A 55,256-nucleotide genomic window follows, 5' to 3' on the forward strand; every position below is an offset into this window, starting at 1 on the left:
CCGCCCCACCCCGGCAACCGGCCGCGGTAGCCTCGCGGCGTGGACGAGGAGTGGAAGACCCCGGTTCCCCTGGCGGGCACGATCGCGCGGCTCGAGCCGCTCGGGCGACAGCACGCCGCAGGCCTCGCCGCCGCGGGGGACGACCCGGCGGTGTTCGAGCACCTGCGCGGCTGGGACGTGATGGACGCCGAGGTCGCGGCACAGCGCATCGAGCGCACCCTCGCCGACCCCGCCCTCGTCGCCTGGGCGCAGATCGACCAGCGCACCGGCGAGGTCGCCGGGATGACCTGTTACTACGACGTCGTCCCGGCATCGCGGACCGTCGCGATCGGGCACACGTGGCTGGGCCGGCGGTTCTGGCGATCCGGCCTCAACACCGAAGCCAAGCTGATGTTGCTGACTCGCGCCTTCGACGACCTGGGCTGCGTCCGCGTCGTGTGGCACACCGACATCCGCAACGAACGGTCACAGAACGCCATCGCGCGGCTGGGAGCGCAGCGTGAGGGCGTCCTGCGCAAGCACAAGCGGCGCGACGATGACTCGTGGCGCGACACGGTGACCTTCTCGATGCTCGACGACGAGTGGCCCGCCGCGCGCGAACGGCTGAGCGCCGCCCTGCGCACCTCGACCTGACGGACGCGGCCGGGCGTCAGGAGACGATGCGGGCGTTGCGCAGGATGCGCTGAGTCGAGAGCGAGAGCGCGAACGCCGCGGCCATCGAGGCGATCGTGACGACGAAGGCCGGGGTGTGTCCGGCCGGCCCGAACGCGCCGTCCGCGGCGCGACCGGCGATCGAGGCACCGGCGGCGTAGCCCAGTCCCGTGCATCCGGCCATGAAGGTCATGGCGGTGCCGATGCGCGCCGGTGGCACGATCAGTCCGGCCAGCGCGAAGGCGCTGATCAGGTAGGGCGCGACGGCGAAGCCCATGACCGCGATGACGCCCACGAGCTGCGGGATCGTGTCGACGATCAGCAGCGGGGACGCCAGCACGATCATCGCGCCGGAGGCCCACAGCATGCGGGTCGCGTAGAGGATGCTCGCCGGCACGGCCGCGAGCGACAGGGCGGCGACGACGCTGCCGATGCCCAGCACCGCGTGGATCAGGCCGGCGACGTCGGGATGGCCCTGCTTCGTGGCCAGCACCGTGGTGCCCGTCTGGATGCTGCCGAACAGCACGCCCATGAGGAACACGGCGGTGGCGAGCGCCAGGAAGGCCGACGTCCACAGCTGCACGCCGTGGGTCGGGGCGTGCTCACTGCCACGCGGCACGAGGGCCGCGGTCTCGTGCACCGCGAACCACGACCCGAACACCAGCAGCAGGGCGGCCGCGGCCAGCAGGGCGCCGTCCGCCCCGATCAGGACGCCGAGGACGCCCACCAGGGCGGGACCCAGGACGAAGGACGCCTCGTCGCCGGCGCCCTCGTACGAGAACGCGAGGTCGACGAAGCGGTCGACCTCGTCCTGACGGATGCGTCCCTCGTTCACGCGGCGGCGCAGCACGGGTCGCCAGCGCACGCGCGCCAGCGGACCGACCTGCGGCATCACCAGGCCCGTCAGCGCGGCGACGACGATCAGCACCGCGGAGGACACGCCGGCATCGGCGCACACGACGACGGACACGAGCCCGAGGGATCCCGCGATCGACTGCGCGAGCACCACGGGACGCTGCCCGATGCGGTCGGCGAGCGCCCCGAACAGGGGCGCGCCCACGGCGTTGGCGACGGCGAGCGCTCCGGCGGTGGCACCCGCGATGCCGTATCGGCCCGTGGCCTGGGCGACGAGCAGCAGGACGCCCATCTGGCTCATCGCCAGCGGGATGCGACCCAGGTACGCCACCGCGACGAACGAGAATCCAGCTGCGCCCCAGAGGCGGCGGTAGTCGGCGATGGCGGAAGACACAACCGATCCAGTCTACGGGGTCTGCGCGCGTCGGGACGCCGACGCCTCGGTGGAGCCGTACGGGTCAACGGACCGTGTCGGCCCACGCCGCGCAGCGACGAGCACCCAGCCCAGGCCCACGGCGAGGAGCGCCTGGCCGGCTCCCGACGCCAGGCCCACGAGCACCGACAGCTGGTGGCGATCGTTCGCCCCCACGATGAGGAGCTCCATCGATGTCACATCGCGCAGCACGACGAGGGCCAGCAGCCCTCCCGCGGCCAGCACCAGGCTCGCCACGGCGACGACGGGCACGCGACCCGCGAGCGCCATCACCGCCAGCAGCGCCGCGATCGTCAGCAGCGCTGCGGCGGCGGCCCCGATGACCATCGAGGTCCGGTGCTCGCCGGGCGGCACGTCGTCCAGGTAAAGAGCGGTCTCCACCGCGTCCCCGAGTCGTGCGGCCGCCATGCCCAGGACGGCGCCGAGGGCGACGTCGACGACACGAACGGACCCGCTCGATGCCCGGGACCAGACCCACCCCACGGCGGCGACCAGCATCGCGAGGGCGGCGCCGAACGCGAGCTGACGCAGCGCCCCTCCCCAGAGGCCGAGCTCCACCGTGGGCTTGGCGGCCCACACGGCAGCGCCGGCGATCCCCACGGCCGACAGCAGGGCCACCACCGCCGCGAGCCGGCCGGCACGGACCGACGCCCAGGCGAGCCCGGCGGCGATGCCGAACACGAGCAGGCTGACCGACATCGCCAGCCGCGGCGAGCCCCACGAGGCCTGGTCGAGTGAACGGGAGAGCACGATCAGGACGCTGACGGTGCCGAGCGCCTGGAGCAGTCCGGTGACGGCGGCGCCGAGGGCGAGGCCGATGGCACCGGCCCGGAGTCGGGATCCCGCGATGATGGGCACGGCGCTCATCCTGCCCGAGTCACGACGACTTCCGAGGGATCTCGCGGCCTCGTTCCGCTCCGGGCACGCCGACCACCTAGGCTCGATCCGTGCTGGACACGACGGTGAAGCGGGCCCGCGTCGCGACGTCGACCCTGCTGTTCACCAACGGATTCGTGCTGGGTGGATGGATCGTCCACATCCCCGTCGTCATGGATCGCACCGGAATCGATCCGGCCACGCTCGGCACCCTGTTGCTCTGGATGGGCGCGTGGGCGTGGCTGGGCATGCAGGCCGCCGGATTCTTCGTCGACCGGATCGGCAGCGCCAAGGCGGTCACCATCGCCCTCGTCGCGATGTGCGCGACGGTGCCGTTCCCGGGCCTGGCGACCGACACGGTGACGCTCGCCGCCGCTCTCGCGGTCCTCGGTGCGACCAACGGCGTCGTGGACGTCGCCCAGAACGCGCAGGCGGTGACGGTCGAGCGCTCGTTCGGTCGACCGATCATGTCGTCGGTGCACGCGTGGTTCTCCGCCGGCGGCCTCGCGGCCTCCGCCCTCGGCGGCACGCTGCTGGCGATCTCGTCCCCCATCCCGTTGAACTTCTGCCTCGTCGCGGTGATCGGGCTGGTGCTGGCGCTCGTGGTCCGCCCGCACCTGCTGGGCGACGACATCCAGGAGCCCGAGCTGCGAGGCAGCCGCCCGCCGTGGACCGGACGGATCGTGCTGCTGGGCGCGCTCGCCTTCGCGCTGATGCTGGCCGAGGGCGTCGCCTACGACTGGAGCACCGTGCACCTGCGCGACGAGCTCGGCACGTCCGAGGCGCTCGCGGCCGTGGCGTACGGAGCCTTCAGCCTGGCGATGTTCGGGACGCGCCTGGTCGTCGATCGCGTCGTCGCGGTGACCGGACCGGGCCGGTTCGTGCGCGCCGCCTCGCTCGTGGGTGCCGTCGGCCTGGCCATCGCGGCCCTGGCGCCGACCCCGGCCGTCGCCATCGTCGGCTGGGCGGTCGTCGGGTTCGGCCTGGCCGGCTGCGTCCCGCAGTTCTTCAGCGCCGCCGGCAACGTCGATCCCCGGCACGGAGCCGCGATCATCGCGCGGGTCACCGGGATGGGCTACGTCGCGTTGCTGAGCGGTCCGTCGATCATCGGCCTGCTGACGAACTGGGTTCCCCTCACGACCGCGTTCCTCGTGCCCTTGGCCCTGTGCCTCGTCGCCAGCGCCCTGGCTCCTCGCGCGCTCAGGAGCCCCGCATGAGGCTCGACGAGCTGATGGCGCCCGACTGGGCCGAGGCGATGGAGCCGGTCGCCGACCGCATCCACGCCATGGGCGACTTCCTGCGCGCCGAGCTGGCCGCGGGCCACGCCTACCTGCCCGAGCCGGACGCGATCTTCCGTGCCTTCCGCACACCCCTGGCGGACGTCCGGGTGCTGATCACCGGGCAGGACCCGTACCCCACGCCGGGGCACGCGATGGGCCTGTCCTTCTCGGTCCGTCCCGACGTGCGGCCGCTCCCCCGCAGCCTCGTGAACATCTACACCGAGCTGCAGGCCGACCTCGGCATCGCGCCGGCACCGCACGGCGACCTCTCCGCGTGGGCGGACCAGGGCGTGATGCTGCTCAACCGGTCCTTGACCGTCCGGCCCGGAGAGCCCGCCAGCCACCGCGGCCGGGGCTGGGAGGCCGTCACCGATCGCGCCATCGCCGTCCTGGCGGAGCGAGGAGGTCCCCTGGTCGCGATCCTGTGGGGCCGTGACGCGCAGGGCCTCGCGCCGCGGCTCGGCGCCGTCCCGCGCATCGAGTCCGCGCATCCCAGTCCCCTCTCGGCCTCGCGCGGGTTCTTCGGCTCGCGCCCGTTCAGCCGGGCGAACGACGCGCTGCGCGCAGGAGGCGCTCAGCCCGTGAACTGGGAGCTGCCCAGATAGTCTTGCCAGCGTGAGCGAGACACGTATCCGGGACCGCGCCGTCGTCATCGACCAGGGCTTCGTCGTCGTCCAACGCTGGGGCATCCGGATCATCGTCATCGCCGCCGCCCTGTGGGTCCTGGGCTGGGCCGTCGGGCACACCTGGATGGTCTGGTTCCCCGTCTCTCTCGCGATCCTCTTCTCGACCGTGCTCGGCCCGCCGGCCAAGCGCCTGCGCGACCTCGGCGTTCCCGCCGCGGCGGCCGCGGGACTCGTGATGTTGGCGTTCCTGGCAGCCCTGGGCTTCCTGTTCTCGATCCTCATCCCACAGCTGGTCGACGAGGCACCCGAGATCGCCGACCGTGCCGCCAAGGGCGTCAGCGAGCTGCAGGACTGGCTCGTCAACGGCCCCCTCCCCATCGAGGCGGGCCAGATCTCCAGCGCCCTCGACTCGGTCGAGGACTGGCTGCGCGACAGCGCCGTCGACATCAGCAGCGGCGTGCTCTCGACCGTCGGCATCGCGACCAACGTCGTGGTCAACACGGTGCTCGTGCTGATCCTGACGTTCCTGTTCATCAAGGACGGCCACCGCTTCGTGCCGTTCGTCGAGCGCCTCGGCGGCCGCCGGGTCGGTGGCCACCTGAGCGAGCTGCTGCGCCGCGGTTGGGAGACGCTGGGCGGTTTCATCCGGACCCAGGCGCTCGTCTCGTTCATCGACGCCGTGCTGATCGGCATCGCCCTCGCCCTCGTGGGCCAGCCACTGTGGGTGCCGTTGGCGGTCATCACGTTCATCGGTGGGTTCATCCCGATCGTCGGTGCCTTCGCCAGTGGCGCGATCGCGGTGCTGGTGACCCTCGTGACCAACTCGCCCCAGGACGCGCTGATCATCCTGGTCGTGATCATCCTGGTCCAGCAGCTCGAGGGCAACGTCCTGTCGCCGATGCTGCAGGGCAAGAGCATGAACCTGCACCCCGCGGTCGTCCTCATGGCCGTCACCGCCGGCGGGTCGCTGTTCGGCATCACGGGCGCCTTCCTGGCCGTCCCGGTCACGGCCACGGTGGCCGAGATCCTGCGCTACGCCAACGAGCGGGTCGACAAGGCGCTCATCACGGCCGAGTCCTCGTTCGAGCCCAACCCGACCGACGCCGCGGTCGATGCCCGGACCGCCTCGGTCAAGGACACCGAGCAGGACTCGTGACCGGCGAGGACTCGCTGGGACGCGCCGTCGCCACTGCAGGGAAACTGAAGCCCGGTACGTGGGAGGCGGTCGAGTCGCTGGCGGTCCTGGCGATCGCCAGCGCCGACCGCCCCGAGGCGGCCGAGCTGCTGCAGACGGCCTCGCGAACGGCCGCGAAGCTGAAGCCCGGCACGTGGGAGGCCGTCCGCGCACTCGCGTGGCTCGCCCGCGCCCAGGACGAGCTGGGCGGCTGACCCGTCAGTCGAAGACGACGGTCTTCATGCCGTTGAGCAGCACGCGGTTCTCCGCGTGCGCGCGCACGGCGTGGACCAGGGCCCGGGCCTCGAGGTCCTGACCCATGGCGGCCAGCTCGGACGCCGACGAGCGGTGGTCGACGCGACGGAAGTCCTGCTCGATGATCGGGCCCTCGTCGAGGTCGGCCGTGACGTAGTGCGCCGTGGCGCCGATGACCTTCACCCCGTGGCGGTGGGCCTGCTCGTACGGCCGGGCTCCCTTGAAGCTGGGCAGCAGCGAGTGGTGGATGTTGATGGCGCGGCCGTGGACGTCGCGGCACATCTGGTCGGTCAGGATCTGCATGTAGCGGGCCAGGATGAGCGCCTCGGCGCCCGTCCGCTCCATGAGGTCGAGGACGAACTGCTCGCTCTCGCGCTTGGTGTCCGGGGTCACGGAGACCTGGTGGAACTCGATCCCGTGCCACTCGACCGTGTCGCGCCAGTCCGGGTGGTTGGACACCACCGCGACGATCTCGATCGGCAGCTGGCCCTGCCTGGCGTGGAACAGCAGGCTGTTGAGGACGTGACCCTGCTTGGAGACCATCACGACCACGCGCAACGGGGCGGTGGCGTCGTGCAGGTCCCAGTCCATCTCGAACGGGTCGAGCGCGGGCGCGAGCGTCGCGCGCACGTCGTCCAGGCCGGTGTCACGGTCGGCCGCGAAGCGCACCCGCATGAAGAAGCGGCGGGTGTCCGGATCGGCGTACTGCTGGCTCTCGGTGATGGTCCAGCCGTCCTGCGCCAAGGTCGTCGCGACCGCCGCGACGATGCCGACCCGATCGGGGCAGGCGAAGGTCAAGATGAAGTCGCTGTGCGGCTGGGGGCTCTCCATGGGATGCATGCTCTCAGGTGGGCCGGCGGTCGCCGACCCCCGGTGGGCCTCAGTCGCGCGGCGGCACGAGCGTCGTCAGCATGACGACCGCGTCCTCGAGCGCCAGCAGGTCGTGGCGCTGGTCGGGGATCACCAGCAGCTCACCCGTGGACCCCTCCCACGATTCCTCACCCGCGGTGAGCCGCACGGTCCCGGTGAGCACGAGCAGGGTCGCCTCCGCGGGCGCCTCGTGCTCGTCGAGCCGGTGGTCCGCCGTCAGCGCGATCACGGTCTGGCGCAGCTGGTGATGCCGCCCGCGGTGCAACGCGGTGGCGCTGCGGCCGGAACTGGCTTCAGCGGCCTGCTGCAGAAGCTCGCGGCCAAGGTCATCGAGATGCGTGGACTCCATGGTCCGACCGTAGCCGCTGCGGGGCCGACCGACCGGTCGGCGCGGGCTCAGCCGACGATCCGGCGCGCGATCCGCCGCACCCTGCCGGGGCCGGCCTTGTGCTCCTTCGCAGCCTGGCGGGCGGCCACCTGCTCGGGCGTGAGCTTCGTGTACCTGACCATCTGCTGGTTGGCCGGGTGGCCCCAGTCGCCGATGTACTCGTACGACCAGTCGCCCCACTTGGCGGCCCAGCGCAGGTCCTCGCGGTAGTAGACGTAGTTGTTCTTCTCGGTGAAGAAGCCCTTGTTGCGACGGCGCGCGGGCTTGATCTCGTCGATCGGCACCGTCTTCTTGCGCACGAAGTACGTGGCGTAGAACGAGCCGCCGGGCGCCATGACCCGGTCGAGCCGGTACATGCACAGGCGAATGTGGTTGAGCGAGACGTGCGTGAAGACCGAGTTGGCGATCGCGAAGTCGAACTTCACGCCGAAGTCGGTGTCGAAGCGGTCGTTCGCCCGCAGGTTCTCGATCGGCTGCTTGGCGCGCTGCTCGTCGGTCAGCTCGGTCTCGTAGCCGGCCTGCATCACCGAGTGGTTCGCGTCGACACCGTAGTAGTTGCCGGCGTCGAGGTAGTCGATGAAGTGCTGTCCCGCCCGGAAGGCTCCGCAGCCGATGTCGATGAGCTTGTGGTGGGGCTTGAGGCCCTGCGAGATCAGGTACTCGAGCTGGTGCTTGCCGTGCGTGTCCCAGACCCCTCCGACGTAGGCACGGTGCTCTCCCGCGGCGATCTCCTCGGGCGTCAGGACGCGCCCCGAGAAGTCCGGATTGGTCAGGTCCGCGTCCAACTCGACGCGGTGCTCGATCTGCGGCACGGTGCCCCCTTCGTCGGCAGTGGGCACCACCCTAGCGACGCAGGAGCCTGTCGCCCAGCGTCGCCACGCCGCCGTTTCTCGACTCGTCGACCTCCGTCCCATCGCCGTGAGCCCTAGGGTGAAACACGGTTCCCGTTCCGTCGTCGAGAGGCTCCATCCGTGCGCATGAGACTCGGTCGTCCGGACCTGTCCACGTATGCGCACCTGTGCGACGTCCCCGCCGCCGGGGCCGAGGGGCCGTCGGTGACGTTCGCGGGCGTGTCGACGTTGTGCTTCGAGGACGGTCGGTCGTCGCTGCTGATCGACGGGTTCTTCTCGCGACCGTCGTTGCTGCGGGTCGGCCTGGGCAGGATCGCCCCCGTGCCCGGACGGATCGACGCCGGGCTCGAGCGGCTGGGACTGCTCGGCGCGGACGCGAGGACGCTCGACGCGGTGCTGCCCGTCCACAGTCACTTCGACCACGTGATGGACGCACCCGACGTCGCTCGCCGGACCGGCGCCGTCCTGGCCGGCGGCGCGTCCACCCTCCACGTCGGACGGGGCGCCGGGCTGGCCGGGGAGCAGCTCCACCTCCTGGTCGCGCGGACCCCGACCGCCTTCGGGCCCTGGACCGTCACCGCCGTGCCATCCGAGCACTGCCCGCCCGACCGCTTCCCCGGCGAGATCACCGAGTCGCTGAGCACCCCGGCGAGGGCGAAGGCCTACCGTTGCGGCGAGTCCTGGTCCTTCGTCGTCGGCCATCCAGACAGGGGCAACACCCTCGTCCAGGGCAGTGCCGGCTTCGTCCCCGGAGCGCTCGACGGCCTGACCGCCGAGGTTGCCTACCTCGGAGTCGGGCAGCTCGGCGTGCTGGACGAGGAGTACATCGAGCAGTACTGGCAGCACACCGTCACCGCCGTCGGTGCGCGGCGGGTCGTCCTGACGCACTGGGACGACTTCTTCCGTCCGTTGACCGAGCCCCTGCGGGCCCTGCCGTACGCCGGCGACGACCTGGACGTCACGATCCGCGTGCTGAGCAAGCTGGCCGCCCGTGACGGGGTGCGACTGCACCTGCCGACGCTCTGGCGGCGCGAGGACCCGTGGGTGCCCTGACGGCGGATTTGACGGCGATGGAGCCCCCGACAGGAATCGAACCCGCGACATCTTCTTTACAAGAGAAGCGCTCTACCGTCTGAGCTACAGGGGCGTGGCGGCCGTGCCGCCGGGCTCATCCTAGCGACGAACGCTGGCGCGTGGAGAATCGCGCGGGTTACCGTTCACGCATGCTCGGGGACCTGCGACACCCACTGACCAAGGCGCGTCGTAGCGCCGCCATCGTGCTGACGGCCGGCGCGCTGGCGCTCGGCACGATGACGGCAGCACCGCCGGCACAAGCGGCCTCATCGTGGTCGTGGACCGCGAACCTGGTCTCGGACATCGACCGCAGCGGTGGTGGAGGAGGTTCCTCCACTCCCCGCGAGTTCACCCGCCTCGGCGGAAGCATCTACTTCAGCGCCTCCAGCCCGGGCCTGGGCAACGAGCTCTGGCGCAGCGACGGCACCGCGGCCGGCACGCGACTGGTGAAGGACATCAGGCCGGGCCGCGCCAACTCCTCCCCGTCGCTGCTCGCCGTCGCCGGCAGGAACCTCTACTTCGCGACCGTGAACTCGAACGGGGACCGGAGCCAGCTGTGGAAGTCCGACGGCACGACGAAGGGCACCGTCAAGGTGGCGGACCTGCCGGTCGAGTCGGCGGTCGTGGCCGTGGGCTCGACCGCGTATTTCGTCGCCGATCACGCCGGTGGCAGTGAGCTGTGGAAGACGCGCGGAACGGCCGCCACCACCGTGCGGGTCAAGGACATCGTGCCGGGCGGCCGGGGCAGCCGGCCCGACCATCTCACGGCCGTCGGGAGCCGGCTGTTCTTCACGGCCCAGGACGCGGCCGGTGTCGATCGGCTGTGGCGGTCCGACGGCACCGAGGCCGGCACCGTCATGGTCGACGCCGGCCGGCCCGATGGCGAGTTCGCGAGCCACCCCGACGAGCTGTTCGCCGCCCAGGGACGGCTGTGGTTCCGGGCCTCCGACGACGCCCACGGTTCGGAATTGTGGACGTCCGACGGCACCGAGGCGGGAACGCGCGTTCTCAAGGACCTCGCACCCGGGTCCGACCACCACGGCGAGCCCTCCTGGGGTTGGCCGAAGGACCTCACGCTGTTCCGGGGCCTGGTGTACTTCTCGGCTGTCTCCTCCGACACCGATCGCGGCGCTCTGTGGCGCAGCGACGGCACCGAGGAAGGGACCGTCAGAGTCGCTTCGGCCGGCAGGGCGGAAGGACTCACCGTCGCGGGGAACCGCTTGTACTTCTTCGCCGACGACGGCAAGCACGGCCTCGAGCTGTGGACCTCGGACGGCACTGCGGGCGGGACACGCATGGTCGTGGACGTCGCCTCGCCCAATGCGCCCCCCGCGGACGAGGACGACGACGACAGCCCGTACCACAGCGTCGCGGAGCTGCAGGCGGTCGGCGACCGGGTCGTCTTCACCGCCAGCACCACCCGGCACGGACGAGAGCTGTGGGCCTCCGACGGGACGGCCACCGGCACCCGTCTGGTCCGCGACATCAATCCCGACCAGCGCGACTGGTTCACCATCTACGACGACTACCCCGCCCGCGGATCTCGTGGAGTCCTGGGCAACACCGTCATCTTCAGCGCCCAGGACGGAAAGCACGGCGTCGAACCTTGGAAGGCCTCATGGGCGCCGATCAACACGTTCACCCTTCCGCGCGCGGCCACGGCCTACCCGAAGCGAGGCACGGCGAAGGTGGCGCTGACGCTCCCCAACGCCGGCACGGTCCGGCTCTCCCCGACGAAGTCACGCACGGTCCGCGGGTACGCGAAGAAGGTCGGCAGCAGCGGCCGGGTGAACGTCTACCTCGTCCCGACCAAGGCGCTGCGCAAGGCTCTCGTCAAGAAGGCTCGCGCCCGCAAGAAGAGCCTCGTCGCCACGCGCGTCGGGGTGAAGGTCACCTACACCCCGAGCCAGGGCAGCCCGCGCACCCGGGCGCAGACCTACACGATCAGGCTGCGGGTCAAGCGCTAGTCAGGCGCGGCCGGCCTCACACGCCCGGGCGAAGTCCTCGTCGACGTACTCGTCCTCGGGGAGCGCGGGCGTGATGGCCTGCGACCCCTTGCCGATCTCGGCGAAGGCGGTCAGGTCGGTCTGCTGGTCGTCGGCGTCGCCGCCGGGTGTCAGGAAGCCGTCGACGGCGATCGCGCAATCGGCGGCTCCGAACTCCTGCCAGCCCATGATCGTGCCCCACTGGTCCGAACCGGGGATCGCGACGACGCCCTGCGTCCGCAGCACGCCGATGACCCGGACCCGTCCACCGGGCGCCTTCACCTCGTGAGCGGTGCGCGTCTGCAGCGACAGGTTCACCGCGCCGTCCTCGCGGGAGGCGCGCCATGCGGCCGTCATGCGCGACGAGTTCACGTCGAGCGCGGGATCCAGGACGGTCGCCCGGGCCAGCTCCGGCGCGACCTGCGCCTGTGCTGCGTCGTCGATCGCCGCGACCAGGGAGTCGGGAAGCCCTTCGCCGACAGTGTCGGGATCCGTGGCGGCCTGGATGCCCCACGCCTCGACCGCGCGGACCATCCGGGCGTACTCCTCGGCCGAGACCCCGCGCGGCCGGGCCGGCGCCGGCGGGATGTCGGGGTCGGCGGCGACGGGCCAGCCGGCCAGGCCCAGGTCGGCCAGCGTCATCCGCTCGGTCGGGGTCGGTTGGGCGACGGGCTCGGGCGTGTCCTCGTCGTCGCCCCCGAGCCACGAGCAGGACCCGAGGACGAAGGTCGCCACCACGAGGAGAAGGATCGGACGGCGCACCGGACCAGTATGCATACTGGGGCCCGTGGCCCCTCACATCGCGACTCCTCCGTACCCACGCCTGCTGCGCGCCACGGACCTGCTCGACCCGCCCTTCGCGATGATCGACGAGGAGGCGCTGTGGGCCAACGCCGCCGACCTCGCGCGGCGCGCCGGCGGCGTGCCGATCCGGCTCGCCACCAAGTCCGTGCGCGTGCGCTCGATCATCAAGAACGTCCTGACGCTGCCGGGCTTCAGCGGGGTCATGTCGTACTCGCTGGCCGAGTCGGTGTGGCTGGCCGATCACGGGGTCGACGACGTCCTGCTGGCCTACCCCAGCGTCGACCGGGGCGCCTACGCCGACCTGGTCGAGGACGAGCGCCGGCTGGCGTCGATCACCGTCATGGTCGACTCGCTCGAGGCGCTGGACCTCATCGACGCAGCCGTCGGCGCGGACCACCCGCCGATCCGCGTGTGCCTCGACGTCGACTCCTCGCTGCGGGTGCTGGGAGCGCATCTCGGGGCGCACCGCTCCCCCGTCCACACGACGCGCGAGGCCAAGCGGATCGCCGCGGCGATCGTCGAGCGCAAGGGCTTCGACCTGGTCGGCCTGATGTTCTACGACGCGCAGATCGCGGGGCTGCCCGACAGCAGCGCCGCGGTCAGGCTGGTCAAGCGCCGCTCGGCGGGCGAGCTGCGTCGACGTCGCGGCCGAATCGTCAAGGCAGTGCGGAGCATGACCGACCTGCAGGTCGTCAACGCCGGTGGTACCGGCAGCCTCGACGTCTGGCGCGACGATCCCACGATCACCGAGCTGGCCGCCGGGTCCGGGCTGTTCGTCCCGACCCTGTTCGACGGGTACCGGGACTTCGAGCCGCGGCCGGCCGCGTTCTTCGCCCTGCCGGTCGTGCGCAAGCCCGCCCCGGACGCCGTGACGTGCTTCGGAGGCGGCTACATCGCCTCCGGTCCCGCCGGCGACTCGCGCGTGCCGACGCCCGTGTGGCCCGAGGGCCTCGAGCTCTACCCGAATGAGGGCGCCGGCGAGGTCCAGACGCCCCTGCGCGGCAAGATCGCCCGCACCGTGAAGGTCGGCGACCGGGTCGTCTTCCGGCACGCCAAGGCCGGCGAGATGTGCGAGCGATTCGACCAGGTCGCCCTCGTCGACGCAGGTGGTCAGGCGACACTGGTGCCCACCTACCGCGGCGAGGGGAAGAACTTCGGATGAGCACCTGGACCAACTGGGCCGGCAACGTCACCACGACGCCTGCCCTCATCGCCCACCCTGCGTCGACGGACGAGGTCGTCCGGCTCGTGACGACTCACCCGCGCCTCAAGGCCGTGGGTGCCGGACACTCGTTCACGCCGATCGCCGCCACCGAGGCGACGCTGCTGCGGCTCGACCGGATGAACCGCGTGCTCACGGCGGACACCACGAGCGGCCTCGTCCGCGTGCAGGCCGGCATCTCACTGCACGACCTGAACCGCCGCCTCGACGCGTTGGGCCTGGCCCTGCCGAACCTCGGTGACGTCGACCCCCAGTCCGTCGCGGGTGCCACGTCCACCGGCACGCACGGCACCGGTGCGCGCCTCTTCGGCATCGCGAAGGCCGTCGCGGGGCTGCAGCTCGTGACCGCCGCCGGCGAGGTGCTCGAGATCGGCCCGGACCACGAGCTGTTCGACGCCGCCCGCGTCGGCCTCGGCGCGCTCGGCATCGTCACCGAGGTCACGCTGCAGTGCGTCCCGGCGTTCCTGCTGCACGCCCGCGAGGAGCCGATGGCCCTCTCCGAGGTCCTGACCGGGCTCGACGACCTCGTCGACGGCAACGACCACTTCGAGTTCTACTTCTTCCCGCACACCGACAAGGCGCTGACGAAGCGCAACAACCGGGTGCCCGAGGGGACAGAGCCGTCGCCGCTGCCGCGCTGGCGCCACCTGCTGGACGACGAGCTGCTCTCCAACACCCTGTACGAGCAGGTCCAGCGTGTCGGCACGAAGCGACCGGCCCTCATCCCGCGGATCAACGCGGTCTCGGGCTCGCTGCTGGGAGCTCGGGAGTACACCGACGCGTCGCACGAGGTCTTCATCTCGCCGCGCCGCGTCCGGTTCCGCGAGTCCGAGTTCGCGCTCCCCCGTGCCGCGGCCGCCGACGTGATCCGCGAGATGCAGCGCTGGTACGCCAGCGCCGACGAGCACGTCTCGTTCCCCGTCGAGGTGCGGTTCACCGCGGCCGACGACATCTGGCTGTCCACGGGGCACGAGCGCGACAACGTCTACATCGCCGTGCACCAGTTCCACCGCACCGACCCGGCCCGCTACTTCGCCGCGATGCAGGACATCTTCACGGCGCACGAAGGGCGCCCCCACTGGGGCAAGATGCACACCCTCGGCGCCGACTACTTCCGCACCGTCTACCCGCGGTTCGACGACTTCGTCGCGGTCCGCGACAAGCTCGACCCCGAGCGGAAGCTCACGAACGACTACCTGGACCAGGTCCTCGGTTCCTGAGCGCGCCCGTGGTCGAGCGCCGAGCGGTCAGGCGCGGGCCTGGCTGATCGCGTAGAGCGTGATGCCCGCGGCCACGCCGGCGTTGAGCGACTCGAGCGTCGACGACATCGGGATCGACACCAGCTGGTCGCAGTTCTCACCGACGAGGCGCGACAGTCCCTTGCCCTCGCTGCCGATGACAACGGCCAGCGGCCCGTCGAGCAGGTCGGTGTCGGGCAGTGCGACGTCGCCGTCCGCGGCCAGCCCGATCACCATGAGACCGGCGTCCTGGTACGCCTTGATCTGGCGGGTCAGATTGGTGGCGCGGGCCACCGGCACACGAGCGGCCGCTCCGGCCGAGGTCTTCCACGCCGCGGCCGTCATGTGCGCGGCGCGGCGCTCGGGGATGACGACTCCGTGCGCGCCGAAGCCGGCGGCCGAGCGCACGATCGCGCCCAGGTTCCGCGGGTCGGTGATGCCGTCGAGGATCACGACCAGCGGCGGCTCACCGCGCTCGGCGGCCAGGTCGAGCAGGTCGTCGGGGTCGGCGTAGTCGTAGGCCTCGAGCTTGGCCGCGATGCCCTGGTGGACGGCACCGGACGTGATGCGATCGAGCTCGACCCGGGCGACCTCGAGCAGCGGGACGTGCAGGTCCGCCGCCAGCTGGAAGATCTCGCGGATGCGGTCGTCGCGGTCGATGCCCTCGGCCACCTGCAGCGACACGACCGGCACGTTCGCACGCAGCAGCTCCACGACGGAGTTGCGGCCCACGACCAGCTCGGGACCGTCGTCGTTGCGGCGCTTCGGCCGACCCGACTGACGCCGGTCCGCGGCCTGGGCCATCTTGTACTTCTTGTGGTTGGGGCGATCCTCGGCGCGCGGGGTCGGACCCTTGCCCTCGAGTCCCTGGCGGCGACGGCCGCCGGACCCGGCGGTGGGGTTGCCCTTGCCGGTCTTCTTGATCGCACCCTTGCGCTTGCTGTTGCCGGCCATCAGTGGCCACCCTTCAGATTCCAGCGCGTGCCCGAGGAGGTGTCCTCGAGCTCGATGCCCGCTGCGGTCAGTTGATCGCGCAGCGCATCCGCGCGCGCCCAGTCCTTGTCGGCCTTCGCCTCGGTCCGCTCTGCCACCAGCGCGTCGACCAGCTGGCCCAGCGCGTCGGCGGTGGCCGACGTGTCGACGCCGCGGTCCCACGTGAGTGGGTCGAGGCCGAGCACGTCCAGCATCGCCCGCACGGAGGCCAGCGCCTGCGCCAGCTCCGCGGAAGGGCCGCCGGCGAGCAGCCGGTTGCCCTCGCCGATCACACCCTGCAGCACGGCGAGCGCCGCCGGGACGGAGAGATCGTCGTCCATCGCGTCGACGAAGGCCTCCGGGACGTTGCCCGGCTCGCCCGCCCCCACGAGCTCGGCGGCGCGGGTCACGAAGCCCTCGATCCGCTCGAACGCCGTGGCCGCCTCCGCGAGCGACTGCTCGCTGTACTCGATGATCGAGCGGTAGTGCGCCGCGACGAGGTAGTAGCGGACGGCGATCGCCGGGACGCGCTTGACGACCTCGCTGACCGACAGCGTGTTGCCGACGCTCTTGCTCATCTTGGAGTTGCCCAGGTTGAGCATCGCGTTGTGCATCCACACGCGGGCGAACGCCTGGCCGGCGGCGCGCGACTGCGCCAGCTCGTTCTCGTGGTGCGGGAAGCGCAGGTCGAGACCGCCGCCGTGGATGTCGAACTCGGTGCCGAGGTACTTCGCGGCCATCGCCGAGCACTCGAGGTGCCAGCCGGGCCGCCCGCGACCCCACGGCGTCGGCCACGAGGCGGACTCGGGGTCACCGTCCTTGTGGCCCTTCCACAGCGCGAAGTCACGCGGGTCGCGCTTGCCCTCGGGCGGCGCGTCGGGAGCGTCCTGCATGTCGTCGATGCGCTGGTTCGACAGCTCGCCGTAGGCCGGCCACGAGCGGACGTCGAAGTAGACGTCGCCGGAGCCGTCGGAGGCCGGGTAGGCGTGGCCGCGCTCGATGAGCGTCTGCATCATCTCGATCATCTCGGGGACGTGGCCCGTCGCGCGCGGCTCGTACGTGGGCGGCCGGCAGTTGAGGACCTCGTAGGCGGTGTGCAGCGCACGCTCGTTCTCGTACGCGACCGCGAACCACGGCTGGCCCGTCTCGCGTCCCTTGGCGAGGATCTTGTCTTCGATGTCGGTGACGTTGGCGATGATCGTGACCTGGAGGCCCGATCGCTCCAGCCAGCGACGCAGCACGTCGAACACCAGCTCCTTGCGGATGTGGCCGATGTGCGGAGGGCCCTGCACCGTGAGGCCGCAGTGGTAGATGCCGACCTTCCCGGGCACGACCGGGTCGAGGGGTCGCATCTCACGGGAGGCCGAGTCGAAGAGGTGTAGCGTCACGGGGTCCAGCCTATCGGCCCGGGCCGCCGTGTTTCGCCGCTGCGTGCGCGCAGGCCCCGCTCGCGCGGCGGGGTCGATCCCGTGGAATTCCCGCCACATTGCCCCCATCGGCCCCAGACCTCGCCTACGCTGGCCCGATGCGTCGCTTCTTCCCCATGGCGGCTGCCTTGACGGCTGTCATCGCGTCCCTGCTCGTACCGTCCTTCCTCGCGCCTGCTCAGGCGTCGGCCAGCCACCCCAAGCCGCAGTTGGCGAACTGGACCCCGAACCTCACGATCCCCACCGCGCGCAAGGCCAAGGTGTGGCGTTCGCCGTGGGTGACCACGCGCCCCAGCACCGCGCTGCTGCCGTCCTGGAACGTCACCCGCATGCCCTCCGGCACGTGGCTGCGCGTCCACGTCCGGGTCGCCGACGGCTCGAAGACCTCGAGCTGGAAGGCCGTCGCCGAGTGGCGCTACGCCCTCGCCGGCGGCAAGCGCCAGACCTTCGGCACGCAGGCCGATGCGCTGGCCTACCTCAACACGGACACGATCCGGGCGAAGGGCGGCAAGACGTTCGACCGCTGGCAGATCCAGGTCAAGGTCATGCGCAAGAGCACCGCGAAGAAGGCGCCGATCGTGCGCAACGTCGCCGGCGTCGCGTCGACCTACGTGTCCAAGACGGCACGCACGTCGAAGACGAGCATGACCAGGACCGTCGACCTCCCGGTCCCGGCGTACTCGCAGATGATCCACTCCGGCCACTTCCCGCAGTACGGCGGCGGCGGCGAGGCGTGGTGCTCCCCCACCTCGACCGCGATGGTGCTGCGGTACTGGGGCATGGGCCCGCAGGCCAAGCACTACCCGTGGGCGCCCGGCGCCGACCCGTGGGTCGACCACGCGGCCCGCTTCAGCTACGACTCCTCGTACCGCGGCACCGGCACGTGGCCGTTCAACACGGCCTACGCGTCGCTGTTCGGCGCGGACGCCGTCGTGCACCGGCTCGTCAACCTGCGGGCGATGGAGGAGTACATCAAGAAGGGCGTGCCCGTCGTGGCGTCCGTCGCCTTCGCGCGCGGACAGCTGACCGGCTCGCCGATCAGCTCGACGCCCGGACACCTCATGGTCGTCCGTGGGTTCACGTCCGGTGGCGACGTCATCGTCAACGACCCGGCCGGCCGCTCGAACAGCGCCGTGCGCCGCACGTACAAGCGCGAGCAGTTCGAGCGCGCGTGGCTGGGCGGCAGCGGCGGCGTGGCCTACGTCATCGCGCCGCGGGCCAAGCGCCTGGTCTTCTGAGGATCGCGGCTAGCCTCGTGAGCGTGAACGCTCCCCGGGTCGGCATCGGCACCGACGTCCACCAGCTCGTCGAGGGTCGCACGCTGTGGGTCGCCGGCCTGCACTGGCCCGACGCCCCGCGCGGGCTCGAAGGGCACTCCGACGGCGACTGCGTCGCGCACGCGATGGTCGATGCCGTGCTGTCCGCCGCCGGGCTGGGCGACATCGGCACGCACTTCGGCACCGCCGATCCGCAGTACTCGGGCACCGCCGGCGTGGACTTCCTGCGAGCGACGGCCGCGATGGTGCGCGAGGCCGGACTCACGGTCGGGAACGTCAGCGTGCAGCTGATCGGCAACGAGCCGCGCCTGTCGAAGCGCCGCGACGAGGCCACCGCCGTCCTGGCCGAGGCGATCGGCGCGCCGGTCTCGCTGTCGGGCACCACGACCGACGGCCTGGGCCTCACGGGACGCGGCGAGGGCATTGCCGCGATCGCGGTGGCCCTCGTCCACTGACCGTCTCGCGCCGCTCGGCGGTCAGGCCGGCAGGTCGGCGACCTCGCGGTCGTCCGAGCCGTAGTACTCGGCCAGGATCCTCTGCGCCACGGCGCCCCCGCTGGTGTCGAGACGCTCGCGCCCTCCCGGCAGCCGGCCGAGCACTCGGTGGCGCACGGTGTTGGCGGTCCACAGCATCCCCAGCGCCCACGGCGGTCGCCACGGCAGGCCCAGCTCACGCATGCTCTCGCGGCCCAGGAACACACTGAGCATGCTGAGGTTGCGCTCGGTCTTCCAGCGACCGTGCGGCAGCGTCCCCAGCACCGAGATGATGTCCTGCGCCAGCTTCGGACCCGCCTCCGTGATGTCCGCCTGGGCCAGCACGACGTGATAGTTCAGCCGGTGCCGCTCGCGTTCGGTGTCGACCAGCCAGTGCTCGTCGACGCCCATCAGCCACCCGACGTACTTCCACAGGTGCATCACCGCGAGCGACTCGTCGCGGCTGACGGGGACGCCCAGCGCCTTGACGCCGATGAGCACGGTCCCGTCGAACAGTCCGAGGGTCCCGGCCTGGTCGGCCTGGTTGATCGGCAGGCCCCAGCGCTCGACGTCCCAGCGCGGACTGAAGGCCTGGTTCACGAGGGCGTGCATCGCCCGGACGTGCAGCGTGGTTCGCCAGCCCGGGGCGTACTGCTCCAACCCGCCGGGTGTGGTCACGGCGACGGCCCAGGACTGGGTCTCGGCCAGCCGTCGTCGCGTGCTGTCGCCCGTCAGGCCGCCGGTGGCCACGAGCAGGTCCGGCGGGCCGCCGAACCGGTAGCCGCCGATGAGCGAGAGCTGCAGCAGCACGTCGGCGGCGTTGCGCCCGAACCGGCGGAAGACGCGCGCTCCCTCGTCGACCAGCTCACGGTCGAGCCACGGCGGATCCTGCTCGACGGCCCGCATGAACTCCACGAGGGCGGGCGGGGCGTCCGGCACCGCCTGCAGTCCGCCCTCGAGCGCGGCTCGGTACCGAGTCATGGTGACTCGGTCGGGGTCGTCGGCTCGCAAGCGCATCGCACCGGCCAGCCGCGCGCCCAGCTCGTCCTGCTCGGTGAAGGCGGTACCGAGGCGAGCCAGCAGCTGCTCATCCGGCCGCTTGACGCCCCCCGCGTACTTGAGCACCCGGCCGATGCGGCGGCTGCGCTCCTCGGCGGACCGGTATCGGCTCGGGTACATCGCGACTGAGGTCATGCCGAGAGCGTGACACGAGCATTTGCTCGCATACAATTCGCAACATGCCCCTGCGCAAGGTCCCGCGACAGCAGCGCTCACGCGACATGGTCGACAAGATCGTCGCCGCGGCTCGCGACGTGCTCGTCGCCGACGGGTACGACCGGCTGACGACCAATCGGGTGGCCGACCGTGCCGGCATCAGTCCCGGGTCGCTCTACCAATACTTCCCCGACAAGAGCGCGATCGTCGAGGAGGTCACGACGCGGTACGTGGACCAGTTGGCCGAGGACGTCGTGGCGGCCCTGGTCGACCACGTCCACGACGAACCCGCGGCCATGGCCCGCACTACCGCCGAGGCGCTGCTGACGGCCCTCGAGCGCGACCCGACCCTGTTGCGCGTCGTCTGGGAGGAGCTGCCGGCATCGCGCCACCTCGACGACCGACTGGGCCTGGAGCAGCGCGTGCGCGACGTGCTGCGCGCCTACCTCGGCGGGCGGCTGCCGGCCCAGGGCGGGCGCCGCGACCCCGCGCGCTCATCGTGGCTCGTCGTGCTGGCGGTGGAGACACTCACCGTGCGCTTCGTGCTGGACGACGACCCGCCGCTGACCCGCGATGAGCTGGTCGAGGACCTCGTGGCCCTGGGGCTGGCCTGCCTGTGAGGCCCCGGACATGACGAACGCCCGGCCGGAGCCGGGCGTTCGTCATGCGCAGGTCAGGAGGCCAGGACCTCGTCGAGACGGGTCTCGGCCTTGTCCTCGTTCGTGTTCTCGGCGAGCGCGAGCTCGGAGACGAGGATCTGGCGAGCCTTCGCCAGCATCCGCTTCTCACCGGCCGAGAGGCCACGCTCGTGATCGCGGCGCCACAGGTCGCGGACGACCTCGGCCACCTTCAGGACGTCGCCGGAGTGCAGCTTCTCCAGGTTCGCCTTGTAACGTCGGGACCAGTTGGTGGGTTCCTCGACGTGCTCGGCACGAAGAACGCTGAAGACTCGCTCGAGTCCCGCTTCGTCGACCACATCGCGCACCCCCACCAGGTCGACGTTGTCGCTCGGCACGCGTACGACCAAATCGTTCTGGGCGATGATCCGGAGGACGAGGTACGTGCGGTCCTCACCCTTGATGTTCCGGACCTCGATGTCTTCGATCACCGCAGCACCGTGGTTGGGGTACACAACGGTTTCGCCGACAGAGAAAGCCATGGAGACAGCACCTTTCCTAGGTGACCAGAATAACAGAAGGGAACGAGTACCCTGTCCGCCTTCATCCACCGGGGTTCGTCCACGCATCCGGGCCGGGCTACGATTCGACCGTGAGCACACGTCGCACCCTCGCCGCCATCGTCCTGGCCGCCTCCGCCCCGTTCGCGCTCTCTGCCTGTGGCACGAGCTTCGGCGCACAGACCAACCAGCAGTACCAGGCCGGCGTCGGCTCGAACCTGCGCAGCGGTCCGGTCGGCGTCTACAACGGCCTGTTCGTCGACAACGGCAACGGCACCCTGACGTTCTCGGGCGGCCTGCTGGCCGAGCAGGACCAGACGATCGAGTCGGTCACGGTCGACGGCGCCGCCAAGAAGCTGCCCAGCGCGATCTCGCTGAAGGCCGACGAGCTGCTGACGCTCGGCACCACCGGCGAGATCATCGTCAAGAGCGACGACCTCGAGGCCGGCGACTACGTGACCGTGAGCTTCGCGGCCTCCCCCGCGGGCGACATCAGCCTCGAGGTCCCGATCGTCGAGCGCACCGAGACCTACGCGAGTGTCGCGAAGCGTCCCACCCCGGCCGCCGACGCCGAGACGACGCAGGAAGAGGAGACGGACCCGGGCCAGGGCGACCAGGGCCAGTCGGACCTCGAGCAGTCCGACACCTCGCCGGGCGCCTGACGCCCACCCACGAACACGAAGAACGGCCCGGGCGGATGTCCGGGCCGTTCTCTCGTTCGCGGGGTCAGGCGACCGGAAGCTCGCCCGTCACGAGGTAGACGACGCGTCGCGCCATGTTCACCGCGTGGTCGCCGACCCGCTCGTAGTACCGGCCCAGCAGGGCCAGGTCGATCGCCGAGTCGATGCCGTGGTCCCACTCGCCGTCCAGCAGCAGGCGGAACAGGTCCTTGCGCAGGCGGTCCATCTCGTCGTCCTCGACCTCGAGGTCGGCGGCGGCACCCAGGTCACGCTCGGAGACGATGCGGGCGGCGGAGCCGATCATCGAGTCGGCGACCTTCGCCATCGCGCGGATCAGCGGCTGGGCCGGGAGTGGGACGGCGGGCTCCGGCGCGCGGCGGCGCGCGATCTTCGAGACGTGGATGGCCAACGCGCTCATCCGCTGGAGGTCGGCGGTCATCCGCAGCGTCGAGACGAGCTGGCGCAGATCGGTCGCGACGGGCTGCTGGGTCGCCAGCAGCACGAGGGCACGCTCCTCGACCTCGTCGATCGACTGCTCGATCGTGGTCTCGGCGCCGATGACCCTCTCGGCGGTGGCGATGTCGGTGTCGAGCAGGGCGGTGGTGGCGGCGGCCACGGCGGTCCGGACCCGGTCGGTGATGAGGACGAGCTCGTCGACGATCTGGTCGAGCTGCTCGTAATACTGGTCGCGCATGCTCCGACCCTAGGCGCGCTGGATGAATGACCGGCGACCTGCGGTGAACGGGGGGTGAACGCCCGCCGAAACCGTGGTCGGAGCCCGCCCTGCGGTGCGGTCCGGCCACGGAGGTCGGCCTACGATCGGTCCCGTGGAGGTCTCCCAGATCCTGACCGGCGCTGCCGGCATCGTGCTCGGCGCGATCGTGACGTACGTGTGGCGTTACTCCGAGCGCACGCAGGAGACCGTTCCGGACTCCCCCGCCCCGGCGGTCCCGCCGGACATCCGCACCGTGCTGTCGGTGCTGCGGTCGTCGGGCCTGGTCGTCGACCAGGACGAGCGCGTCCTGAGCGCGTCCGCCGAGGCGATCGCGATGGGCCTGGTCGGCGACGACCAGCTGCGCAGCGACCATTTGCTCGAGCTGGTGCGCCGGGTCCGCCGCGACGGCGAGGTGCGCGAGGACGAGTTCGAGATCCAGCTGCGCCGGCGCCCACCGATCTTCGTCCGAGCCCGGGTCGCTCCGCTGTCCCACGGACTCATCCTCGTGCTCGTCGAGGACCGCACCACCGAGCAGAAGGTCGAGGCGCTGCGCCGGGACTTCGTCGCGAACGTCAGCCACGAGCTCAAGACCCCGATCGGTGCGATCAACCTGCTGGCCGAAGCCGTCGGCGAGGCACGCGACGACCCCGAGGCCGTGACGCGCTTCTCCGCGCGGATGCGGACCGAGAGCGACCGTCTGACGCGCCTCGTGCAGCAGATCATCGACCTGAGCCGACTGCAGGGCGACGTCGCGAGCGAGAATCCCGCCGTCATCAAGGTCGGCGAGCTGGTCGCCGAGGCGATCGAGCACTCGATCACCGATGCCGAGGCGAAGCAGATCACGCTGGCGCAGGACGTCGAGCCCGACCTGTACGTCCAGGGCGACCGCGCCCAGCTGCACGCCGCCGTCAGCAACCTGGTCGAGAACGCCGTGACCTACAGCCCCTCCGGCTCGGCCGTCGCGGTGTCGGCCTCGAGCGCCGACGGCGACGTCCGGATCATGGTCACGGACCACGGGATCGGGATCTCGCCGCAGGAGCAGGAGCGCATCTTCGAGCGGTTCTACCGCGTCGACCCCGCCCGGGCCCGGTCCACGGGCGGCACCGGCCTGGGGCTGTCGATCGTCAAGCATGTCGCCGCCGGACACGGCGGTACCGTCGAGGTCTGGAGTGAACCGGACCTCGGATCGTCCTTCACGCTGGTGCTGCCCGCGTGGGACGTCGATGAAGGAGAGCACGAGTGACCAAGGTCCTGATCGTCGAGGACGAGGCCAGCTACAGCGAGGCCCTGTCGTACGTCCTGCGCAAGGAGGGCTACGACGTCGCTGTCGCCGAGACCGGCCCCGACGCGCTGACCGCGTTCGAGCGCGGCGGTGCCGACATCGTGCTGCTCGACCTCATGCTGCCGGGCCTGCCCGGCACCGAGGTGTGCCGCACCATCCGCCAGACGTCCTCCGTGCCGATCATCATGGTCAGCGCGAAGGACACCGAGGTCGACAAGGTGGTGGGGCTCGAGCTGGGCGCCGACGACTACGTGACCAAGCCCTACTCCCCGCGCGAGCTCGTCGCCCGGATCCGCGCCGTGCTGCGCCGGGGCACGACCGAGGAGGTCGACGACGACGCGGTGATCGAGGTCAACGGCGTGCGCATGGACGTCGACCGCCACCTCGTGACCGTCGACGGCACCGAGGTGCGCCTGCCGCTGAAGGAGTTCGAGCTGCTCGAGTTCTTCATGCGCAACTCCGGCCGGGTCCTCACGCGCGGCCAGCTGATCGACCGCGTGTGGGGCTCGGACTACGTCGGCGACACCAAGACCCTCGACGTCCACGTCAAGCGCCTGCGCGCCAAGATCGAGGACGACCCGGCCCACCCGACGATCCTCACGACCGTCCGGGGGCTGGGCTACAAGTACGCCTGAGTCGTCAGCGGCCCTGGCTGGCCACCGCGGCGATCGCGTCGGCCGCGGCCTCGGGGTCGAGGTAGCGCCCACCGCGCTCGAGCGGCTTGAGGTCGTCGTCCAGCTCGTAGACCAGCGGGATGCCCGTCGGGATGTTGAGTCCCACGACGGCGTCCTCGTCCATGTCGTCGAGGTGCTTGACCAGGGCACGCAGCGAGTTGCCGTGCGCCGTCACGAGCACGGTCTTGCCGGACTGCAGATCGGGCACGATCGAGTCGTACCAGTACGGCAGCATGCGCACGACGACATCGGCGAGGCACTCGGTGCGCGGCATCAGCTCGCTGGGCAGGTGCGCGTAGCGCGCGTCGCCGGCCTGGCTGAACTCCGAGTCGTCGTCCAGCGGCGGCGGCGGGGTCGCGTACGAGCGACGCCACGTCATGAACTGCTCCTCGCCGAACTCCTCGAGGGTGGCCTTCTTGTCCTTGCCCTGCAGGGCGCCGTAGTGGCGCTCGTTGAGGCGCCACGAGCGCTTGACCGGGATCCAGTGGCGGTCGATGCCGTCGAGGGCGATCTGCGCCGTGCGGATCGCGCGGCGCAGCAGCGACGTGTGCGACACGTCCGGGAGCAGGCCGGCCTCCTGCAGCAGCTCGGGGGCGCGTTCCGCCTCGCGGACGCCCTGCTCGTTCAGGTCGACGTCGACCCACCCGGTGAACAGGTTCTTCGCGTTCCAGTCACTGTGGCCGTGGCGCAGCAGGATCAAGGTGCTCATGCCGGCACCGCCGAGGAAAGGGCACGGTACGACGGCACCGGCACTCCAAGATTCATCTTCACTCGCTGACGCTCGCTCATGACATCAACCCTAGTGCTGGGTGGCGATCTGCTGCAGGGCCCTCAGGTAGTCGTCCTGCGAATGAACGCCGGCGAGGGTGTGCTGGGCGTCGACGACCACGAACGGCGCGTCGCTCGCTCCGATCGCCGCGGCGGTCTCGCGCTGCTGCTGGACCTCCGCGAGGTACTCGTCGCTGGCCAGCAGCGCCTCGGCCGTCTCGAGCTCGAGTCCCACCAGGGCCGCGCGGCTGGCCAGCACGAAGCCGTCCGCCACGTCGGCACCCTCGAGCAGGTGCGCGCGCCACAGCTGGTGCAGCAGGTCGCGCTGGACCTCCGGCCCGACGGCCTCGGCCCACGTGAGCAGCCGCCAGGCGTCGGTGGAGTCGGCCGGGACCACGTCGTCGACGTTCAGCTCGATCCCGCCGATGCGCGCGGCGGCGATCACGTCGCGGCTGGCGGGCGAGTCGTCGAAGGTCGCGGCACGGTACGCGATCTCGACCAGCTCACCGGTCAGGATGGAGAACAGGGCGGCCGCGCGCTCGAACCTGACGGCTCCCACGTACGACCACGCGTCGGTGACGTCCGCGAACACGATGGCCTTCACACGACCCACGCTACTGGGGAGGTGCCGTCAGTCGGCAGGGCGCAGGTGGCGGAACGCGTCGAGGTTGCGGGTGGACTCGCCACGCGACTCGCGCCAGCGCCACTCCTTGCGGATGCTCTCGGCGAAGCCCAGCTCGAGGATCGTGTTGAACGACTCGTCGGAGTACGAGAGCACCGAGCCGAACAGCCGGTCGAGCTCCTCGGCGGTGACGGCCGCCAGCGGCAGGCGTCCGTCGAGGTAGATGTCGCCCGCCGCGTCCACCGCGAAGGCGACGCCGAACATCTTGAGGTTCCGCTCGAGCATCCAGCGGTACACGGCCTCGTGGTTCTCGTCGGGGTTGCGCGCCACGAAGGCGTGCACACCGAGCGCATGGCGCCCGACCTCGAGCCGGCACGTGGTCTTGAGCTTGCGCTCGCCGGGCAGCTGCACCTCGAACACGTCGTCGCCATGGCGGACGTACTCGAGCTCGGACTCCGCCAGCGCTGCGGCGATCACGTCACGGGCGTCGGTCATCGGGCCACCTCCAGGGTCGCTTGTCGGTCGCGCACGGCACCTTCGTACACCTCGAGGGTCCGGTCGGCGGTCACGTCCCAGCCGAACGACTCGGCATGGCGGACGGCCTTCGCGGCGGCGTCGGCCCGGAACCCGCGGTCGACCAGGTAGGGGCGCATCGCGGCTGCGTAGTCGGCCGGGTCGTGGCCGTCGACGAGCGTGCCGGTGACGCCGTCCGCGACAGCCGTGGTCAGCCCCCCGACCGAGGCCGCCACGACGGGCGTTCCGCAGGCCTGGGCCTCGATGGCGACGAGGCCGAACGACTCGTTGTGCGACGGGACGCAGACGACGGCAGCACGCGAGTACCACCCCGCCAGCTCGGCCTGCGTGACCGTCGGGACGAAGTCGACCCGGTCCGCGATGCCCAGCTCGTGAGCGAGGTCGGTCAGCTGCGTCGGCCGGTCCAGTCCGCTGCCCGAGGCGCCACCGATGATCGCCACGCGGTGCGGGACGTCGAGCAGGGCCGAGGCCTTCAGCACGACGTCGGGAGCCTTGAGCGGCTGGATGCGTCCCGCGAACACGATCAGAGGAGGCTCCTGGTCGGACCCGGACTCGCTGAAGACCTCCAGGTCGACCCCGGGGTGCACGACCTCGACAGCACGCGGGTCCGCCCCGTAGAGGTCGATCAGCTCGCGCCGCTCCTCGTCCGTGTTGGCGATGAGACGGTCGGACCAGCGGACGATCTCCTCCTCGCCGGCGACCCGGCCGACCGGCTCGGGCCGGTCGCCGACCGCAAGCGCGGCGTTCTTGACCTTCGCCATCGTGTGCATCGAGTGGACCAGCGGGACGCCCCAGCGCTCACGCAGGACCGTGCCGACCTGGCCGGACAGCCAGTAGTGCGAGTGGACGAGGTCGAAGTATCCGGGGTCGTGCGACGCCTCGACCCGCAGCACGTCGCGCACGAACGAGCACATCTGGCTGGGCAGGTCGTCCTTCGTGAGGCCCTCGAACGGCCCGGCGGCGACGTGGTGCACACGGATGCCGTCCTCGGCCTCGACGACCGGCGGCAGGTGGCGCGACGTGGCACGGGTGAAGACCTCGACCTCGATGCCCCGCGCGGCCAGTCGGCGCGACAGCTCGATGACGTACACGTTCATGCCACCGGCATCGCCCGTGCCCGGCTGGTCGAGCGGCGACGTGTGAGCCGACAGCATCGCGACGCGAGTGATCCCCCGAGCAGCCATGTCCTCCATTCTGGCACGCTGTCCCCATGCCCACAGCCGTCGTGACCGGAGCCAGCAGCGGTATCGGAGAGGCCACGGCGCGAGCGCTGGCCGCCGCGGGATTCACCGTCCTGGCGGCCGCCCGGCGCCGTGACCGCATCGAGCGGCTCGCCGAGGAGATCGGCGGCATCGCCCTGGCCTGCGACATCACCGACGGCGAGGACGTCGCGCGCCTGGCCGAGACCGTCGGCGACCGCCTCGACGTCCTGGTCAACAACGCCGGTGGCGCGAAGGGCCTCGAGCCGGTGACCGACGCGGACCTGGACGACTGGCGCTGGATGTACGAGACCAACGTGCTCGGCACCGTCGCCGTCACCCAGGCGCTGGCCCCGGCGCTGATTGCCTCGGGCGCGGGCACCATCATCAACGTCGGCTCGACCGCCGGCCGCGTCACGTACGAGGGTGGGGGCGGCTACACGGCCGCGAAGCACGCCCTGGCCGCGGTCACCGAGACGCTGCGCCTCGAGCTGAACGGACAGCCCGTCCGGATCACCGAGATCGCTCCCGGCATGGTGAAGACCGAGGAGTTCAGCCTGACCCGCTTCGGCGGCGACAGCACGAAGGCCGAGTCGGTGTACGCGGGCGTGGACGAGCCGCTCGTCGCCGAGGACATCGCCGACGCGATCACGTGGGTCGCCACGCGGCCCCGCCACGTCGACGTGGACCTGATGGTCATCAAGCCGGTCGCGCAGGCGGCACAGCACAAGGTGCACCGCCGGCTCGACTGAGTGCGCCGAGCCGGCGGCGACCGGGATCAGTCGGCCGCGGGCCGATCGGCGACCGCCGCATTGTCCGGCGTGGCCGCCGGCGGCGTCGAGGTGGACGGTGCCTTCTTCGCGGTCGCCTTGCGTGCCGTCGTCTTCTGGCCCGGCGCCGAAGTGCGCTTGGCCGTGGATGTCGCGCCCGCCTTCTTGGCCGGAGCCTTCTTCGCCGTGGTCTTCTTGGCCGGGGTCTTCTTGGCGGCCGCCTTGCTGGCCGGCGCCTTCTTCGCGGGTGCCTTCTTCGCCGGCGCTCCCGCCGGACGGCCGGCGCCCGTGGCGTCCCCGGGGACGGTGACCGCCGAGGTCGGAGCGGTGCCGGGTGCGTCCTCGTCGATCGCGCTGACGCCTTCGGAAGCCGCCAGCGCCTCGCCCTTGAGGGTCAATCGCTGATCGGTCGTGTCCTGCGGCGTCGAGGTGGCCTTCTTGGCCGGGGCCTTCTTCGCGGTGGCCTTCTTGACCGGTGCCTTCTTGACCGGTGCCTTCTTGGCGGCCTTCTTCACCGGAGCGGGCGTCGTCTCGGCTGCGGCCGCGCCGAGCGGGTCGCCGTGCGGGCGGTCCGAGCCCGGCTCGCCGACAGGCCCGTCCGGCCCGGCGGGACGCGGAGCCGGCTCGGCCGCGGGGCCCGGGCTCGCCTGGGACGACTTCATGAGGTCGGGCGCGAGGCGCGCGACCACGGCGGTCAGGTCGGCGATCTGCTTGGCCGTCGTCTCGCGCACCCGGTCCAGCTCGTCGCGGAGCTTCTTGATCTCCGCGGCGGACGTGGACGTGGCCTTCTCGAACTGCTGGGCGAGGGCCTTCTCGCCGGCCTTGCGGACCTTCTTGACCTCACGGCGCAGGTCGTTGATGGTCGACAGCGAGTCGCGGAGGGTCTTCTCGACCTTGCTCTTGGCCATGCGGGCTTCCTCTCGATCGGGCGGGAGTCGGTGTTCCTCAGCCTAGGAGTGTTGGCGCTCCCTCGCCTGTCGCATCTCGGCGGTGGTCGTCACCGGGCGCCCGCGCCGCGCGACTCGTCGATCGGCTCCTGCGGCTGCCATCCCGGCGGACCCAGGACGTAGCCGACCTTGTCGCGCCACCGTCCGGCCGCCCGCACGTCGCGGGCCATCCGGCGGTAGTCGCCGTACTGCAGCTCGAGCAGGTTGTACGTGTCGACGGGGTACGTGAGCCCGTAGCGCGGCCGCCGCACCTCCGGCTGGAACGTGCCGAACATCCGGTCCCACAGGATCAGGATGCCGCCGTAGTTCTTGTCGAGGTACTCAGGATCCGAGCCGTGGTGCACGCGGTGGTGCGACGGGGTGTTGAACACCAGCTCGATCGGTCGCGGCAGCCGGCCGACCAGCTCGGTGTGCACGAAGAACTGGTAGACCAGGTTCACCGCGAACGCGGCGAAGAGGCTCCACGGCGCGAAGCCCAGCAGCGGCAACGGCAGCCAGAAGAAGAACTCGAACCACGGGTTCCACTTCTGGCGCAGGGCCGTGCCGAAGTTCATGAACTCGCTCGAGTGGTGCGCCTGGTGCCCCGCCCAGCCGATCCGCACCCGATGGCTGAACCGGTGGTGCCAGTAGTAGCAGAAGTCCAGGCCGATGATCAGCGCCGGCCAGTACCACCACGCCGTCGTCGAGAGCTCGAACAGCGCGAAGTGCGCGAACACGAAGACGAACGCGAAGAAGGTGATCACCTTGAAGACCGTGAGGAACAGGATCGATCCGATGCCCATCGAGATCGAGGTCCGCGCGTCGCGGAACGCGTAGCCGCTGACGTTGTCGTCGTGGTCCAGCCAGCGCAGTGCCGCGAGCTCGATCGCGATGCTCAGCACGAAGAACGGGACGGCATAGGTGAGCGGGTTCCTCATCGGGTCCAACAGTTCTGCGAGCACCTCGACACACTATCGGCCCTATGACGTGGGTCACATCGGATCGGAGTAGCATCAGGCGGGCGGCCACCACCCCCGGCCGCACCCGTCCCCATCCGTCCGGCACCACCCCCGCCGCACCAGGAAGCAGGAAGACAACAGCATGAGCACCCCCAGCAGCTTCGGCACGCATCACGAGCAGGTCGTCTTCTGTCACGACGAGGCCTCCGGGCTTCGCGCGATCATCGCCCTCTACTCCACCGCCCTGGGCCCGGGCCTGGGCGGCACCCGCTTCTTCCCGTACGCCAGCGAGGCCGACGCGCTCGCGGACGTCCTCAACCTCAGCCAGGGCATGGCCTACAAGAACGCCCTCGCCGGACTCGACCTCGGCGGCGGCAAGGCCGTCATCATCGGCGATCCCCGTACCGACAAGTCCGAGGCGCTGTTGCGCGCGTACGGCCGCTTCGTGCAGTCGCTCGGCGGCCGCTACTTCACGGCGTGCGACGTGGGCACCTTCTCGGCCGACATGGACGTCGTGGCCCGCGAGTGCGACTTCGTCACCGGGCGCACCGTCGAGCACGGCGGCGCCGGGGACTCGAGCGTCCTGACCGCCTTCGGCGTCCATCAGGGGATGCGCGCTGCCGCCCAGTTCGCGTGGGGCGATGCGTCCCTGGCCGGGCGTCGCGTCGGCATCGCCGGCGTCGGCAAGGTCGGCCGCCACCTGGCCAAGCACCTGGTCGACGGCGACGCGCGCGTCGTCGTCACCGACATCGACCGCGACGCGGTCTCTCGGCTCGTCGAGCAGTACCCGTCGATCGAGGTGGCCGAGTCCACCGAGGCGCTGATCGCGGCCGACCTCGACGTCTACGCCCCGTGCGCCCTCGGCGGCGCGCTCGACGAGTCCACCGTCGAGGCCCTGACGGCGAAGGTCGTCGCGGGCGCCGCGAACAACCAGCTCGCCCACGAGGGCATCGGCAAGCTCGTCGCCGACCGCGGCATCGTCTACGCGCCGGACTACTGCGTGAACTCCGGCGGAGCCATCCAGGTCGCGGACGAGCTCGACCCGCACGGCTTCAGCTTCGACCGGGCCAAGGGTCGCGCCACGGGGATCTTCGACACCACGCTGGCGGTGCTGGAACGCGCGGCGTCCGAGGGGATCACGACCGCCGAGGCGGCCGACCGCCAGGCCGAGCAGCGCATCCGCGAGATCGGACGGTTGAGCCAGCTCCGCGTGCCGTGACGGGCCGTCGCGGGGGCAACGGCGCGACCTGACCTACGAGCGCGCGCTGTCGTCCCGGGCGACGCCGGGCACCTGGTCGCACAGAGCGAGATTTCGCTAGACGCTTTAGCCTTCTGAGCGTGAACCGCCGCGATCGACGCACCTTCCCCCTCTCCCACCTCGTCGGCCCCAAGCGCTCGATCGTCGTCGTGCTGCTCGGCCTCGTCGTGGCGGGACTGGTCATCGCCTTCGCCCCCGAGCCCGCGGGCGAGTCCTCGGCCGGGTCGAACCTGCCCGACACCGCCGAGTCCGCGCGGGCCGCGGCCACCCTGGCGGAGCTTCCGCAGGCCGAGGAGGCACCGGCGATCGTGGTCTACTCGAAGGAAGGCGGACTCGCGGGCCAGGACCTGGCCGCCCTCTCCGAGCGGTCCGAGGCGATCGCCTCCGAGCTCGGCGTCGAGGTCAGCCCGCCCGTCCCGGCCGAGGACATGTCCGCAGCCCTGGTCGCCGTGCCGTTGCCGTCCGACCTCTCGTCGGACGAGAACAAGGAGGCCGTCGCGCAGGTGCGCGAGCTCGCCGGCCAGGACCTGCCGGAGGGTGTGACGGCGGAGGTCACCGGTGCGCCCGCCGTGCAGGCCGACCTCGGTGCCGTCTTCGAGGGCGCGGACATCCGCCTGCTGGCCGTCACCGCCGGCGTCGTCGCGCTCCTGCTGATCATCACCTACCGCAGCCCGTGGCTGTGGCTCGTCCCGCTGACCGTGATCGGCGTCGGCGACCGCGTCGCCGCCCGGGCCCTCGAGGGCGTCTCGGGCGCGCTCGACGTGGGCATCGACGGCTCGATCACGGGCATCACGTCGGTCCTGGTGTTCGGCGCCGGCACCAACTACGCGCTGCTGCTGATCGCCCGCTACCGCGAGGAGCTGCGACGCCACACCTCGCGCCACGAGGCCATGCGCACGGCGGTCGGTGGCGCCGCCCCGGCGATCCTGTCCAGCTCCGGCACCGTCGTGCTGGCGCTCGCCTCGCTGCTCGTCGCGGAATCCCCGTTCGTCAGCAGCATCGGCTGGTCCGGTGCGCTCGGCATCGTGATCGCGGTGGCGTTCGCCCTGCTGGTGCTGCCGTCGGCCATGGTCCTGCCCGGCCGGTGGCTGTTCTGGCCGTTCGTCCCGCGCGAGGGCGACCCCGACCCCGCCGAGACGGGTCGCTGGTTCCGCGTGGGCCGCGCGGTCACCTCGAAGCCGTGGCCCGTCGCGATCGGCTCCCTGGCGGTCCTCGCCGCGATGGCCGCCGGCCTGCTGACCCTCAACACGGGCCTGGGCCAGAGCGAGCAGTTCCTCGACACGCCCGAGTCGATCACCGCCCAGGAGACGCTCCAGTCGGCGTTCCCGGCCGGCATCTCCTCCCCCACCACGATCGCGACCAGCCCCGATCAGGTCGAGGCCGTCGTCGCGGCGGCGAACGAGGTCGACGGCGTCGAGAGCGCCCGGCCGGCCGGAGCGTCGGGCGACATCGCCGAGGTGCAGGTCGTGCTCGGCGTCGAGCCCGAGAGCGACGCCGCCCTGACCACGATCGAGGACCTGCGCACGGCGGTGCACGATGTCGACCCGGACTCGCTCGTCGGCGGAACGGACGCGCAGGCGCTCGACGAGAACGCGACCGCTGCGGACGACCGGTCGCGCGTCATCCCGATCGTCCTGGTGATCGTCTTGGCGATGCTGCTGATCCTGCTGCGGTCGGTCGTCGCAGCCGTGGTGCTGTGTGCCACCACGGTCCTGTCGTACCTGTCCGCGCTCGGCGTCGGCTGGCTCGTGTTCGACCACGTGCTCGGTTGGTCGGCGATGGACGTCAGCACGCCCCTGCTGGCCTTCATCTTCCTGGTGGCCCTGGGCGTCGACTACAACATCTTCCTCACCGCACGCGCGCGCGAGGAGATGGCCGTGAGCCACGACGCGACCGCCTCGATCGTCAAGGCGCTCGCCGTGACCGGCGGCGTCATCACCAGCGCCGGCATCCTGCTGGCGGCCGTGTTCGCCGTGCTCGGCGTCCTGCCGCTGGTGCTGCTGGCGCAGCTGGGCGTGATCGTCGGCTTCGGCGTGCTGCTGGACACGGTCCTGGTCCGAGGCGTCGCGACGCCCGCGATCGTGTCGCTCATCGGCCGCCGGTTCTGGTGGCCGAGCAAGCTGGCCCGCTGAGGACACGCGGAACCACCGCACCATGACAACTCCCTCCGGGGAGGTCGTCAGGTGCGGTGGTCAGCGCGTGAGGCTGGGAGGGGTCGCCGCTCAACTGGCGGCAGGATCCCCCAGCTTCTTGGCGAGATCTACGTACTGATCCGGGATCGGATCACCGGACTCTCCGTGAAGTTCTCGTTCCAGATCATTGAAATCAGTGTCCAATGTCCGGTACTTGAGATCGCGAGCGACCTTGGTCTGCTTCGCTTTGGCACGGCCGCGGCCCATGGGCTCGACCCCCTCGCACTCAGTGGTTCAGTATGTCGTGCTCCCCAGCGTACCCAAACGCCCACAGAAAGCATGCAGGACCCCCGGTTCGGTGGACGACCGGACCGGAATGACACCGCTTTTTCGTCAGACGAGCGTGACCGTGCCGCCCGCTCCGTGGGCACCGGCGGCGCCGACCTCGCCCAGGATCCACGCATCGACACCGTCCCCGGCGAGCTGGGCCAAGGCCGCGTCGGCCGCGTCGGCCGCCACGATCGCGACCATGCCGACGCCCATGTTCAGGGCCTGGTCGAGATCGGCCTGGGCGACGCCGCCCAACTCGCCCACGAGGGCGAACACCGGAGCGGGGGTCCAGGAGGACCGGTCGAGACGGACCGAGACCGAACCGGGCAGGACGCGCTCGAGGTTGGCCGCGAGCCCCCCACCGGTGACGTGCGACATCGCGTGCACCTCGACGGCGTCCGCCAGCGCGAGGCACGGCTTCGTGTACAGACGCGTCGGCGTCAGCAGCTCCTCGCCCAGAGTGCGACCGAACTCGGGCACGTCACGGTCGAGCTGCCAGCCGGCGATGTCGAAGAACACGTGCCGCACGAGCGAGTAGCCGTTGGAGTGCAGGCCCGAGGCGGCCATGCCGATCACGACATCGCCGTCGCGGACCAGGTCGGCGCCCAGCAGGCGGTCGGCCTCGACGACGCCGGTCGTGGACCCCGCGATGTCGTACTCGTGCGGCTCGAGCAGACCGGGGTGCTCGGCGGTCTCGCCACCGAGCAGTGCCGTGCCGGTCTCGGCGCACGCGGCGGCGATGCCCTTGACGATGTCAGCGATGCGCTCGGGCACGACCTTGCCGCAGGCGATGTAGTCGGTCAGGAACAGCGGCTCGGCGCCGCACACGACGAGGTCGTCGACGAGCATGCCGACGAGGTCGAACCCGATCGTGTCGTGGCGGTCCATCGCCTGGGCGATCGCGACCTTGGTGCCCACACCGTCGGCACTCGTCGCCAGCAGCGGGCGCCGGTAGTCCTTCAGCGCGGAGGCGTCGAACAGCCCGGCGAAGCCGCCGATCCCGCCGACGACCTCGGGACGGGTGGCCTTGGCCACCCACTGCTTCATGAGCTCGACGGCACGGTCTCCGGCCTCGATCGAGACTCCAGCGGAGGCATAGGACGTCACTGGATCACCTTCAGCGGCTCGGTTCCGTTGGACGGCAGCTCCAGCAGGTGCTTGCCGATCAGGTCGTCGTCGGGCAGCTCGACCGGGTAGATCCCGTCGAAGCACGCCCGGCACAGGTCGTCGCCCGGGACGTTGGTGGCCTCGACGAGGTCGTCCAACTCGACGTAGGACAGGCTGTCCGCGCCGATCGACCGGCGGATCTCGTCGACGCTGAGCCCCGTGGCGATCAGCTCGGCGCGCGACGCGAAGTCGATGCCGTAGAAGCAGGGCCACTTCACGGGCGGGCTCGAGATGCGCACGTGCACCTCGGCGGCGCCGAACTCACGCAGCATCCGCACGAGGGCGCGCTGGGTGTTGCCGCGCACGATCGAGTCGTCGACGACGACCAGGCGCTTGCCCGCGATCACGTCGCGCAGCGGGTTGAGCTTCAGTCGGATGCCGAGCTGGCGGATCGTCTGGGAGGGCTGGATGAACGTCCGGCCGACGTAGGAGTTCTTGACGAGGCCGTGCCCGAAGGGGATGCCGCTCTCCTCGGCGTAGCCGATCGCCGCGGGCGTTCCCGACTCGGGCACCGGGATCACCAGGTCCGCCTCGACCGGGGCGGTGCGCGCCAGCTTGCGGCCGATGCGCTCGCGCACGCTGAACACCCGCTGGTCGTTGATCGTGGTGTCCGGCCGGGCCAGGTAGACGTACTCGAAGATGCAGCCCTTGGGCTTCGCCTCGGCGAATCGACTGCTGCGCAGGCCGTCCTGGTCGACCGCGACGAACTCGCCGGGCTCGATCTCGCGGATGTACGAGGCGCCGACGATGTCGAGGGCGGCTGTCTCACTGGCGATGACCCACCCGCGCTCGAGGCGGCCGAGCACGAGCGGGCGGATGCCCTGCGGGTCGCGTGCGGCGTACAGCGTCGTCTCGTCCATGAACACGAGCGAGAAGGCGCCCTTGAGCTGCGGCAGCACCTCGAGAGCGGCGTCCTCGACCGAGCGGTCCTGGTACGACGCGAGCAGCGAGGCCATGACCGACGTGTCGGTCGTGGCGGTCTCGCCGCGGCCGGACTTGGGGTCGCCCTCGGTGCGCGAGCGCAGCAGCCGGACGAGCTCGGCCGTGTTCGTCAGGTTGCCGTTGTGGCCGAGCGCCACCGAGCCCTGCGCCGTCGGGCGGAAGGTGGGCTGGGCGTTCTGCCAGACGCTGGCGCCGGTCGTCGAGTACCTCGCGTGACCGATGGCGATCTCGCCCTGCAAGGACTCGAGGGTGGCCTCGTCGAAGACCTGCGACACCAAGCCCATGTCCTTGTAGACGAGGATCTGGCGGCCGTTGCTGACGGCGATGCCCGCCGACTCCTGGCCACGGTGTTGGAGGGCGTAGAGCCCGAAGTAGGTGAGCTTGGCGACTTCCTCGCCGGGGGCCCAGACACCGAAGACCCCGCAGGCATCCTGCGGTCCGGCGTCACTGGGATCGAGCTCGTGGGTCAGGAGACCATCTCCGCGGGGCACTCCCCCAGTCTAGCGGCCGCCGCCGACTTCCCCGACCGGCACCGCGAGGCGAGAACGGCGATTCACTTGGCGGTCCACGCGAACGCTTCCCCCCGGGCCCCGGACGCCACTACGGTGTGACTCACATCATGCCACTCGGCCCTCAGGAGCCCGCATGACCGCCGCCACCTTCATCGCCGACTACGCCCGCCGCAGTGCCGAGGCCGCCCCCGACGATCCGGCCTGGATCTACGAGGGACGCGAGTGGACGTGGGCCCAGGCCTGGGAGTCCATCCGCCGCACGGCAGGCGCCCTGCGGGCCGAAGGACTGGGCTCCGGCGACCGGATCGCCGTCGTGGACAAGAACAACCCGGCGATCCTGCAGCTCGTGCTGGGAGCCAGCCTGATCGGCGCCTCGACCGCGATCGTCAACTGGCGCCTCGCCGGCGACGAGCTGGACTACACGATCAACGACGCCGGCGCGAGGCTGCTGTTCGTCGGGCAGGACCTGCTGGAGCAGGTCGACGTCATCCGCGACCGGCTCACCACGGTCGAGCGGTCCGTCGTGCTCGGCGGCGAGGACGACGAGTTCGACGCGTGGCAGTCCGCCGGCGAGGAGCTCGACCAGGCCGAGGGCTCGAGTGTCGACGACCCGATCGTGATCATGTACAGCTCGGGCACGACCGGCCGGCCCAAGGGCGTCGTGCTGACCCAGCGCAACCTGGTCGCCCACACCGAGAGCGCCGACACGGGCATCGAGTACGGCGAGAACGCCAAGATGCTGGTCGCGATGCCGATGTTCCACGTCGGCGGCACGTCGTACGCGATGTTCGGGATCAAGAACCGGGTGCCGGGGCACGTCATCCGCGACGTCGAGCCCGGCGCGCTGGCCGGCGCGATGATGGCGGGTGTCACCCACGCGTTCCTGGTCCCGGCGGTCGTGGCGATGCTGCTGCAGGCCGGCCCGGACGCGATGAGGCTGTTCAGCGGGCTGCGCGCGTTCTCGTACGGCGCCGCGCCGATGCCGCTCACGATCCTGCGTGGCGCCCAGGAGCACTGGCCGGACACCGCGTTCTACCAGGTCTACGGCCTGACGGAGTTCTGCGGCGTCGTGACGATGCTGCACGACGACGAGCACCGCGACCTCGACCATCCCGAGCGCCTGCTGTCCGCCGGGAAGCCGATCCCGGGAGTCGAGGCTCGCGTCGTCGACCCCGCCACGCTGAGCGACGTCGAGACGGGCCGGCCGGGCGAGCTGTGGTTCCGCACCGCCCAGGCGACCCCGGGCTACCACGGCAAGCCCGAGGCGACCGCCGAGATCTACGCCGAGGACGGCTGGGTGCGGACGGGCGACATCGGCCGGATGGACGCGGACGGCTACGTCTACGTCGAGGACCGGATCAAGGACATGATCATCACCGGCGGCGAGAACGTGTACTCCCCCGAGGTCGAGCGCGTCCTGTCCGAGCACCCCTCGCTGCTCGAGGTGGCGATCATCGGCGTGCCCGACGAGACATGGGGCGAGTCGGTCAAGGCCGTCGTGGCGCTCAAGCCCGGCGAGCGGGCGACCGAGGCCGAGATCATCGCCTGGGCGCGCGAGCACCTCGCCCACTACAAGGTGCCGCGGTCCATCGACATCGTCGAGCTGCTGCCGCGGAACCCCTCGGGCAAGATCCTCAAGCGCGACCTGCGCAAGCCCTACTGGGCCGACGGCCGCCAGGTCTGAGCGTCACGAGACGGACTCGATGACGACGTCGCGCGCGGGGTTGACCCCGTCCGGGGCGTTGCCGTCGGCCTCGATCTCGCGGGCCACGGCCAGTCCGGCGTCGTCGACCTCGCCGAACACCGTGTACGCGGCGGGCAGCTCGGAGTCGGCCAGGACGATGAAGAACTGCGACCCGTTGGTGTCAGGCCCCGAGTTCGCCATCGCGAGGGTTCCGGCCGTGTACTTCTCGTCGCCGGTCAGCTCGTCCTCGAAGCGGTAGCCCGGACCGCCCGTGCCGTTGCCCGCCGGGTCACCGCACTGGAGCACGAACCCGGGCACCAGTCGGTGGCACTTCGTCCCGTCGAAGTAGCCCTGCTCCGCGAGGGAGACGAAGTTGCCGACCGTGCACGGCGTGGCGTCGGGCGTGAGCGTCACGGCGATGTCGCCCCGGTTGGTCGCGATCGTCAGCGACTCGGCCGACTTCGGGTCGGCCGGCGGGGTCTCGGCCGCCTTCGCCGCCGACCCCTCCTTGACGTACTCGCACGCGCCGGCGGCACTCGAGTCGGAGTCGTCCGCGCCGCCGCAGGCGGCCAGGGCGGGAACGACGAGGGCGAGCAGGAGGAGACGGGTCAGACGCATGCGCCGACTCTAGCCAGCCCCGCTCCCGACGAGCGGCAGCAGCGGCGAGAGGTCGGACCGCTCGCCGCTGGCGCGGACCGGAGCGCCCTCCCACGCCATCAGGCCGCGTGCCAACGCGATCCACGTCTGGGGGTCGGTCTCGACGACGGCCGGGGGCGTGCCCCGGGTGTGGCTCGCCCCCGCGACGCACTGGATGGCCGCGAACGGCGGGATCCGGACCTCGACGCTGTGCCCGGGCGCCTTGCGCTGGAGCAGGGCCAAGAGGTGCTTGGTGGCCGCCTTCAGGTCCGCCCGATCGGCCGTCCCCGCGTCGATGCGGGTGCAGATCGAGGCGAACTCGGCCGGGTCGATCGGGGTCAGTGCTCGCGCCACGCGGCCACCCTAGCCCGCCCGGAACGGGCATGATGGGGCCATGACTCACGAGCGCGCGGGCCGCCCGGCCCAGCCGGAGGACCTGGTCGACCTGGCGCACCTGGTGACCGCGTACTACACGCTGAGGCCAGACCCCGACGTCGTCGACCAGCAGGTGGCCTTCGGCACGAGCGGTCATCGCGGATCCAGCCTCGCGACCGCGTTCAACGAGGACCACATCGCGGCGACGACGCAGGCGATCTGCGAGTACCGCGCCCGGCAGGGCATCGACGGGCCGCTCTTTCTCGGGCGGGACACGCACGCGCTGTCCGAGCCGGCCTGGGCGACCGCGATCGAGGTCCTGGTGGGCAACGAGGTCGAGGTCCTGGTCGACGACCGCGACGGCTTCACCCCGACCCCCGCCGTCTCGCACGCCATCGTGCGCGCCAACCGCGGACGCACGACGGGACTGGCCGACGGCATCGTGGTGACGCCGTCGCACAACCCGCCCGCCGACGGCGGCTTCAAGTACAACCCGCCGCACGGCGGGCCCGCCGACAGCGACGCGACCTCAGCCATCGCCGCGCGGGCCAACGAGCTGATCGCGGCCGGCCTGGCCGGCGTGCAGCGAGTGCCGTTCAGCCGTGCGCGCGCCGCGTGCGGGACCCACGACTTCCTGGGCACGTACGTCGACGACCTGCCCGACGTCGTCGACCTCGACGCCATCCGGTCGAGCGGGGTGCGGATCGGCGCCGACCCGCTCGGCGGCGCCAGCGTGGACTACTGGGGTGCGATCGCCGAACACCACCGCCTCGACCTGACGGTCGTCAACCCGCTGGTCGATGGCACGTTCCGGTTCATGAGCCTGGACTGGGACGGCAAGATCCGGATGGACTGCTCGTCCCCGCACGCGATGGCGTCCCTCATCGAGCAGGCCCACCGCTTCGACGTGGCCACCGGCAACGACGCGGACTCGGACCGGCACGGCATCGTCACGCCCGACGGCGGGCTGATGAACCCGAACCACTTCCTGGCGGTGGCGATCGCGCACCTGTTCGGCGGCGCACGTCCCGACTGGCCGTCCGGCGCGCAGATCGGCAAGACCCTGGTGTCCTCGTCGATGATCGACCGGGTGGCGCAGCAGGTCGGCCGACCGCTCGTCGAGGTTCCCGTCGGGTTCAAGTGGTTCGTCCCCGGGCTGATCGACGGGACACTCGGGTTCGGCGGCGAGGAGTCCGCCGGCGCCGCGTTCCTGCGCCGCGACGGCGGCGTCTGGACGACCGACAAGGACGGCATCGTCCTGGCGCTGCTGGCGGCGGAGATCATCGCCACCACCGGGCAGACCCCTAGCGCCCTGTACCGCGAGCTGACCGAGCGCCACGGGCAGCCGGCCTACGCCCGCATCGACGCCCCGGCCGACCGCGACCAGAAGGCTCGGCTGGGCGCCCTGACGAGCCAGGACATCGACGCCACCGAGCTGGCCGGTGAGCCCATCACGGCGGTGCTGACCGAGGCGCCGGGCAACGGCGCCGGGATCGGCGGCGTCAAGGTGACCACCGAGTCCGCGTGGTTCGCGGCCCGCCCGTCGGGCACCGAGGACGTCTACAAGATCTACGCGGAGTCGTTCCGCGGACCCGACCACCTGGCCGAGGTGCAGGACGCCGCCAAGGCCGTCGTCGACGAGGCCCTCGGTTCCCGCTGAGTGGTCAGCCGAACGGCCAGCGCCCGTCGGGGATCGTGAGTCCGCGACCCAGCTCGTGGGCGCGACGGTTCCAGTCCATCGTGCGGGCGGCGATCCAGTAGCGCTGCTGCGCCATCAGCATCGGCAGCGTGGACGCCACGACCTGCGGGAACGACGTGCCCATCGTGATCGCCAGCTCGCGGGCGGCGCGGGCGTCGTGCGCCGCGTCGTGGGCCTTGTCGAGCCGCACGCCGTAGTGCGTCGCGACGTCGCTGAGCCGGCGCTGGCCGCGACGCTCGCGGTCGACGCCCCAGTCGATGACGAAGGGATCGACGACCAGCAGCGCGTCCCAGTCGGGCTGGTCGAGCCCGTGACGGTCCGCCTCGGCCCGCAGCAGCGTCAGGTCGAACGGGGCGTTGTAGACCACGAGGCCGATGTGGCGCTGCACGAGGTCGTGCACCCACGCCAGCACGGGCCGCAGCGCCTGGGCGGACATCGGCGAGGACGCCAGGTCCGAGGCCGTGATGCCGTGGATGTCGGCGGAGGACTCCGGGATCGGGACGCCCGGGTTGACCATGCCCATCAGGTCGCCGCCGACGTCCGACAGCGCCGCGAAGCTGAGGATCCGGTCGCGGTGCGGGTCGACGCCCGTCGTCTCGAAGTCCAGCGAGGCCAACGGCTGGCGGTACCAGGCGCTGGTGTCGTCCAACGGGGGCAGGACGTTCTTGGCGCGCCGGCCCGTACCGGTGCGGACCGGCTCCACGGCGGGCTTGGGGGACGCGTCAGGCATGGGGCGGTTCCTCTCGGTGCAACTCGTTCGACTCGGCCTCTCCCGCTCGGGATGCGGCATCGCGCTCGGCCAGCGTGCCCTCGAGCCGGCTGACCTGTGCCTTGCGGCGACGTGCTGACCACAGCATGCCGCTCAGGGCCACAGCGGCGGCGGCGCCGGCGATCGCACCGAACAGGGTCGCCCACTGGAATCCCGGGGCGCGGGAGACCAGGGCGATCCAGCCGGCGTCGGACGCGCTGTTGTCGCCGAGGCTGATCGCGAGGGTGAGCCAGTTGGGCGCCGCGAGCGCGACGGCGAGGACGACCACGCCGATCTTCCACGGCCACTTCAGGAACGGGCGCCGTGCCTGCCACGCGACGAGCACCGGGAGGAAGCTGAAGACGAAGCCGTAGAACAGGCCCCAGAAGATGCCGACGGTCATCCGCCCGTCGACCTGGTCGCCGATGCGCTGGCCCCACCACCGCGGCAGTGCCGCCGCGAGGATGCCGTAGACGATCCACGCCACCACGACGATGACCAGGGCCACGACGATGCGCCGCACCCAGACCTCGCCGACCGTGCGATCGCCCGGTCCCGTGGCGGCCGGCTGACCGGCGGAGCGGGAGTTCGCGGGGTCGGCCATGGGACCATTCTGACACTCACCCCAGACCCTGGACAGGGGCCTCTCCGCTAGGCTTTGCCGCAAGCCCATGGTCTTCCTCGTCGCGCTGCACTTTCTCGCCGCGGCGGTTTCCCCTGCACTGGTCCGCATGCTGGATCGACGTGCCTTCCTGGTTCTCGCGCTGGTCCCAGCAGCCTCATTCGTGTGGCTCCTCGGCCCCGTCTCGGACGCCACGAACGGCACGGCGACGTACGAGCACCGGGCCTGGGTCGGCACCATCGGGCTCGACATCGACCTCGCGGTCAACGCCCTCAGCGGGATCGTCGCGCTGCTCGTCACCGGGGTCGGCGCGCTCGTCCTGGTGTACTGCGCGTGGTATTTCCGGCCCCATGACCCCGAGATCTGGCGCTTCTCCGGCGTCCTGACCGGCTTCGCCGGGGCGATGCTCGGCCTGGTCCTGGCCGACAACGTCTACCTGCTCTACATCTTCTGGGAGCTCACGACCGTCCTGTCGTTCCTGCTGATCGGCCACAACCCCGAGCGCCGCGCCAACCGTCGTGCCGCGGTGACCGCCCTGATCGTCACCACGTTCGGCGGCCTCGCGATGCTGGTCGGACTCGTGGGGCTGCACCTGCTCAGCGGCACCCCACGGCTGAGCGAGATCCTCGCCGAGCCGCCCGACGCCGGCGCCGCCCTCACCGCCTCGATCGCCCTCGTGCTGGTGGGCGCCCTGTCCAAGTCGGCCCTGGTCCCCTTCCATTTCTGGCTCCCCGGCGCGATGGCCGCCCCGACGCCCGTCAGCGCGTACCTGCACGCGGCCGCGATGGTGAAGGCCGGCGTCTACCTGATCGCGCTGCTGGCCCCCGTCTTCGCCGACACCCCCGGGTGGCGGCCGGTCCTGATCGGCCTCGGCATCGCCACGATGATCCTGGGCGGCCTGCGGGCACTGCGCCAGTACGACATCAAGCTGCTGCTGGCCTACGGCACCGTGAGCCAGCTGGGCTTCCTCGTGGCCGTCGTCGGCGCCGGCACGCGATCGGCCGCGTTCGCCGGCCTGGCACTGCTGTGCGCCCACGGGCTGTTCAAGTCCGCCCTCTTCCTCGTCGTGGGCATCATCGACCGCTCCGTCGGTACCCGCGACCTGCGCGACCTCTCGGGGATGCGCCAGGCGCGTCCCGCGTTGTTCGTCATCACGGTCGTGGCCGCCGCATCGATGGCCGGCCTGCCCGTCCTGTTCGGCTTCACCGCCAAGGAAGCGGCGTTCGCGGCCTTCCTCGACCTGGGCGAGGACCTCGGCCACCCGGGCTGGGGCATGGCCGCGCTCGCCGGCATCGTGCTCGGCTCGGTGCTGACGGTCGCCTACTCGGCCCGCTTCGTCTGGGGTGCCTTCGCCGACAAGCCCGGCGCCGAGCCCTGCCGGCCGCGGGCGTTCTCGTGGGGATTCACGGCCGTCCCGGGGGTGCTGGCCTCGCTCAGCCTCGTGACCGGACTCGCCGGCCCCTTCCTGACACCCAGGATCGCGTCGTACTCCGAGGCCTACCCGGCCGGCGCGCACGAGGCCATCCTGACGCTGTGGCACGGCTTCACCCCCGCGCTGGCCCTGTCGGTCGTCGCGGTCGTCGCGGGCCTGGCCCTGTACGTCGGGCGGCACCCCGTCGCCGCGGCCCAGCACGCCATCGTCGACCGGCTGCCGATGCCGGACGCCGAACGCGCCTACCAAGCGGTCATGCGCGGCGTCGACCGCCTCGCGGTCGAGGTCACCGGCCGGACCCAGCGTGGCTCGCTCCCCGTCTACCTGGGCATCATCCTGGTCACCTTGGTGATCGTGCCGGGCTCGGCGCTCATCCGTGCGTGGGAGACGCCCGACGTGCGCGTCTCGGACAACTCGCTGCAGATCGTCGCCGGTCTGATCATCATCGCCGCGGGCATCTTCACCGTCCGCTCCCGCCGGCGCCTGCGCGCCGTGCTGCTGCTGGGCGTCACGGGCTACGGCACCGCCATCCTCTTCGTCGCCCACGGCGCCCCCGACCTGGCCCTCACGCAGGCGCTGGTCGAGACCTTCCTGCTCGTGACGTTCGTCCTGGTGCTGCGGCGACTCCCCCCGTTCTTCAGTGATCGCCCCTTCAACATCGCTCGCTGGTGGCGCGTCGGGGTCGGCACCGCCACGGGCGCGGCCGTGGCCGGCTTCGCGTTCGTCGCGACCAACGCGCGCACCCATCCGCCGATCTCGCAGGGCTGGGCCGAGCCGGCCTACGAGTACGGCGGGGGCAAGAACATCGTCAACGTCGCACTGGTCGACATCCGCGCGTGGGACACGATCGGCGAGCTGAGCGTCCTGGTCGTCGCGGCCACCGGCATCGCCAGCCTGATCTTCCTGCTGACCGACCGCTCCGGCCGTCAGGTGCGCCCGCGACGCGTCGTGACCCCCGACTCGAACGCGTGGCTCGCCGCCAACCTGCACGACCAGCGACGCTCGATCGTCTTCGAGATCGTCACCCGGCTGGTCTTCCACACCGTCGTGCTGTTCTCGGTCTACCTGATGATCTCCGGGCACAACTCGCCCGGCGGCGGCTTCGCCGGCGGCCTGATCGCCGGGCTCGCGCTGATGATCCGCTACCTCGCCGGCGGCCGCGAGGAGCTCGACAACGCGGCGCCGGTCGACGCCGGCCTCGTGCTGGGCACCGGCCTGGCCACCGCGGCGCTCTCGGCCCTCATGCCGACACTGCTCGGCGGCGGCGTCCTGCAGAGCGCGATCATCGACATCCCGATCCCGGTGCTGGGCGAGCTGCACCTGGTGACGTCGGTCTTCTTCGACATCGGCGTCTACCTGGTCGTCGTCGGTCTGTCCCTGGACGTGCTGCGCAGCCTCGGCAGCGGCATCGACGCCCACATCGAGAACGAAGAGGACCCCGACCCCACCCGCGAGGTGACCGCATGACCGCCAACCTCACCCTGATCGCGGTCGTCGGCATGCTCGTCGGCTGCGGGACGACGCTCATCCTCGAGCGCAGCCTGACCCGCATCCTCGTGGGCTTCGTGCTGATCGGCAACGGCCTGAACGTGCTGTTCCTGGTCGCCTCCGGGCCGGCCGGTTCAGCCCCCATTCTGGGACTCTCGTCCGAGCGCATGTCCGATCCCCTGCCGCAGGCCATGGCGCTCACGGCGATCGTCATCACGCTCGGCACCACCGCCTTCGGGCTCGCGCTGGCCTACCGGGCCTGGCAGCTCACGGGCACCGACGACGTCCAGGACGACCTCGAGGACGACCTGATCCGCCGGCGCGCCGAGCGCGACCAGGTCTCCGCGACGTTCGTCGAGGCCGACGACACCGAGCTGCCCGACGAGGCGTACCTCGGCGACGACGACTCCGATGCGGTCACCATCGCGACGGAGGTGCGCCGCCCGTGAGCGACACGCTCTTCGACCAGCTGGTGCTCGCGCCGGTGCTGCTGCCGCTGCTCGGCGCTGGCCTGTGCCTGGCGTTCGGCCGGTTCGCCGGGGCCCAGCGACTCATCAGCATCATCACGCTGCTCGCGGTCGTCGCGTCGGCGTCCGTGCTGCTCTACCGCGCCGACCAGTACGGACCGCAGTCGTTCAACGTGGGCGGCTGGCCGGCCGAGATCGGCATCAGCCTCGTGGCCGACCGCCTCAGCTCGCTGCTGTTGCTGATCTCCACAATCGTCACGCTGTGCGTGCTGCTGTACACGATCGGTCAGGGCATCGTGGAGTTCGGGCGCGACACTCCCCTGTCGGTCTTCTACCCGACGTTCCTCGTGCTGAGCGCCGGCGTCTCGAACGCGTTCCTCTCGGCCGACCTGTTCAACCTGTTCGTCGGCTTCGAGATCCTGCTGGCCTCGTCCTACGTGCTGATCACGCTCGGCGGCACCGAGGCGCGCGTGCGATCGGGCACGATCTACATCATCGTCAGCCTCGCCTCCTCGGCGCTGTTCCTGATCGCGCTGGCCTCGATCTACGCCGCGACCGGCACGGTCAACTTCGCGCAGCTGGCCCAGCGACTACCCGAGCTGCCCGACAACGTCGGCACCCTCCTGCAGCTCATGCTGCTGCTGACGTTCGCCGTGAAAGCGGCGGTGTTCCCGCTGTCGGCGTGGCTCCCCGACTCCTACCCGACCGCGCCGGCACCGGTGACCGCGGTGTTCGCGGGACTGCTCACCAAGGTCGGCGTCTACGCGATGCTGCGCACCCAGACCCTGCTGTTCCCGGCCCACGAGCTGCGCACCCTGCTGCTGTGGGCGTCGATCCTCACGATGGTCGTGGGCATCCTCGGCGCCATCGCCCAGTCGGACATCAAACGTGTGCTGTCGTTCACCCTGGTGAGCCACATCGGCTACATGCTGTTCGGCATCGCGCTCGCCAGCGAGCTGGGCGTCGCCGGAGCGATCTTCTACATCGTCCACCACATCACCGTGCAGACGACGCTCTTCCTGGTCGCCGGCCTGATCGAGTACCGCTCGGGCACGACCAACCTCGACCGCATCGGGGGCATGGCCCGACACGCGCCCGTGCTGTCGATCCTGTTCTTCGTGCCGGCCATGAACCTGGCGGGCATCCCGCCGTTCTCGGGCTTCCTGGGCAAGCTCGCGCTGCTCGAGGCCGGTGCCGACCAGGGCGACTGGCTCGCGCTCGCCGGCGTGGCGGCCGCCGTCGTCACCAGCCTGCTGACGCTGTACGCGATGGCCAAGATCTGGAACCGCGCCTTCTGGCAGCCCTCCGGCGAGGCCGAGGGCGACACGCCGGTGCCGTTCAGCCCGATGGCCTTCGGTGGCTCGCTGCACGGCCGCAGCGGCATCTCGACCGCCACCCAGCGCGAGACGACCTGGGAGACCGACACCGAGGGCGAGCGGCTGCCGATGCGAATGGCCCTGCCGACGATGGCGCTGGGGCTGGTCACCGTGATGCTCACCGTCTTCGCCTCGCCGCTGTTCGCCCTGGCCGAGCGGGCCTCCGACGAGCTGCACGAGCGCACCCCGTACATCGAGGCGGTGCTGGGCGATGACTGATCGCGTCCGCGGCCTGCACACGTGGCAGCTGCCCGTCATCGCCTGGCTGACCGTGGTCTGGCTCCTGCTGTGGGGCGAGATCACGCCCATCAACCTGATCGGCGGGATCATCGTCAGCTGCCTCATCATGGCGGTGTTCCCGTTCCCCCGGGTCTCAGTCGAGGGGACCCTGCGCCCGTGGGGCACGATCGTGCTGCTCTCGCGGTTCCTCTACGACCTCTCGGTGGCCAGCTTCCACGTCGGCTGGCTCGCCATCCGGCCCCAGGCGCCGCCGCGCAGCGCGGTCATCCTGGTCAACCTCGTCAGCGGCTCCGAGCTGCGCCAGACCCTCACCGGCGAGTTGATCTCGCTCGTGCCGGGCTCGCTGCTGATCGAGCTCGACTCCGAGGGCAGGCGGATGTGGCTCCACGTGCTCGACGCCGACACCCCCGAGAAGGTCGCCACGGCGCGCCGCAAGGCGGTCGCCCAGGAGCACCGCCTCCTGCAGGCGATCGGCACGGCCGACGAGGTGGCCGACAGCGAACGACGACTGCGGGAGAAAGCATGACCTTCGTGGCCTACGTGTGTGCCGTGCTGCTGGGCCTGACCGGCATCCTGTGCATCGTCCGGATCGTCCGCGGTCCCACGATGCTCGACCGCACGATCGCCGCCGACGTCTTCGTCGCGGCCTGCGTGGGCGCGATCGGCGTAGAGGCGGCGATCGGCCGGCACAGCACCACACTGCCGATCCTGGTGGCGCTCGCGCTGATCGCCTTCCTCGGGTCGGTCAGCATCGCGCGGTACGCCGCGCACTCGGGCGGGAGCACCCAGCGGTGAGCGCGGGATCGGTCATCGACGTCATTGCCGGCGCGCTGCTCATCATGGGCGCCGGGTTCGCGTTCGTGGCGGCGATCGGCGTCGTGCGCTTCCCCAACCTGCTGACGCGCATGCATGCCGCGACCAAGCCCCAGACGTTCGGGTTGCTGCTGATCCTCGCCGGCCTAGCGCTGCGGATCGAGAGCATCAGCGACCTGACCCTCGTGGCCGTCGTGGCGATGTTCCAGCTGCTGACCGCCCCGGTCTCGGCGCACATGGTCGGCCGGGCGTCGTTCCGCGCCGGTCAGGTCAACCGCGAGGAGCTGACGGTCGACGAAGCCGACTGACGCTCTGGGCAGGGGGCTGCCGGAGCCCTAGAGTTCGGGCATGATCCGATTGCTCATCCGCGCGGCCATCAACCTGGTCTCCGCCGCCATCGGCCTGCTCGTGGCCAACGCCGTGCTGGACGACCTCGAGGTCACCCGCTCGGGGTTCGTCATCACGGTCGTGATCTTCGCCCTGGCGCAGGCGATCCTGTCGCCCTTCATCCTCGTCGTCGTCAAGCGCAACGCCGAGGCCTTCCTCGGCGGCGTCGGGATCGTCTCCACCCTCGTGGCCCTGTGGGTGGCGAGCCTGTTCGGCGACGCCCTCACGATCTCGGGCTTCAGCACGTGGCTCATCGCCGCGGTGATCGTGTGGCTGGCCGCCGCGCTCGCGTCGTTCCTACTGCCGTTCATCCTGCTCAAGGCAGGCGTGGAGTCCGCGCGCGAGCGCCGGTCCTGACTCAGTCCGCGAGGTCGACGACCACCGGGGCGTGGTCGCTCGCGCCCTTGCCCTTGCGCTCCTCGCGGTCGATCCACGCGCCCTCGACGCGCCGCGCCAACGCGGGCGATCCGAGCACGAAGTCGATCCGCATGCCCTTCTTCTTGGGGAAGCTCAGCTGCGTGTAGTCCCAGTAGGTGTAGACGCCGGGGCCGGGCGTGTGCGGACGGACGACGTCGGAGTAGCCGGTGGACACGACGGCCTCGAACGCGGCGCGCTCGGGCTCGGAGACGTGGGTGCGGCCCTCGAAGACCGTCATGTCCCACACATCGTCGTCCTGGGGAGCGATGTTCCAGTCCCCCGTCAGCGCGATCTGCGCCTCGGGGTCCTTCGCGAGCCAGTCCTCGCCGGCCGCGCGCAGCTTGGCGAGCCACTCGAGCTTGTAGGCGTAGTGCGCGTGGTCCACGTCGCGGCCGTTCGGGACGTAGAGGCTCCACATGCGCACGCCGCCGCACGTCGCGCCGATCGCGCGGGGCTCCAGCAGGTCCTCGTACATGGGCTGGTCGACGCCGAACGAGCGCTCGACGTCCTCGAGGCCGACCCGCGAGATGATCGCGACGCCGTTCCACTGGTTGACGCCCACGTGGGCGTACTCGTAGCCGAGCGCCGACAGCTCGAGCCCGGGGAACTGGTCCTCGCGGCACTTCGTCTCCTGGATGGCCAGCACGTCCACGTCGTTGCGGTCGAGCCAGCCGACCACGCGGTCGATGCGGCTGCGGATCGAGTTGACGTTCCAGGTGGCGATCCGCATCAGAAGTCCACCCGCAACGGGTAGCTGGAGCGGCCGTCCGCCGCGGTGTTCACGCCGAGCACGTGGGTCAACTGGATCTCGTTCCTTTCGAAGGCCAGCCTCGAGCCTGCCATGTACAGCCCCCACACCTTCGCCCGGCCCACGGAGACCTCCTCGAGCGCCTCGTCCCAGTGATCGACGAGGTTCTGGCACCACGCCCGGAGGGTCAGCGCGTAGTGGTCGCGCAGGTTCTCGGCGTGACGCACCTCGAAGCCCGCGTCCTGCATCGCGGTCACGATCGTGCCCGCGCCGGCCAGCTCGCCGTCGGGGAAGACGTAGCGGTCGATGAACTGTCCCGCGGTCGCCCGGCCGCGGTTGTCCCGACGGGTGATGCAGTGGTTGAGCATGCGCCCGTCGACCTTCACCTTGGCGCGCGCGAACGAGAAGTAGTCGTCGTAGTTGCGGACGCCGATGTGCTCGGTCATCCCGATCGAGCTGATCGCGTCGAAACCCGTCTCGGTCACGTCGCGGTAGTCGCTGAAGCGGACCTCGGCCAGACGGGAGAGCCCTTGGCGCTCGATCGCCTCGCGCGCCCACTGCGCCTGCGCCCGCGAGAGGGTGACGCCGAGGGCCCGGACGCCGTAGTGCTCGGCCGCGTGCCGCACCATGCCACCCCACCCGCAGCCCATGTCGAGCAGCCGGTCGCCGGGCTTGAGGTCGAGCTTGCGGCACACGAGGTCGTACTTCTCGGCCTGGGCCTCCTCGAGGCTGGCCTCGGCCTTGGGGAAGACGGCGCAGGTGTAGGTCATCGACGGCCCGAGCACGAGCTCGTAGAACCGGTTCGAGACGTCGTAGTGGTGCTCGATGACCTCGGCGTCGCGGCCCTTCGTGTGCCGCAGCCCCTCCAGGGCGCGGCGCCACTTCGGCAGGTGCTCCTCGGCCGGCGGCGCCGGGGGCTTGAGGTTGCCCAGCCCGAGACTGCGCAGGATCTGCACCATCTCGGGTGCGGTGGGCACGCGGAACCGCAACCGGCTCATGAGCGCCTGCATGATGTCGTACGGGTCGCCCGGGTGGACGCCGTCGATCTCGAGGTCACCGGACACGTAGGCGCGGGCGAAGCCCAGGTCCCCGGGCGCCGTCACGAGGTACGCGAGGCCGCGCTCGTTCAGCAGTCGCAGCCTCAGTCGGGAGTCCTCGGGACCGAGGGTGCTGCCGTCGTACGCCTCGAAGCGGATCGGCATGCCCTCGCGCAGGAGTCGGTCGAAGGCGTCCGCGATCGTGAGTCTGGGTTCGGATGCGAGGCTCATGAGTTCCTGACCGCCTTGTCGTAGAGGGTGCTCAGTCGCGACTGCGGGTCGTACCGCTCGCGCAGTCGGTCCAGTCCTGCCGTGTCGTACAGCTGGTCGAACGTGGCCCGGTCGTAGAAGGCCTCGGAGTACAGCGACTTGTGGCCGTCGAGCCGGTGCACCGCGGCCTCGATGCGCCGGTTGACCGCTCCGGGCTCCGCGTCGGCGGGCACCACCACGGTGCCCCAGAACCCGATGTTGACGTAGACGTCCCCGGGCGCGAGGGGATACGTCGGCCACGCGCGACGGGTCCGCAGCGGGCAGAGCCAGACCGGTCGCATCCCGATCTTGTCGTCGAACCACGTCAGGAACTGGTCGAGCCGGTCGAGCGGGACCTCGACGTCCTGAATGACCCGCTCGCGGCCGGGGACGCCCTTGACGCGGTCGAGGACCCGGCTGAGGCCGATCCTCGCGTCCAGCGCGACCAGCCGGTGGTAGACGTCGCTGCGCCGCCAGCGCCGTGGCCAGAGCGCGCGCACGCGCGGATCCTGGGCACCGAACGCTCCGGAGCACCAGAACCAGTCGGTGTCCCAGCGCCAGAGGTAGTCGTGGATCGTCAGCACGTCCTCGCTGCGCTGCTGGATCGAGCGGTAGTAGATCCGCGAGCCCGTGTAGTCGCTGACGGGGAGGTCGGTGTCGACGAACCGCGCCAGCGTCAGGTACACCTCGTCAGGGCTGAACGCCGTCCCGTCGACGGCGTCGACCGGCTCGCCGTCCCAGGCCCCCGCCTCGGCGATGTGGGCGATGGCCTTGGCGGCCTCGGCACCGGACCCGAAGCGCACGTGCCGCAGCCGCACCTGCCGCGGTGCGGGCTCGAGGGCGATCCGCAGCCGCACCGCGTAGCCGAGGCTGCCGTACGAGTTCGGGAACGCCGCGAACAGCTGGGCGTGCTCGTTGTCGGGCGTGGCGGTGACGAGCTCGCCCGAGCCCGTCAGGACGTCCATCTCGAGCACGGCTTCGTGCGGCAGGCCCAGGCGCAGCGAGGTGGACTCGATGCCCAGGCCCGTGACGGCGCCGCCGAGCGTGATCGTGCGCAACTGGGGCACGACCGTCGGGATCAGCCCGTGGACGAGCGTCTCGTCGACGAGCCGCTCGTACGTGCACATCCCCTGGACATCGGCAGTCCGGGCGGCCGGGTCGATTGCGATGACCCCGTCGAGGCCCGACACGTCGAGTCCGGGGGAATCGGTGCGGTGCCGCGGGCGGAAGAGGTTGGAGGTGCGCTTCGCGAGGCGCACGGGGGCGGCGTCCGGGATGGCCTGCCACGAGGCGAGGAGGGACCTGACCGCGTCCTCGTGCTTCGTCCATCCCTGCATGATTCGCAGGCTATCGCCGTGGACCGACAAGGAGCCAGAGCAGAGCCTCGGCGTCTCGACTTCCGGTGAGGCGCAGGGTCGCCCGCTCGGCGAGTCGAAGCTCGTCCCCCGGCCCCAGGTCGACCCCGGCCACCGTGACGCGGCCGCGTGTCACGTGCACCAGCGCGCCGTGCTCGGCGGCCACCTCGATCGGCTCCTGGGGTCGCGCCACGACCAGCCGCGCGTCCGCGTGGACGGGCACGGTCTCGTGCAACCCCGATCCGTCCGGGACGTCGGCCTGGGCGTACTCGGGCCGGCCCCAGTTCGTGCTGCGCAGCATCATCTGGACGAACCGCAGCGGCTCACTGTCGCTGGCGTTGCGCTCGGCATGGGTGACGCCCTCGCCCGCGCTCAGCCGCTGCGCGACACCGGGCGGCACCACTCCGTGCTGGCCCGTGGAGTCCTGGTGGGCGAGCGCGCCCTCCAGCACCCAGGTCACGATGTCGGCGTCGCCATGGTGGTGCTCGTCGTAGCCCGCGCCCGGCGCGACGCGCTCCTCGTTGATCGCCATGATCGGCCCGAACCCGACGTTCTCGGGGTCGTAGTGCCGGCCGTACGAGAAGGAGTGGAGCGTCTCGGTGCCCTCGGCGACGGTGCGGAAGCGCGTCGCGGACCGGCGCGCCTCAGGCATAGCCCAGCTCGTGCAGTCGGGCGTCGTCGATGCCGAAGAAGTGCGCGATCTCGTGGACGACCGTTATGCGGACCTCCTCGACGACGTCCTCCTCGGTCTCGCAGATCGCGAGTGTCGGATTGCGGTAGACGAAGATCCGGTCCGGCACGACGCCGGCGTAGGTCGAGTCGCGCTCGGTCAGCGGGATGCCGTCGTAGAGGCCCAGCAGGTGCGGGTCGTGCGGCGGGGCGTCGTCCTCGATGAACAGGACCACGTTGTCGAGCCGGTTCGCCAGCTCGGCCGGGACGTCGGCCAGGGCGGCGGTCACCAGCTCCTCGAACCGGTCCGGGTCGACATCGATCACGCCCCCGAGTCTAGGTCGGCCCGTGCACCGCTGGCTCAGGCGCACGGGAACGGTGCCCTATGCTGGACGGGCTGCTCGGCCCCCTTCGTCTAGCGGCCTAGGACGCCGCCCTTTCAAGGCGGTAGCGCGGGTTCGAATCCCGTAGGGGGTACCAGGTCGAGTCGATGCCGACCACCAAGACTCCCGCTCAGCCGCCCTCACCGAAGAACTCCGCCATCAGCACGTCGACGAGTTGCGCCACGACCGCCTCGATCGGCTCGCGGCCGTCGGTCCGGAGCCAGTCCATGAGGAACCAGACCATTCCGGCGTGGACCACCGTGAGCCGCGTTCCGGCGAAGTCCACCGCACCGCGCAAGGGCGACTTCGCGCCGGTCTGCTCCTGCAGGAGGCGCACGAGCGCCGCCTGCAGGTCCAGCGTCGGCGCGCCATCGACGACGCGCAGGTAGAAGGGGCGGTGCTGCTCGAGGTGGACGACGAGCGCCCGCAGCATCGCGCCGGTCTCGGCGCGGACGACCTCGGGCGACTCGTCCCGACGGGCCGGCTCCTCGGGGAAGGCCGAGCCCAGCCGCGCGAGCGCGCTCTCGGCGGCGAGCGCGGCCAGGCTCCCCCCGGAGTGCTGGTAGAACGTCGGCCGGCTCACGCCGGATCGAGCCACGAGCTCGGTCACGGTGATCTCGCGCAGCGCCCGCTCGTCCAGCAGCTCTGTCATGCCCGCGACGAGCGCGTCGTGGGCACGGGCGAACCGGGGATCACTGCTCACGTCGTGCCGTTCACGGGACCAGGACGAGCCTGATCGGGTTGCCGACCTTCTCCTCGAGCTGGGCGACGCCGGCCGCAGCCTCACTCAAGGGCATCGAGCCGCTGATCGAGGCGGAGAAGTCCAGCCGCCCGAGCTCGACCAACCGCACGAGGTCGACGACGTGGCGCGACTCCGAGCCGTAGTGGCCCAGGACCTGACGGCGCATGTACTGGAACTCGGCATCGTTCGCGATCGTCAGCGGCCCGCCGCTGATGCCCACCAGCACGAGACGACCACCGACGCCCAGGCTCGAGAGCGCCTGCTTGCGCACCGGGGCGACACCGGCGAAGTCCAGGGCCACGTCGAGGCCCTCTCCTCGCGTGGCGGCCGCGATCTTCGTCGCGAAATCCGGGTCGGCCGGGTCGAGCGCGAGATCGGCGCCGAAGGCCATCGCGCGCTCACGCGCGGCCTCGACGGGGTCGACGGCGATGATCGGCGCGGCACCAGCGAAGCGCAGCAGCTGCACACCGTGAGCGCCCAGGCCGCCGATGCCCCAGACGCCGACGGACTCGCCCTGCCTGACCTGGCCGGTCCACTCGATAGCGCCCCACGGGGTGGAGACCGCGTCGGGGATGATCGCGGCCTGGTCGAACGGCAGCGAGTCGGGAATCGGCACCAGCACCTCGGCGGGCGCGACGACGTACTCGGCCCACCCGCCGTCGTAGTCGACGCCCATCGTCCAGACCTGGCCGTCGACCTCCTTGCCGGCACCCACGATGACACGGGTCCCGACCTCGATGCCGGAGACGCCGTCCCCGAGCGACTCGACCTCTCCGGCGACCTCGTGACCGAGCGTCACCTCGTCCCCGGGCAGCAGCAGCGGGCTCAGCAGGCCTTCGATCAGGTGGACGTCGGACAGGCAGATGCCGGCCGCCCTCACCCGTACGCGGACCTCGCCGGGGCCGGGAACCGGGACCGGCACCTCCTTGACCGCGAAGGCCTTGTCCGCGAAGTTCATCCGTCCTGCCAGCATCGTGTCGGTCACGACTCGTCATCCCTTTCCAGCGCTTGTCGACCAGGGCCGCACACCGGTCCCGCGTCCTTCTCTATTTTACAGATGTAATCGAAACCAGCCCACGTGTCCGTCCTCACACGA

General features: G+C 71.1%; 58 protein-coding genes and 2 tRNA genes. 28 read left to right on the forward strand and 32 right to left on the reverse strand.

The window, feature by feature from the left end:
* Positions 1–39: 39 nt before the first annotated feature.
* A complete protein-coding gene (locus RT323_RS00830; protein WP_313404185.1) occupies positions 40–633 on the forward strand; it encodes a GNAT family protein in 594 nt (197 codons plus the stop codon).
* A 16-nt stretch (positions 634–649) separates the two neighbouring features.
* Here the strand turns inward: RT323_RS00830 and RT323_RS00835 are convergent, their stop codons facing one another.
* Positions 650–1,900, reverse strand: coding sequence for an MFS transporter (locus tag RT323_RS00835; protein ID WP_313404187.1), 1,251 nt, complete (start codon positions 1,898–1,900; stop codon positions 650–652).
* Between the two features lie 12 nt (positions 1,901–1,912).
* Entirely contained in the window at positions 1,913–2,797 is an 885-nt protein-coding gene (locus tag RT323_RS00840) for a hypothetical protein (RefSeq protein WP_313404189.1), read from the reverse strand.
* Between the two features lie 89 nt (positions 2,798–2,886).
* Between RT323_RS00840 and RT323_RS00845 the strand changes: the two genes are divergently transcribed.
* Genes RT323_RS00845 through RT323_RS00860 form a run of 4 tightly spaced genes read left to right on the forward strand, consistent with a single transcriptional unit; the run spans position 2,887 to position 6,110 of the window.
* A complete protein-coding gene (locus RT323_RS00845) occupies positions 2,887–4,032 on the forward strand; it encodes an MFS transporter (RefSeq protein WP_313404191.1) in 1,146 nt (381 codons plus the stop codon).
* Positions 4,029–4,700: a uracil-DNA glycosylase gene (locus RT323_RS00850; protein WP_313404193.1), complete on the forward strand. Its 672-nt coding sequence runs from the start codon at positions 4,029–4,031 to the stop codon at positions 4,698–4,700. The genes RT323_RS00845 and RT323_RS00850 overlap by 4 nt, the downstream gene beginning before the upstream one ends.
* Positions 4,701–4,710: 10 nt before the next feature.
* Positions 4,711–5,877: an AI-2E family transporter gene (locus tag RT323_RS00855; protein ID WP_313404194.1), complete on the forward strand. Its 1,167-nt coding sequence runs from the start codon at positions 4,711–4,713 to the stop codon at positions 5,875–5,877.
* Complete coding sequence (locus tag RT323_RS00860; protein ID WP_313404196.1) at positions 5,874–6,110, forward strand: hypothetical protein; 237 nt, start codon at positions 5,874–5,876, stop codon at positions 6,108–6,110. The genes RT323_RS00855 and RT323_RS00860 overlap by 4 nt, the downstream gene beginning before the upstream one ends.
* A gap of 4 nt (positions 6,111–6,114) precedes the next feature.
* On the opposite strand, the gene purU is transcribed toward RT323_RS00860, so the two are convergent.
* From purU to RT323_RS00875, 3 genes are read right to left on the reverse strand one after another with little or no spacing between them, the layout of a single operon-like run.
* On the reverse strand, positions 6,115–6,981 hold the full coding sequence (purU, locus tag RT323_RS00865) for a formyltetrahydrofolate deformylase (protein ID WP_313404198.1): 867 nt from the start codon (positions 6,979–6,981) through the stop codon (positions 6,115–6,117).
* Between the two features lie 49 nt (positions 6,982–7,030).
* A complete protein-coding gene (locus tag RT323_RS00870) occupies positions 7,031–7,369 on the reverse strand; it encodes a LuxR family transcriptional regulator (protein WP_313404199.1) in 339 nt (112 codons plus the stop codon).
* A gap of 47 nt (positions 7,370–7,416) precedes the next feature.
* Positions 7,417–8,220, reverse strand: a complete 804-nt coding sequence (locus RT323_RS00875) for a class I SAM-dependent methyltransferase (RefSeq protein WP_313404201.1) — start codon at positions 8,218–8,220, stop codon at positions 7,417–7,419.
* A 165-nt stretch (positions 8,221–8,385) separates the two neighbouring features.
* Here RT323_RS00875 and RT323_RS00880 point away from each other — a divergent pair, with 165 nt between their 5' ends.
* Positions 8,386–9,312, forward strand: coding sequence for an MBL fold metallo-hydrolase (locus RT323_RS00880; RefSeq protein WP_313404292.1), 927 nt, complete (start codon positions 8,386–8,388; stop codon positions 9,310–9,312).
* A gap of 18 nt (positions 9,313–9,330) precedes the next feature.
* Here the strand turns inward: RT323_RS00880 and RT323_RS00885 are convergent.
* Positions 9,331–9,406, reverse strand: a tRNA-Thr gene (locus RT323_RS00885).
* Between the two features lie 76 nt (positions 9,407–9,482).
* On the opposite strand from RT323_RS00885, the gene RT323_RS00890 reads away from it, so the two are divergent.
* Positions 9,483–11,300: an ELWxxDGT repeat protein gene (locus RT323_RS00890; protein ID WP_313404202.1), complete on the forward strand. Its 1,818-nt coding sequence runs from the start codon at positions 9,483–9,485 to the stop codon at positions 11,298–11,300.
* Here the strand turns inward: RT323_RS00890 and RT323_RS00895 are convergent, their stop codons facing one another.
* Complete coding sequence (locus RT323_RS00895; protein ID WP_313404203.1) at positions 11,301–12,080, reverse strand: hypothetical protein; 780 nt, start codon at positions 12,078–12,080, stop codon at positions 11,301–11,303.
* Positions 12,081–12,105: 25 nt separating this feature from the next.
* Between RT323_RS00895 and RT323_RS00900 the strand changes: the two genes are divergently transcribed.
* Together RT323_RS00900 and RT323_RS00905 are read left to right on the forward strand one after the other, a co-directional pair.
* Positions 12,106–13,284: an amino acid deaminase/aldolase gene (locus RT323_RS00900; RefSeq protein ID WP_313404204.1), complete on the forward strand. Its 1,179-nt coding sequence runs from the start codon at positions 12,106–12,108 to the stop codon at positions 13,282–13,284.
* Positions 13,281–14,564: a D-arabinono-1,4-lactone oxidase gene (locus tag RT323_RS00905; RefSeq protein WP_313404205.1), complete on the forward strand. Its 1,284-nt coding sequence runs from the start codon at positions 13,281–13,283 to the stop codon at positions 14,562–14,564. Before RT323_RS00900 ends, RT323_RS00905 begins: the two co-directional genes overlap by 4 nt.
* A 27-nt stretch (positions 14,565–14,591) precedes the next feature.
* Here the strand turns inward: RT323_RS00905 and rlmB are convergent, their stop codons facing one another.
* Both rlmB and cysS read right to left on the reverse strand, forming a co-directional pair.
* Positions 14,592–15,536, reverse strand: coding sequence for a 23S rRNA (guanosine(2251)-2'-O)-methyltransferase RlmB (gene rlmB, locus RT323_RS00910; RefSeq protein ID WP_313404207.1), 945 nt, complete (start codon positions 15,534–15,536; stop codon positions 14,592–14,594).
* Positions 15,536–16,942, reverse strand: a complete 1,407-nt coding sequence (cysS, locus tag RT323_RS00915; RefSeq protein WP_313404208.1) for a cysteine--tRNA ligase — start codon at positions 16,940–16,942, stop codon at positions 15,536–15,538. Before cysS ends, rlmB begins: the two co-directional genes overlap by 1 nt.
* A gap of 137 nt (positions 16,943–17,079) precedes the next feature.
* Between cysS and RT323_RS00920 the strand changes: the two genes are divergently transcribed.
* Both RT323_RS00920 and ispF read left to right on the forward strand, forming a co-directional pair.
* A complete protein-coding gene (locus RT323_RS00920) occupies positions 17,080–18,219 on the forward strand; it encodes a C39 family peptidase (protein ID WP_313404209.1) in 1,140 nt (379 codons plus the stop codon).
* Between the two features lie 23 nt (positions 18,220–18,242).
* Entirely contained in the window at positions 18,243–18,713 is a 471-nt protein-coding gene (gene ispF, locus RT323_RS00925) for a 2-C-methyl-D-erythritol 2,4-cyclodiphosphate synthase (protein ID WP_313404211.1), read from the forward strand.
* Between the two features lie 21 nt (positions 18,714–18,734).
* On the opposite strand, the gene RT323_RS00930 is transcribed toward ispF, so the two are convergent.
* Positions 18,735–19,925 (reverse strand): oxygenase MpaB family protein, encoded by a 1,191-nt coding sequence (locus RT323_RS00930; protein ID WP_313404212.1) that lies wholly within the window; start codon positions 19,923–19,925, stop codon positions 18,735–18,737.
* Positions 19,926–19,969: 44 nt separating this feature from the next.
* Between RT323_RS00930 and RT323_RS00935 the strand changes: the two genes are divergently transcribed.
* On the forward strand, positions 19,970–20,566 hold the full coding sequence (locus RT323_RS00935) for a TetR/AcrR family transcriptional regulator (RefSeq protein WP_313404214.1): 597 nt from the start codon (positions 19,970–19,972) through the stop codon (positions 20,564–20,566).
* A gap of 53 nt (positions 20,567–20,619) precedes the next feature.
* On the opposite strand, the gene RT323_RS00940 is transcribed toward RT323_RS00935, so the two are convergent.
* On the reverse strand, positions 20,620–21,105 hold the full coding sequence (locus tag RT323_RS00940; protein WP_313404215.1) for a CarD family transcriptional regulator: 486 nt from the start codon (positions 21,103–21,105) through the stop codon (positions 20,620–20,622).
* A 110-nt stretch (positions 21,106–21,215) separates the two neighbouring features.
* Between RT323_RS00940 and RT323_RS00945 the strand changes: the two genes are divergently transcribed.
* Positions 21,216–21,785, forward strand: coding sequence for a hypothetical protein (locus RT323_RS00945; protein ID WP_313404217.1), 570 nt, complete (start codon positions 21,216–21,218; stop codon positions 21,783–21,785).
* Between the two features lie 64 nt (positions 21,786–21,849).
* Here the strand turns inward: RT323_RS00945 and phoU are convergent, their stop codons facing one another.
* Positions 21,850–22,497 (reverse strand): phosphate signaling complex protein PhoU, encoded by a 648-nt coding sequence (phoU, locus tag RT323_RS00950; RefSeq protein WP_313404219.1) that lies wholly within the window; start codon positions 22,495–22,497, stop codon positions 21,850–21,852.
* Positions 22,498–22,630: 133 nt separating this feature from the next.
* Here phoU and RT323_RS00955 point away from each other — a divergent pair, with 133 nt between their 5' ends.
* Positions 22,631–23,761, forward strand: coding sequence for an ATP-binding protein (locus RT323_RS00955; protein WP_313404221.1), 1,131 nt, complete (start codon positions 22,631–22,633; stop codon positions 23,759–23,761).
* The gene (locus RT323_RS00960; RefSeq protein ID WP_313404223.1) at positions 23,758–24,435 is read left to right on the forward strand and encodes a response regulator transcription factor; all 678 of its coding nucleotides are present in this window, start codon (positions 23,758–23,760) and stop codon (positions 24,433–24,435) included. The genes RT323_RS00955 and RT323_RS00960 overlap by 4 nt, the downstream gene beginning before the upstream one ends.
* A 4-nt stretch (positions 24,436–24,439) precedes the next feature.
* Here RT323_RS00960 and RT323_RS00965 read toward each other — a convergent pair whose 3' ends face one another.
* The 4 genes from RT323_RS00965 to mshA form a co-directional block, all read right to left on the reverse strand.
* Positions 24,440–25,183: a phosphoglyceromutase gene (locus RT323_RS00965; protein WP_313404225.1), complete on the reverse strand. Its 744-nt coding sequence runs from the start codon at positions 25,181–25,183 to the stop codon at positions 24,440–24,442.
* Positions 25,184–25,273: 90 nt separating this feature from the next.
* A complete protein-coding gene (locus RT323_RS00970; protein WP_313404227.1) occupies positions 25,274–25,846 on the reverse strand; it encodes a DsbA family protein in 573 nt (190 codons plus the stop codon).
* A 27-nt stretch (positions 25,847–25,873) separates the two neighbouring features.
* Entirely contained in the window at positions 25,874–26,359 is a 486-nt protein-coding gene (locus RT323_RS00975; RefSeq protein ID WP_313404229.1) for a YbjN domain-containing protein, read from the reverse strand.
* Positions 26,356–27,582 (reverse strand): D-inositol-3-phosphate glycosyltransferase, encoded by a 1,227-nt coding sequence (gene mshA / locus RT323_RS00980; RefSeq protein ID WP_313404231.1) that lies wholly within the window; start codon positions 27,580–27,582, stop codon positions 26,356–26,358. The genes RT323_RS00975 and mshA overlap by 4 nt, the downstream gene beginning before the upstream one ends.
* 26 nt (positions 27,583–27,608) lie before the next feature.
* Here mshA and RT323_RS00985 point away from each other — a divergent pair, with 26 nt between their 5' ends.
* Complete coding sequence (locus tag RT323_RS00985; protein WP_313404233.1) at positions 27,609–28,349, forward strand: SDR family NAD(P)-dependent oxidoreductase; 741 nt, start codon at positions 27,609–27,611, stop codon at positions 28,347–28,349.
* A 26-nt stretch (positions 28,350–28,375) separates the two neighbouring features.
* On the opposite strand, the gene RT323_RS00990 is transcribed toward RT323_RS00985, so the two are convergent.
* Together RT323_RS00990 and RT323_RS00995 are read right to left on the reverse strand one after the other, a co-directional pair.
* Positions 28,376–29,275: a hypothetical protein gene (locus tag RT323_RS00990; RefSeq protein WP_313404235.1), complete on the reverse strand. Its 900-nt coding sequence runs from the start codon at positions 29,273–29,275 to the stop codon at positions 28,376–28,378.
* 89 nt (positions 29,276–29,364) lie between these two features.
* The gene (locus RT323_RS00995) at positions 29,365–30,255 is read right to left on the reverse strand and encodes a sterol desaturase family protein (RefSeq protein ID WP_313404236.1); all 891 of its coding nucleotides are present in this window, start codon (positions 30,253–30,255) and stop codon (positions 29,365–29,367) included.
* Positions 30,256–30,394: 139 nt separating this feature from the next.
* Here RT323_RS00995 and RT323_RS01000 point away from each other — a divergent pair, with 139 nt between their 5' ends.
* Both RT323_RS01000 and RT323_RS01005 read left to right on the forward strand, forming a co-directional pair.
* Complete coding sequence (locus RT323_RS01000; protein ID WP_313404238.1) at positions 30,395–31,471, forward strand: Glu/Leu/Phe/Val dehydrogenase dimerization domain-containing protein; 1,077 nt, start codon at positions 30,395–30,397, stop codon at positions 31,469–31,471.
* A 119-nt stretch (positions 31,472–31,590) separates the two neighbouring features.
* Positions 31,591–33,642: an MMPL family transporter gene (locus RT323_RS01005; RefSeq protein ID WP_313404240.1), complete on the forward strand. Its 2,052-nt coding sequence runs from the start codon at positions 31,591–31,593 to the stop codon at positions 33,640–33,642.
* Positions 33,643–33,732: 90 nt separating this feature from the next.
* Here the strand turns inward: RT323_RS01005 and RT323_RS01010 are convergent, their stop codons facing one another.
* The 3 genes from RT323_RS01010 to purF form a co-directional block, all read right to left on the reverse strand.
* Complete coding sequence (locus RT323_RS01010; protein WP_078699958.1) at positions 33,733–33,909, reverse strand: DUF3073 domain-containing protein; 177 nt, start codon at positions 33,907–33,909, stop codon at positions 33,733–33,735.
* 126 nt (positions 33,910–34,035) lie between these two features.
* Positions 34,036–35,079, reverse strand: coding sequence for a phosphoribosylformylglycinamidine cyclo-ligase (purM, locus tag RT323_RS01015; protein ID WP_313404247.1), 1,044 nt, complete (start codon positions 35,077–35,079; stop codon positions 34,036–34,038).
* Positions 35,076–36,572 (reverse strand): amidophosphoribosyltransferase, encoded by a 1,497-nt coding sequence (gene purF, locus RT323_RS01020; RefSeq protein WP_313404249.1) that lies wholly within the window; start codon positions 36,570–36,572, stop codon positions 35,076–35,078. Before purF ends, purM begins: the two co-directional genes overlap by 4 nt.
* Before the next feature lie 154 nt (positions 36,573–36,726).
* Between purF and RT323_RS01025 the strand changes: the two genes are divergently transcribed.
* Positions 36,727–38,277, forward strand: a complete 1,551-nt coding sequence (locus RT323_RS01025; RefSeq protein ID WP_313404250.1) for a long-chain-fatty-acid--CoA ligase — start codon at positions 36,727–36,729, stop codon at positions 38,275–38,277.
* A gap of 3 nt (positions 38,278–38,280) precedes the next feature.
* Here the strand turns inward: RT323_RS01025 and RT323_RS01030 are convergent, their stop codons facing one another.
* Positions 38,281–38,895 carry a peptidylprolyl isomerase gene (locus RT323_RS01030; protein ID WP_313404252.1) on the reverse strand — a complete coding sequence of 205 codons (615 nt, stop codon included), beginning with the start codon at positions 38,893–38,895 and terminating at the stop codon, positions 38,281–38,283.
* A gap of 9 nt (positions 38,896–38,904) precedes the next feature.
* Entirely contained in the window at positions 38,905–39,267 is a 363-nt protein-coding gene (locus RT323_RS01035) for a sterol carrier family protein (protein WP_313404254.1), read from the reverse strand.
* 40 nt (positions 39,268–39,307) lie between these two features.
* Here RT323_RS01035 and pgm point away from each other — a divergent pair, with 40 nt between their 5' ends.
* Entirely contained in the window at positions 39,308–40,948 is a 1,641-nt protein-coding gene (gene pgm, locus RT323_RS01040; protein ID WP_313404256.1) for a phosphoglucomutase (alpha-D-glucose-1,6-bisphosphate-dependent), read from the forward strand.
* A 4-nt stretch (positions 40,949–40,952) separates the two neighbouring features.
* Here the strand turns inward: pgm and RT323_RS01045 are convergent, their stop codons facing one another.
* Together RT323_RS01045 and RT323_RS01050 are read right to left on the reverse strand one after the other, a co-directional pair.
* A complete protein-coding gene (locus RT323_RS01045) occupies positions 40,953–41,717 on the reverse strand; it encodes an exonuclease domain-containing protein (protein ID WP_313404258.1) in 765 nt (254 codons plus the stop codon).
* The gene (locus tag RT323_RS01050) at positions 41,710–42,339 is read right to left on the reverse strand and encodes a hypothetical protein (protein WP_313404259.1); all 630 of its coding nucleotides are present in this window, start codon (positions 42,337–42,339) and stop codon (positions 41,710–41,712) included. The genes RT323_RS01045 and RT323_RS01050 overlap by 8 nt, the downstream gene beginning before the upstream one ends.
* A 67-nt stretch (positions 42,340–42,406) precedes the next feature.
* Between RT323_RS01050 and RT323_RS01055 the strand changes: the two genes are divergently transcribed.
* From RT323_RS01055 to RT323_RS01085, 7 genes are read left to right on the forward strand one after another with little or no spacing between them, the layout of a single operon-like run.
* Entirely contained in the window at positions 42,407–45,256 is a 2,850-nt protein-coding gene (locus tag RT323_RS01055) for a Na+/H+ antiporter subunit A (RefSeq protein WP_313404260.1), read from the forward strand.
* Entirely contained in the window at positions 45,253–45,726 is a 474-nt protein-coding gene (locus tag RT323_RS01060; RefSeq protein ID WP_313404261.1) for a Na(+)/H(+) antiporter subunit C, read from the forward strand. Before RT323_RS01055 ends, RT323_RS01060 begins: the two co-directional genes overlap by 4 nt.
* On the forward strand, positions 45,723–47,339 hold the full coding sequence (locus RT323_RS01065; protein WP_313404262.1) for a Na+/H+ antiporter subunit D: 1,617 nt from the start codon (positions 45,723–45,725) through the stop codon (positions 47,337–47,339). Before RT323_RS01060 ends, RT323_RS01065 begins: the two co-directional genes overlap by 4 nt.
* Positions 47,332–47,886 (forward strand): Na+/H+ antiporter subunit E, encoded by a 555-nt coding sequence (locus tag RT323_RS01070; protein ID WP_313404263.1) that lies wholly within the window; start codon positions 47,332–47,334, stop codon positions 47,884–47,886. The genes RT323_RS01065 and RT323_RS01070 overlap by 8 nt, the downstream gene beginning before the upstream one ends.
* On the forward strand, positions 47,883–48,155 hold the full coding sequence (locus RT323_RS01075; protein ID WP_313404265.1) for a monovalent cation/H+ antiporter complex subunit F: 273 nt from the start codon (positions 47,883–47,885) through the stop codon (positions 48,153–48,155). Before RT323_RS01070 ends, RT323_RS01075 begins: the two co-directional genes overlap by 4 nt.
* Positions 48,152–48,481 (forward strand): monovalent cation/H(+) antiporter subunit G, encoded by a 330-nt coding sequence (gene mnhG / locus RT323_RS01080; RefSeq protein ID WP_313404267.1) that lies wholly within the window; start codon positions 48,152–48,154, stop codon positions 48,479–48,481. The genes RT323_RS01075 and mnhG overlap by 4 nt, the downstream gene beginning before the upstream one ends.
* A gap of 40 nt (positions 48,482–48,521) precedes the next feature.
* Entirely contained in the window at positions 48,522–48,917 is a 396-nt protein-coding gene (locus RT323_RS01085; protein WP_313404268.1) for a phage holin family protein, read from the forward strand.
* 1 nt (position 48,918) lies between these two features.
* Here RT323_RS01085 and RT323_RS01090 read toward each other — a convergent pair whose 3' ends face one another.
* The 5 genes from RT323_RS01090 to RT323_RS01110 are packed head-to-tail and all read right to left on the reverse strand — an operon-like array spanning position 48,919 to position 53,361.
* Positions 48,919–49,707, reverse strand: a complete 789-nt coding sequence (locus RT323_RS01090; protein WP_313404269.1) for an exodeoxyribonuclease III — start codon at positions 49,705–49,707, stop codon at positions 48,919–48,921.
* The gene (locus RT323_RS01095) at positions 49,707–50,993 is read right to left on the reverse strand and encodes a class I SAM-dependent methyltransferase (RefSeq protein ID WP_313404271.1); all 1,287 of its coding nucleotides are present in this window, start codon (positions 50,991–50,993) and stop codon (positions 49,707–49,709) included. The genes RT323_RS01090 and RT323_RS01095 overlap by 1 nt, the downstream gene beginning before the upstream one ends.
* A complete protein-coding gene (locus RT323_RS01100) occupies positions 50,990–52,348 on the reverse strand; it encodes an FAD-binding oxidoreductase (RefSeq protein ID WP_313404273.1) in 1,359 nt (452 codons plus the stop codon). Before RT323_RS01100 ends, RT323_RS01095 begins: the two co-directional genes overlap by 4 nt.
* A gap of 10 nt (positions 52,349–52,358) precedes the next feature.
* Positions 52,359–53,018, reverse strand: coding sequence for a pirin family protein (locus RT323_RS01105; protein WP_313404275.1), 660 nt, complete (start codon positions 53,016–53,018; stop codon positions 52,359–52,361).
* Positions 53,011–53,361 carry a metallopeptidase family protein gene (locus tag RT323_RS01110; RefSeq protein ID WP_313404278.1) on the reverse strand — a complete coding sequence of 117 codons (351 nt, stop codon included), beginning with the start codon at positions 53,359–53,361 and terminating at the stop codon, positions 53,011–53,013. The genes RT323_RS01105 and RT323_RS01110 overlap by 8 nt, the downstream gene beginning before the upstream one ends.
* A gap of 78 nt (positions 53,362–53,439) precedes the next feature.
* On the opposite strand from RT323_RS01110, the gene RT323_RS01115 reads away from it, so the two are divergent.
* Positions 53,440–53,515: transfer RNA gene (locus tag RT323_RS01115), tRNA-Glu, on the forward strand.
* Positions 53,516–53,548: 33 nt separating this feature from the next.
* Here the strand turns inward: RT323_RS01115 and RT323_RS01120 are convergent.
* Together RT323_RS01120 and RT323_RS01125 are read right to left on the reverse strand one after the other, a co-directional pair.
* Complete coding sequence (locus RT323_RS01120; protein ID WP_313404280.1) at positions 53,549–54,121, reverse strand: hypothetical protein; 573 nt, start codon at positions 54,119–54,121, stop codon at positions 53,549–53,551.
* 10 nt (positions 54,122–54,131) lie between these two features.
* On the reverse strand, positions 54,132–55,145 hold the full coding sequence (locus tag RT323_RS01125; protein WP_313404282.1) for a zinc-binding dehydrogenase: 1,014 nt from the start codon (positions 55,143–55,145) through the stop codon (positions 54,132–54,134).
* Positions 55,146–55,256: the final 111 nt, after the last annotated feature.

It is taken from the genome of Aeromicrobium sp. (assembly GCF_032084975.1).
In the GTDB taxonomy this organism is placed as follows: Bacteria; Actinomycetota; Actinomycetes; order Propionibacteriales; family Nocardioidaceae; genus Aeromicrobium.

Excerpts from the sequence above, each read along its gene's own strand:
- RT323_RS01070 (WP_313404263.1), top strand. The coding sequence starts at position 47,332 with ATGACTGATCGCGTCCGCGGCCTGCACACGTGGCAGCTGCCCGTCATC.
- RT323_RS00920 (WP_313404209.1), top strand. The coding sequence starts at position 17,080 with ATGCGTCGCTTCTTCCCCATGGCGGCTGCCTTGACGGCTGTCATCGCG.
- RT323_RS00890 (WP_313404202.1), top strand. The coding sequence starts at position 9,483 with ATGCTCGGGGACCTGCGACACCCACTGACCAAGGCGCGTCGTAGCGCC.
- RT323_RS01025 (WP_313404250.1), top strand. The coding sequence starts at position 36,727 with ATGACCGCCGCCACCTTCATCGCCGACTACGCCCGCCGCAGTGCCGAG.
- RT323_RS00975 (WP_313404229.1), bottom strand. The coding sequence starts at position 26,359 with ATGACCGACGCCCGTGACGTGATCGCCGCAGCGCTGGCGGAGTCCGAG.
- RT323_RS01045 (WP_313404258.1), bottom strand. The coding sequence starts at position 41,717 with ATGCCTGACGCGTCCCCCAAGCCCGCCGTGGAGCCGGTCCGCACCGGT.
- RT323_RS00850 (WP_313404193.1), top strand. The coding sequence starts at position 4,029 with ATGAGGCTCGACGAGCTGATGGCGCCCGACTGGGCCGAGGCGATGGAG.
- purU (WP_313404198.1), bottom strand. The coding sequence starts at position 6,981 with ATGGAGAGCCCCCAGCCGCACAGCGACTTCATCTTGACCTTCGCCTGC.
- RT323_RS01060 (WP_313404261.1), top strand. The coding sequence starts at position 45,253 with ATGACCGCCAACCTCACCCTGATCGCGGTCGTCGGCATGCTCGTCGGC.
- RT323_RS01055 (WP_313404260.1), top strand. The coding sequence starts at position 42,407 with ATGGTCTTCCTCGTCGCGCTGCACTTTCTCGCCGCGGCGGTTTCCCCT.
- RT323_RS01030 (WP_313404252.1), bottom strand. The coding sequence starts at position 38,895 with ATGCGTCTGACCCGTCTCCTCCTGCTCGCCCTCGTCGTTCCCGCCCTG.
- RT323_RS01095 (WP_313404271.1), bottom strand. The coding sequence starts at position 50,993 with ATGAGCCTCGCATCCGAACCCAGACTCACGATCGCGGACGCCTTCGAC.
- RT323_RS01000 (WP_313404238.1), top strand. The coding sequence starts at position 30,395 with ATGAGCACCCCCAGCAGCTTCGGCACGCATCACGAGCAGGTCGTCTTC.
- RT323_RS01010 (WP_078699958.1), bottom strand. The coding sequence starts at position 33,909 with ATGGGCCGCGGCCGTGCCAAAGCGAAGCAGACCAAGGTCGCTCGCGAT.
- mshA (WP_313404231.1), bottom strand. The coding sequence starts at position 27,582 with ATGGCTGCTCGGGGGATCACTCGCGTCGCGATGCTGTCGGCTCACACG.
- RT323_RS01085 (WP_313404268.1), top strand. The coding sequence starts at position 48,522 with ATGATCCGATTGCTCATCCGCGCGGCCATCAACCTGGTCTCCGCCGCC.
- RT323_RS00930 (WP_313404212.1), bottom strand. The coding sequence starts at position 19,925 with ATGACCTCAGTCGCGATGTACCCGAGCCGATACCGGTCCGCCGAGGAG.
- RT323_RS00880 (WP_313404292.1), top strand. The coding sequence starts at position 8,386 with ATGAGACTCGGTCGTCCGGACCTGTCCACGTATGCGCACCTGTGCGAC.
- RT323_RS00935 (WP_313404214.1), top strand. The coding sequence starts at position 19,970 with ATGCCCCTGCGCAAGGTCCCGCGACAGCAGCGCTCACGCGACATGGTC.
- RT323_RS00985 (WP_313404233.1), top strand. The coding sequence starts at position 27,609 with ATGCCCACAGCCGTCGTGACCGGAGCCAGCAGCGGTATCGGAGAGGCC.
- RT323_RS00990 (WP_313404235.1), bottom strand. The coding sequence starts at position 29,275 with ATGGCCAAGAGCAAGGTCGAGAAGACCCTCCGCGACTCGCTGTCGACC.
- pgm (WP_313404256.1), top strand. The coding sequence starts at position 39,308 with ATGACTCACGAGCGCGCGGGCCGCCCGGCCCAGCCGGAGGACCTGGTC.
- RT323_RS01090 (WP_313404269.1), bottom strand. The coding sequence starts at position 49,707 with ATGCGGATCGCCACCTGGAACGTCAACTCGATCCGCAGCCGCATCGAC.
- RT323_RS01075 (WP_313404265.1), top strand. The coding sequence starts at position 47,883 with ATGACCTTCGTGGCCTACGTGTGTGCCGTGCTGCTGGGCCTGACCGGC.
- RT323_RS00965 (WP_313404225.1), bottom strand. The coding sequence starts at position 25,183 with ATGAGCACCTTGATCCTGCTGCGCCACGGCCACAGTGACTGGAACGCG.
- RT323_RS01105 (WP_313404275.1), bottom strand. The coding sequence starts at position 53,018 with ATGCCTGAGGCGCGCCGGTCCGCGACGCGCTTCCGCACCGTCGCCGAG.
- RT323_RS00940 (WP_313404215.1), bottom strand. The coding sequence starts at position 21,105 with ATGGCTTTCTCTGTCGGCGAAACCGTTGTGTACCCCAACCACGGTGCT.
- RT323_RS01100 (WP_313404273.1), bottom strand. The coding sequence starts at position 52,348 with ATGCAGGGATGGACGAAGCACGAGGACGCGGTCAGGTCCCTCCTCGCC.
- RT323_RS00870 (WP_313404199.1), bottom strand. The coding sequence starts at position 7,369 with ATGGAGTCCACGCATCTCGATGACCTTGGCCGCGAGCTTCTGCAGCAG.
- rlmB (WP_313404207.1), bottom strand. The coding sequence starts at position 15,536 with ATGGCCGGCAACAGCAAGCGCAAGGGTGCGATCAAGAAGACCGGCAAG.
- RT323_RS01050 (WP_313404259.1), bottom strand. The coding sequence starts at position 42,339 with ATGGCCGACCCCGCGAACTCCCGCTCCGCCGGTCAGCCGGCCGCCACG.
- RT323_RS00905 (WP_313404205.1), top strand. The coding sequence starts at position 13,281 with ATGAGCACCTGGACCAACTGGGCCGGCAACGTCACCACGACGCCTGCC.
- phoU (WP_313404219.1), bottom strand. The coding sequence starts at position 22,497 with ATGCGCGACCAGTATTACGAGCAGCTCGACCAGATCGTCGACGAGCTC.